This is a genomic window from Serinicoccus sp. JS2-9, assembly GCF_059025165.1.
Genome location: NZ_CM180091.1, coordinates 833,555 through 891,225 on the forward strand (window position 1 = coordinate 833,555; position 57,671 = coordinate 891,225).

General features: G+C 72.4%; 46 protein-coding genes and 2 tRNA genes (2 of these 48 running past the window's edge). 29 read left to right on the top strand and 19 right to left on the bottom strand.

Annotated features, from left to right (window positions below; genetic code table 11):
- The 3 genes in view from AC5PYY_RS04235 to AC5PYY_RS04245 are tightly spaced (each overlapping or abutting the next) and all read left to right on the top strand, a layout consistent with a single transcriptional unit that may run on beyond the window.
- On the top strand, positions 1–219 hold the 3' end of the coding sequence (locus tag AC5PYY_RS04235; protein WP_493898547.1) for a hypothetical protein. Its footprint begins 450 nt before the window's first position; the window shows 219 of its 669 coding nt (coding positions 451–669); the start codon falls outside the window, past its left edge; it ends in the stop codon at positions 217–219.
- The gene (wecB, locus tag AC5PYY_RS04240) at positions 216–1,316 is read left to right on the top strand and encodes a non-hydrolyzing UDP-N-acetylglucosamine 2-epimerase (RefSeq protein ID WP_493898548.1); all 1,101 of its coding nucleotides are present in this window, start codon (positions 216–218) and stop codon (positions 1,314–1,316) included. Before AC5PYY_RS04235 ends, wecB begins: the two co-directional genes overlap by 4 nt.
- On the top strand, positions 1,313–4,006 hold the full coding sequence (locus AC5PYY_RS04245; protein ID WP_493898549.1) for a hypothetical protein: 2,694 nt from the start codon (positions 1,313–1,315) through the stop codon (positions 4,004–4,006). Before wecB ends, AC5PYY_RS04245 begins: the two co-directional genes overlap by 4 nt.
- Here AC5PYY_RS04245 and AC5PYY_RS04250 read toward each other — a convergent pair.
- The 4 genes from AC5PYY_RS04250 to AC5PYY_RS04265 are packed head-to-tail and all read right to left on the bottom strand — an operon-like array spanning position 3,969 to position 10,946.
- Positions 3,969–7,076 (bottom strand): glycosyltransferase, encoded by a 3,108-nt coding sequence (locus tag AC5PYY_RS04250; protein WP_493898550.1) that lies wholly within the window; start codon positions 7,074–7,076, stop codon positions 3,969–3,971. The two genes, AC5PYY_RS04245 and AC5PYY_RS04250, sit on opposite strands and share 38 nt — an antisense overlap.
- Positions 7,063–7,419 (bottom strand): hypothetical protein, encoded by a 357-nt coding sequence (locus AC5PYY_RS04255; RefSeq protein WP_493898551.1) that lies wholly within the window; start codon positions 7,417–7,419, stop codon positions 7,063–7,065. The genes AC5PYY_RS04250 and AC5PYY_RS04255 overlap by 14 nt, the downstream gene beginning before the upstream one ends.
- 10 nt (positions 7,420–7,429) lie before the next feature.
- Positions 7,430–9,826: a glycosyltransferase family 4 protein gene (locus AC5PYY_RS04260; protein ID WP_493898552.1), complete on the bottom strand. Its 2,397-nt coding sequence runs from the start codon at positions 9,824–9,826 to the stop codon at positions 7,430–7,432.
- 43 nt (positions 9,827–9,869) lie between these two features.
- Positions 9,870–10,946, bottom strand: a complete 1,077-nt coding sequence (locus AC5PYY_RS04265; protein WP_493898553.1) for an inositol-3-phosphate synthase — start codon at positions 10,944–10,946, stop codon at positions 9,870–9,872.
- Between the two features lie 122 nt (positions 10,947–11,068).
- Here AC5PYY_RS04265 and AC5PYY_RS04270 point away from each other — a divergent pair, with 122 nt between their 5' ends.
- Complete coding sequence (locus tag AC5PYY_RS04270) at positions 11,069–13,285, top strand: transglycosylase domain-containing protein (RefSeq protein ID WP_493898554.1); 2,217 nt, start codon at positions 11,069–11,071, stop codon at positions 13,283–13,285.
- Positions 13,286–14,618: 1,333 nt separating this feature from the next.
- On the opposite strand, the gene AC5PYY_RS04275 is transcribed toward AC5PYY_RS04270, so the two are convergent.
- The 3 genes from AC5PYY_RS04275 to AC5PYY_RS04285 are packed head-to-tail and all read right to left on the bottom strand — an operon-like array spanning position 14,619 to position 19,103.
- Positions 14,619–17,054, bottom strand: coding sequence for an acyltransferase family protein (locus AC5PYY_RS04275; RefSeq protein ID WP_493898555.1), 2,436 nt, complete (start codon positions 17,052–17,054; stop codon positions 14,619–14,621).
- Entirely contained in the window at positions 17,051–17,626 is a 576-nt protein-coding gene (locus AC5PYY_RS04280) for a hypothetical protein (RefSeq protein ID WP_493898556.1), read from the bottom strand. Before AC5PYY_RS04280 ends, AC5PYY_RS04275 begins: the two co-directional genes overlap by 4 nt.
- Positions 17,619–19,103: a CCA tRNA nucleotidyltransferase gene (locus tag AC5PYY_RS04285; protein WP_493898557.1), complete on the bottom strand. Its 1,485-nt coding sequence runs from the start codon at positions 19,101–19,103 to the stop codon at positions 17,619–17,621. The genes AC5PYY_RS04280 and AC5PYY_RS04285 overlap by 8 nt, the downstream gene beginning before the upstream one ends.
- Positions 19,104–19,184: 81 nt before the next feature.
- Here AC5PYY_RS04285 and AC5PYY_RS04290 point away from each other — a divergent pair, with 81 nt between their 5' ends.
- The 9 genes from AC5PYY_RS04290 to AC5PYY_RS04330 all read left to right on the top strand — a co-directional run bounded on the left by AC5PYY_RS04290 (position 19,185) and on the right by AC5PYY_RS04330 (position 31,724).
- A complete protein-coding gene (locus AC5PYY_RS04290) occupies positions 19,185–19,670 on the top strand; it encodes an NUDIX hydrolase (protein WP_493898558.1) in 486 nt (161 codons plus the stop codon).
- Between the two features lie 6 nt (positions 19,671–19,676).
- Complete coding sequence (locus AC5PYY_RS04295; protein WP_493898559.1) at positions 19,677–22,226, top strand: DUF6049 family protein; 2,550 nt, start codon at positions 19,677–19,679, stop codon at positions 22,224–22,226.
- On the top strand, positions 22,223–26,128 hold the full coding sequence (locus tag AC5PYY_RS04300) for a murein biosynthesis integral membrane protein MurJ (RefSeq protein ID WP_493898560.1): 3,906 nt from the start codon (positions 22,223–22,225) through the stop codon (positions 26,126–26,128). Before AC5PYY_RS04295 ends, AC5PYY_RS04300 begins: the two co-directional genes overlap by 4 nt.
- A 17-nt stretch (positions 26,129–26,145) precedes the next feature.
- Complete coding sequence (gene sigM / locus AC5PYY_RS04305; protein WP_493898561.1) at positions 26,146–26,706, top strand: RNA polymerase sigma factor SigM; 561 nt, start codon at positions 26,146–26,148, stop codon at positions 26,704–26,706.
- Between the two features lie 234 nt (positions 26,707–26,940).
- Entirely contained in the window at positions 26,941–27,858 is a 918-nt protein-coding gene (locus AC5PYY_RS04310; protein ID WP_493898562.1) for a hypothetical protein, read from the top strand.
- A gap of 133 nt (positions 27,859–27,991) precedes the next feature.
- Positions 27,992–29,005 carry a thioredoxin-disulfide reductase gene (gene trxB / locus AC5PYY_RS04315; protein ID WP_493898563.1) on the top strand — a complete coding sequence of 338 codons (1,014 nt, stop codon included), beginning with the start codon at positions 27,992–27,994 and terminating at the stop codon, positions 29,003–29,005.
- A 46-nt stretch (positions 29,006–29,051) separates the two neighbouring features.
- Positions 29,052–29,375 carry a thioredoxin gene (gene trxA, locus AC5PYY_RS04320; protein WP_493898564.1) on the top strand — a complete coding sequence of 108 codons (324 nt, stop codon included), beginning with the start codon at positions 29,052–29,054 and terminating at the stop codon, positions 29,373–29,375.
- Positions 29,376–29,718: 343 nt separating this feature from the next.
- Entirely contained in the window at positions 29,719–30,624 is a 906-nt protein-coding gene (locus AC5PYY_RS04325) for a ParA family protein (RefSeq protein WP_493898565.1), read from the top strand.
- Complete coding sequence (locus AC5PYY_RS04330; protein WP_493898566.1) at positions 30,621–31,724, top strand: ParB/RepB/Spo0J family partition protein; 1,104 nt, start codon at positions 30,621–30,623, stop codon at positions 31,722–31,724. Before AC5PYY_RS04325 ends, AC5PYY_RS04330 begins: the two co-directional genes overlap by 4 nt.
- Before the next feature lie 71 nt (positions 31,725–31,795).
- On the opposite strand, the gene rsmG is transcribed toward AC5PYY_RS04330, so the two are convergent.
- The 6 genes from rsmG to rpmH form a co-directional block, all read right to left on the bottom strand.
- Complete coding sequence (gene rsmG, locus AC5PYY_RS04335) at positions 31,796–32,521, bottom strand: 16S rRNA (guanine(527)-N(7))-methyltransferase RsmG (RefSeq protein WP_493898567.1); 726 nt, start codon at positions 32,519–32,521, stop codon at positions 31,796–31,798.
- A gap of 4 nt (positions 32,522–32,525) precedes the next feature.
- Positions 32,526–33,200: a Jag family protein gene (locus AC5PYY_RS04340; RefSeq protein WP_493898568.1), complete on the bottom strand. Its 675-nt coding sequence runs from the start codon at positions 33,198–33,200 to the stop codon at positions 32,526–32,528.
- A 96-nt stretch (positions 33,201–33,296) separates the two neighbouring features.
- Positions 33,297–34,271 (bottom strand): membrane protein insertase YidC, encoded by a 975-nt coding sequence (gene yidC, locus AC5PYY_RS04345; protein WP_493898569.1) that lies wholly within the window; start codon positions 34,269–34,271, stop codon positions 33,297–33,299.
- 7 nt (positions 34,272–34,278) lie between these two features.
- Positions 34,279–34,677, bottom strand: a complete 399-nt coding sequence (yidD, locus tag AC5PYY_RS04350; protein WP_493898570.1) for a membrane protein insertion efficiency factor YidD — start codon at positions 34,675–34,677, stop codon at positions 34,279–34,281.
- Complete coding sequence (locus tag AC5PYY_RS04355; RefSeq protein WP_493898571.1) at positions 34,674–35,084, bottom strand: ribonuclease P protein component; 411 nt, start codon at positions 35,082–35,084, stop codon at positions 34,674–34,676. Before AC5PYY_RS04355 ends, yidD begins: the two co-directional genes overlap by 4 nt.
- Positions 35,085–35,110: 26 nt before the next feature.
- A complete protein-coding gene (gene rpmH / locus AC5PYY_RS04360; protein WP_493898572.1) occupies positions 35,111–35,248 on the bottom strand; it encodes a 50S ribosomal protein L34 in 138 nt (45 codons plus the stop codon).
- Between the two features lie 391 nt (positions 35,249–35,639).
- Between rpmH and dnaA the strand changes: the two genes are divergently transcribed.
- The 8 genes from dnaA to AC5PYY_RS04400 all read left to right on the top strand — a co-directional run bounded on the left by dnaA (position 35,640) and on the right by AC5PYY_RS04400 (position 47,582).
- Entirely contained in the window at positions 35,640–37,160 is a 1,521-nt protein-coding gene (dnaA, locus tag AC5PYY_RS04365) for a chromosomal replication initiator protein DnaA (protein ID WP_493898573.1), read from the top strand.
- 493 nt (positions 37,161–37,653) lie between these two features.
- Positions 37,654–38,787 (top strand): DNA polymerase III subunit beta, encoded by a 1,134-nt coding sequence (gene dnaN, locus AC5PYY_RS04370; protein ID WP_493898574.1) that lies wholly within the window; start codon positions 37,654–37,656, stop codon positions 38,785–38,787.
- Between the two features lie 64 nt (positions 38,788–38,851).
- Positions 38,852–39,832, top strand: coding sequence for a phosphogluconate dehydrogenase (NAD(+)-dependent, decarboxylating) (gnd, locus tag AC5PYY_RS04375; protein ID WP_493898575.1), 981 nt, complete (start codon positions 38,852–38,854; stop codon positions 39,830–39,832).
- A 44-nt stretch (positions 39,833–39,876) separates the two neighbouring features.
- The gene (locus tag AC5PYY_RS04380) at positions 39,877–41,118 is read left to right on the top strand and encodes a DNA replication/repair protein RecF (RefSeq protein WP_493898576.1); all 1,242 of its coding nucleotides are present in this window, start codon (positions 39,877–39,879) and stop codon (positions 41,116–41,118) included.
- On the top strand, positions 41,111–41,689 hold the full coding sequence (locus AC5PYY_RS04385) for a DciA family protein (protein ID WP_493898577.1): 579 nt from the start codon (positions 41,111–41,113) through the stop codon (positions 41,687–41,689). Before AC5PYY_RS04380 ends, AC5PYY_RS04385 begins: the two co-directional genes overlap by 8 nt.
- A 232-nt stretch (positions 41,690–41,921) precedes the next feature.
- A complete protein-coding gene (gene gyrB / locus AC5PYY_RS04390) occupies positions 41,922–44,045 on the top strand; it encodes a DNA topoisomerase (ATP-hydrolyzing) subunit B (RefSeq protein WP_493899325.1) in 2,124 nt (707 codons plus the stop codon).
- A 64-nt stretch (positions 44,046–44,109) separates the two neighbouring features.
- Complete coding sequence (gene gyrA, locus AC5PYY_RS04395) at positions 44,110–46,842, top strand: DNA gyrase subunit A (protein ID WP_493898578.1); 2,733 nt, start codon at positions 44,110–44,112, stop codon at positions 46,840–46,842.
- Positions 46,839–47,582 (top strand): DUF3566 domain-containing protein, encoded by a 744-nt coding sequence (locus AC5PYY_RS04400; RefSeq protein ID WP_493898579.1) that lies wholly within the window; start codon positions 46,839–46,841, stop codon positions 47,580–47,582. Before gyrA ends, AC5PYY_RS04400 begins: the two co-directional genes overlap by 4 nt.
- Before the next feature lie 13 nt (positions 47,583–47,595).
- On the opposite strand, the gene AC5PYY_RS04405 is transcribed toward AC5PYY_RS04400, so the two are convergent.
- The 4 genes from AC5PYY_RS04405 to AC5PYY_RS04420 are packed head-to-tail and all read right to left on the bottom strand — an operon-like array spanning position 47,596 to position 50,589.
- Entirely contained in the window at positions 47,596–48,513 is a 918-nt protein-coding gene (locus AC5PYY_RS04405) for a universal stress protein (RefSeq protein WP_493898580.1), read from the bottom strand.
- Between the two features lie 48 nt (positions 48,514–48,561).
- Positions 48,562–48,798, bottom strand: a complete 237-nt coding sequence (locus AC5PYY_RS04410; protein WP_493898581.1) for a helix-turn-helix transcriptional regulator — start codon at positions 48,796–48,798, stop codon at positions 48,562–48,564.
- Positions 48,799–48,805: 7 nt separating this feature from the next.
- Positions 48,806–49,657 carry an ABC transporter permease gene (locus AC5PYY_RS04415; protein ID WP_493898582.1) on the bottom strand — a complete coding sequence of 284 codons (852 nt, stop codon included), beginning with the start codon at positions 49,655–49,657 and terminating at the stop codon, positions 48,806–48,808.
- Entirely contained in the window at positions 49,654–50,589 is a 936-nt protein-coding gene (locus AC5PYY_RS04420; protein WP_493898583.1) for an ABC transporter ATP-binding protein, read from the bottom strand. Before AC5PYY_RS04420 ends, AC5PYY_RS04415 begins: the two co-directional genes overlap by 4 nt.
- 130 nt (positions 50,590–50,719) lie before the next feature.
- Between AC5PYY_RS04420 and AC5PYY_RS04425 the strand changes: the two genes are divergently transcribed.
- The 3 genes from AC5PYY_RS04425 to AC5PYY_RS04435 all read left to right on the top strand — a co-directional run bounded on the left by AC5PYY_RS04425 (position 50,720) and on the right by AC5PYY_RS04435 (position 51,110).
- A tRNA-Ile gene (locus AC5PYY_RS04425) sits at positions 50,720–50,796 on the top strand.
- A gap of 41 nt (positions 50,797–50,837) precedes the next feature.
- Positions 50,838–50,969, top strand: a complete 132-nt coding sequence (locus AC5PYY_RS04430; RefSeq protein ID WP_493898584.1) for a DLW-39 family protein — start codon at positions 50,838–50,840, stop codon at positions 50,967–50,969.
- A gap of 68 nt (positions 50,970–51,037) precedes the next feature.
- A tRNA-Ala gene (locus AC5PYY_RS04435) sits at positions 51,038–51,110 on the top strand.
- A gap of 42 nt (positions 51,111–51,152) precedes the next feature.
- Here AC5PYY_RS04435 and AC5PYY_RS04440 read toward each other — a convergent pair.
- Positions 51,153–51,320, bottom strand: coding sequence for a hypothetical protein (locus tag AC5PYY_RS04440; protein ID WP_493898585.1), 168 nt, complete (start codon positions 51,318–51,320; stop codon positions 51,153–51,155).
- Positions 51,321–51,380: 60 nt separating this feature from the next.
- On the opposite strand from AC5PYY_RS04440, the gene AC5PYY_RS04445 reads away from it, so the two are divergent.
- From AC5PYY_RS04445 to AC5PYY_RS04465, 5 genes are read left to right on the top strand one after another with little or no spacing between them, the layout of a single operon-like run.
- Entirely contained in the window at positions 51,381–53,861 is a 2,481-nt protein-coding gene (locus AC5PYY_RS04445) for a DMSO/selenate family reductase complex A subunit (RefSeq protein ID WP_493898586.1), read from the top strand.
- Entirely contained in the window at positions 53,858–54,478 is a 621-nt protein-coding gene (locus tag AC5PYY_RS04450; RefSeq protein WP_493898587.1) for a DMSO/selenate family reductase complex B subunit, read from the top strand. Before AC5PYY_RS04445 ends, AC5PYY_RS04450 begins: the two co-directional genes overlap by 4 nt.
- Before the next feature lie 4 nt (positions 54,479–54,482).
- On the top strand, positions 54,483–55,487 hold the full coding sequence (locus AC5PYY_RS04455) for a dimethyl sulfoxide reductase anchor subunit family protein (RefSeq protein ID WP_493898588.1): 1,005 nt from the start codon (positions 54,483–54,485) through the stop codon (positions 55,485–55,487).
- Positions 55,484–56,167 (top strand): TorD/DmsD family molecular chaperone, encoded by a 684-nt coding sequence (locus tag AC5PYY_RS04460; protein WP_493898589.1) that lies wholly within the window; start codon positions 55,484–55,486, stop codon positions 56,165–56,167. The genes AC5PYY_RS04455 and AC5PYY_RS04460 overlap by 4 nt, the downstream gene beginning before the upstream one ends.
- Positions 56,167–57,378 (top strand): 4Fe-4S dicluster domain-containing protein, encoded by a 1,212-nt coding sequence (locus AC5PYY_RS04465; protein WP_493898590.1) that lies wholly within the window; start codon positions 56,167–56,169, stop codon positions 57,376–57,378. Before AC5PYY_RS04460 ends, AC5PYY_RS04465 begins: the two co-directional genes overlap by 1 nt.
- Here AC5PYY_RS04465 and AC5PYY_RS04470 read toward each other — a convergent pair.
- A protein-coding gene (locus tag AC5PYY_RS04470; protein WP_493898591.1) for a hypothetical protein crosses the window boundary here: on the bottom strand, positions 57,325–57,671 show its 3' portion. It continues 196 nt past the right edge of the window; only the last 347 of its 543 coding nucleotides appear in the window; its start codon lies beyond the right edge, outside the window; it ends in the stop codon at positions 57,325–57,327. The genes AC5PYY_RS04465 and AC5PYY_RS04470 overlap by 54 nt on opposite strands.

Below are 57,671 nucleotides of genomic sequence, written 5' to 3' on the forward strand. Positions count from 1 at the left end.
TACCTGGCAGACCGGCTCGGCGGGATCGTCGACCACTACCAGCTGTGGCACCTGGTCCGGACCGACCACGGCCGTCTCCACGCGGTCGACGAGCACCTCGTCCGGGCCGTGCGGCACCGCCTGCCCGGCGACCTCGACCTCGGCGGGGAGACTGGTCCTGAGCACGTCGTCGCCCCGCCATCCGACCACCACCCAGATCGAGGAGAGACCTCGCCGTGACCACCCCGCTCGTCGTCCACATCACCGGCGCCCGACCCAACTTCCCGAAGGCTGCCCCGGTCATCGAGGCCCTGCACGCCTACCCGGTCGAGCAGCTGCTGGTCCACACCGGTCAGCACTACGACGAGCGGATGAGCGAGGTCTTCTTCCGCCAGCTCGGCCTGCCCGAGCCCGACCTCAACCTCGGGGTCGGCTCCGGGGCGCACGGGGCCCAGACCGCGGCGACGATGGTCGGTCTGGAGCAGCTCTTCGTCGAGCGTCGTCCGGATCTGGTCGTGGTCTACGGCGACGTCAACTCCACGGTCGCGGCCGCTCTGGTCGCGAGCAAGATGGGCATCCCGATCGCCCATGTCGAGGCCGGGCTGCGGTCCTTCGACCGGACGATGCCGGAGGAGATCAACCGGCTGCTCACCGACCGGATCTCGGACCTGCTCCTCGTCACCAGCGTCGACGCGGTGGCCCACCTCGCCCGCGAGGGCGCCGACCCGGACAGCATCCACTTCGTCGGCAACCCCATGATCGACACCCTGCTACGTCACCTCGGGAGCCTGGACACCGCCGGCGTCGCCGAGCAGGTCGGCGTCGACCCGTCCGAGCCCTACGTCGTGGCGACGCTCCACCGGCCCGGCAACGTGGACGATCCTGCCGACGTCGCTGCCCTGGTGAGGGCGGTCCACGCGGTCGCCGACCAGGTCACGGTGCTCATCCCGCTGCACCCTCGTGGTCGCCAGCGGCTGCAGGATGCCGGCTTCATGGACCACGAGAACCTGCAGGTCATCGAGCCGCTCGGCTACGTCGAGTTCCTCTCGCTGGTTCAGGGCTCGGCCGCGGTCGTCACCGACTCCGGCGGCGTGCAGGAGGAGACCACGGTGATGGGCGTCCCCTGCCTGACCCTGCGGCCCAACACCGAGCGCCCGGTGACGATCACCCACGGCACCAACCGGCTGGTGACCCGGGAGTCGCTCGCCGGAGAGGTCGCCACTGCTCTCGAGTCGACGGCCCGGGCCGACGGATCCACACCAGTGCCCCCGCTGTGGGACGGCCAGGCGGGTCCGCGCATCGCCCGCGTCCTGGCCGGGGCTCTGGGCGTGGAATGACCGGCGCGGCTCCCGAGGAGAGCGCCAGCGCCGCCACCGACGCGCAGGTGCTCCTCGGCAGCCACCCACACGGCTACCTCGTCGTCTCGGGCACACTCTCCCCAGACCAGCTCCCACCTGACACCCAGGGGTGGCGCACCGACCTGGACCTGCTGTCCGGGCTGACGGTCGCCCTGCAGCCGCGGACCGTCGCCGCGGCGGCCCGGGGCGACGGTCGGGAGGTGCTGCTGCTCGGCCACCCGGTGGACGTGGACGCCGGCTTGATCGACGCGACAGAGATCGCCCGGGGCCTGCTCAGCTCGTGGCAGAGCGCGGGGGAGGACGCACTGGTGCGGGCTACAGCTCGGCTGGGTGGCCGCTTCACGCTCGTCGCCGTCGACCGAACGGAATCCGGCGCCGAGCTCCTCGTCGTCCCCGACACCCTGGCGACCCAGCCCGTCTTCTACGGCAACCACGGCGGTCGCACGGCGCTGGCTAGCGCCGCCTCGTTGGTCGCCGACACCCTCGGTCTCTCAGAGGATCCGGACGTGCCGCTCCTCCTGGATCAGCTCCGAACCCATCGCCAAGGCTTGGTGAACTACCTGCCCGGCCTGCGCACGTCATACCGCGAGGTGCTGGCGCTCATCCCCAACTGCCTGCTGCGGGTCGGGCTCGTGCCCGGCTCGCCGCCGCCGCGGCACGAGCGGTTCTGGCCCTGGACCGAACGTCGACCCTCGACGAACCTCGACGCCACGTATGCCGCGTTCCGGGACCGGCTGCAGGCGCACGTGGACCTTCTGACGCGGCTCGGCCAGCCGGCGTTGAGCCTCACCGCCGGGTCGGACAGTCGCATCACGCTGGCCGCGGCGCTGCCGCGGCTGCGTCAGCAGGACGGCCTCACCTTCACCTACGTCAACCCCCGAGACGCACGCCGTGGGCCCGCAGCGGCCACCGACGTCACCGGCGCCAGTGCGGTCGCCACCCGCGCCGGCGTGCGGCACCGGGTGCTGCGGTGGCGCAACCCACCGGCCGGGAGCGCCTTCGACCGGGCGCACCGCCGCACCTACGCGCCACTGCTCCCGTCCCGCGGCGCCGCCCACGCGATGTGGGCCGACCTCGACCACGACCTGGTGCAGCTGCAGTCCAACGGCGCCGAGTGCGGCACCACCTTCAGCAAGGTACGCACCGACGAGCCCCTGTCCGACGCCAGGATGGTGCAGCTGCTGCTCGGCTCCCGACACGACGGCCTGGCAGAAGCTCTGTTCGGTGGCTACGCGTCACATGCTCAGTTCCGGCCAGACCGATTGGCGGGGTACGACCATCACGACCTGTTCTATTGGGAGCAGCGGATGGGCCGGTGGGGCTACCGGAAGTTCCTCGACGGCGACTTCGGCCACCGGGTGATGGCCCCCTTCAACGACCGGGTCCTGCTGGAGACGATGTTGTCGCTGCCCTACCCGCAGCGGGCGGGCAAGGTGCTCTACGACCGGATGCTGAACAAGGAGCCCCTCGCAGGGCTTCCCCGCCGCACCCCTCCCCCGCCGGTAGACCGCGCTCTCTCCAGGATCCCGGGACCGCTGGCGTCGCGGGTCCGAGGGCGGCTGACGCGCTCGCGGAGGACCGCACTCGAGCAGCGGCTCACCTGGCCTCGGGGGTATGCCGTCCTCCCCGCCCGCCCGGACGCCCCGCCGCCCACCTGGATCACCGCTCGCGCGCCCGGAGGCTGGTGGCTCGCGCACCACCCGTCCATCGCGTCGGCCCGCGCCGAAGCGGAGCATGCCTGGGCGTGGGTCGTCGGCGACCCCGTCGACCTGGACGCCGGTGCAGCCGGTCCGGCAGCCACCGCCGACCGTCTCGCCGGCGTCCTGAGCTCGGACGGACTCACCGCGGCGTCCGCGGCCGCCGCCGCCCTGACCGGCAGCTGGACCGCGCTCCTCGGCGACGGCAGCAGGACCGTGCTCCTCACCGACGCGGTCGCCAGCCTGGGAGCCCACGTGCTCGGCAACGGCGTCGTGTCGCAGAAGACGCTCGGCCGACACCTGGGACTCGCGGGTGACACGCTCTCCCTGACCGGGGACATGGCGGCCCGCTGCGACGGTGCACCGGGCACGGACTGGACCAGAGCGGGTCTGACCGAGGTCGCGGGCCCCTCGGCAGCACCCCGCCTTTCCACGCCTGAGGAACGCCGGGACCGGCTCATCCGGCACCTCGAGCTCGCGACCGGGAGTGCGCCCGCCTGGCTGGCGCTGGGCGAGGACCCGGCGAGCGCGGAGCTGCTGTCCGCGCTCGCGGGCCGACTCACGGCGTCCGTCTCCTGGTGGGACCGAGCGAGCGACGACCGCAGCGACCCGGTGCTCTTCGCGGCCTCCTCCGCGGCGGACGAAGCCCGGTTGCGACACCTGGTCGTGGGGTTGCGCGAGGAGGCCGACGGTGAGCCGGGAGAGCCGGGCCGCTCACTGCGCGCAGGCGGGGCGCGGGCCTTCGCACGCACCTGGGGCGATGACGCCGGGGCTGCTCTGCCTACCCACCCGTCGGCCCTGGCGCCGGCGGGGGTGCCGCTCGACGCGGCGGTGCCGCGCGACGCGCACGTCGTCCTGGGGACGGCTGGCGAGGCCGGGGGCGGGTGGCGACCCCACGACCTGGTGCAGGGCGTGCGCCCGCTCGTCCTGCCGTTCAGCGACCGCCGTCTGGCGCCGCCGACCGCAGACTGACCTCGACGTCCCGCGACCCGGGCCAGCAGCGTGAGGTCCAGCCCGCCGGGATCCGGTCCGGCGGCAGGATCTCCGTGTCGACGCCGAGACTGGAGCCCGTCTCCGCATCGGCAACGCCCTCGACCAGGTCGACCTCGACCCCGGGAACGGTCAGCAGCTGCACCACTCCCTCGCGGCGCAGCACCACCGCCGGAAGCCCCGCGGCCTCAGCCGCGCCCACGAGAGCCGCGTCCAGCACTGACTCCTCGGGCACCGCCCACGCCTCCCCCAGCAGCTCGCGCGCGTCCTCGGGCATCGGCTCCGGCAGCACCAGCACCACCCGGTCGGCCCGCCCCGCATCCGCAGCAGAGCGCACCCGGGTCTCGTGCAGGGTCAGCCCTGCTCCCCGCTCCAGCTGGACCGACGGCGCGTCGGACGCCCCCGTCCCCGGCCGCTCCCCTGCGACGAGCAGCCGCGCTTCGCCCGACCACCAGCCTTCGTCACGGCCCACGGAGGCCACGCGCGCGGCCAACGACGCCGAGACCCCGGCCAGCCGCCGGACGAAGGAGTCGTGGCTGTAGCGCTCGCCGATGAGCCGCTGCACCTGCTCCACCCGGGCCAGGTAACGCTTCGGCTCCGCGACATACCCCTCGACGAGCTCCCTGACCTGCTCCGGCGTGGCGTAGTCCAGCACCTCGCCGAAGACCGGTCGGTGCTTGGGGTGGGCGATAACCAGGGCCCCGGAGGCGGCGGACTCCAGCAGCACCCGGCCAAAGGCCTCGTGCCGCTCCGGGTGGTCCTGGTAGACGACGAAGTCCACCTCGGCGAGGAGCTCGCGCGGGTCCACCTGCTGGTAGCGCAGCATCCGCCAGGAGTCGGGAACCGGATGCTCCGCCCCCAGCCCGGCCTGCTCCGCCAGCGCCCGCCAGGTGGCGAGCGCGCCCATCATCCGGACCTCGTAGCCCTCGCCGAAGGTGTAGGCGCGCACGAAGTCGGCATGGGTCGCCGGAAACTTCAGCGGGTGGTCGCGGGAGTAGCGCCCGACCACCACGGGGCCGTCGGCGCCCGGTGGGCGGGCCGGGCGCACCCGCCACTGCGCCAGGTCGATGAGCCCGGGGTTGTCCCACCCGGCGAGCACCACGTCCGGGTCCTGCTCCCGCAGCACCTCACGGACCACCGGCCCCTGCGGCACCCAGAGGGGATCGGCGCCGAACAGCTCGCGCGCGCGCTCGGTGACGTCACCCACGACATACCGCTGATCGGTGCCGTCCGGCTCGATCGGAGCCTGGTTGGCCACGACGAGCAGGTGCTCCGGGCGCAGTGCGCCGGGCACGTGCGGAGGATGCTGCAGGACGAGCGGGTAGCGGACGAGCAGCACGTCGACGTCCACGTCGTCGTCCGGCTGCACCCACTCCAGCTCGCGGCGGCGCAGCAGCTCGGTGACCGGCGCGCACAGCGGCAGGTCCCGGGTGGTGCCGAAGCGCAGCGCCTCCAGGTGCATGATCCCCACCCGCAGGCCGGCGGCGCGGGCGGCTCGCGCCTCCTCGAGCATGGAGCGCTGCGGTCCGCCGTAGCGGCGCCAGTCACCCGCGAGCACCAGGTCGAGGCGGCGCGGCGCCGGGAAGGCGATGTCGCGGGGCCAGCTCCACCGCCGCGGCTCCGGCACGGGTCGGTCCTCGACCGGATCGAGGTATGCCGCCGCCCCGGCCCGGATCTCGTCGTGCCAGGGCGTGTAGAGGCACTTGTAGGCGTGGCGGGCGCCGTGCCGCCACATGCGCCCGAACTCGGAGGAGGACAGCGTCTCCCCCGAGCGCAGCAGCAGCAGGCACTCGTCCACCGTGTGCACCGCCGCGTCACCGAAGGCCGCCTGGATGCGCCGGGAGTACTCCGTGTCGGCGGCCTTGCGCGCCGGGTCGAAGAAGCCCAGCCGGGAGAGCACCGGGTCCAGCCGGACGAGCAGGGTGGGGGTCGCGACGGCGCGGTGGCGGTAGCCGAGCCGCACCAGCCGCAGGTCCTCGCTCACGCGCGCCCCGAGGGCCTGGGTCGCCATCCGCGCCGGGTCGGCCTCCAGGGCCCGGACCAGGGTGGCGATCGCCTCCGGGTGCAGCCAGTCGTCGGAGTCCAGGGTGGTGGCGTAGGCCCCCCGGGCCTGTCGCCACGCGGTGTTGCGCGCCCGGTAGGTGCCACCGTTGACCTGTTTGCGGATCACCCGTACCCGGGGGTCGGACGCCTCGACCACGCGCAGCCACGGCTCGGCCTCGGCCGCGCCGTCCGCGCCGGAGGCGTCGTCGACGACGAGGATCTCCAGCGCCCGCCAGCTCTGCCGGACCAGCGAGCCGACCGCGGTGAGCAGTGCCGGCCCGGGGCGGTGGCAGCTGACCACCACCGTGACGAGGGCGTCACCGTCGCGGTCGACCGCCTCGGGCTCGGGGGTGGTCAGCCGGTCGAAGGGCGTGGGTCCGTGCTGCGGCGCCAGCTGCAGCGGCGCGCGACCGGGGGGCAGCAACGCCCGGGTCAGGAGCGCCAGCCACGGATCGAGCGCGGACTCCGGCACGCTGCTGTCGCCGGGGGACCCGCGGAAGGGGTTGGCCAGGTCCGCGCGCACCGCGTCGGCGACGTCGGACGGGACCTGCGGGTGTTCGAGCAGCGCGGTCGCCCGCTGGGTGTCCCCGTCCAGGCAGCGCAGGTGGAGCAGCAGCAGGACCGCCTGCGGATGGACGGCGCCGAGGGCCTGCCCCCCGTCGAGCAGCGCGAGCGCCTCCAGCAGCGTCCGGGCCCGGCGCCGGTCCTCGGCGTCCTCGACCCGTTGCAGGGCGAGCACGCGCGCGTACTGCCCGAGGCGGTAGAGGTCGGCGCCCTCGGGACGCTCCCCTCCACCGGACGTGACGACCGACTCGGCCCACCCGTCGATGTCGGCCGCGCTCGCGCCGGGCCAGGCGGCCTCGACCAGCACCTCGCGGGCGTGGATGCTCCGGGTGCGCAGCGCGGTGGCGGCGAGGGCGTCGGGGTGGTCCAGGAGGATCTGGTTGCGCGCCGTGTCCCGGCTCACCCCGGCCCGGGTGGCGCGAGGCCCCGGGTCAGCTGCCGGCATGCCCGCCGTCGCGCCGCAGCGCCTGCTCGACGGTGTCCTGCAACCGGTCGAGGCGGCCGGTGTACTGCGCCTGCAGGGCGCGCACCGTGCCCACGACGTCCTCCCGCTCGGGCGCCGCCCGGCCACCGGTCGTGTCGATGGACGCGACCTGCGCCCGCACGTAGGACCGCAGCTCACGCACCCGCCGATCCGTGTCGACGGCCGCCAGCAGGGTGCCGCTGAGCAGGCCGGCACCCGCCAGCGTGACGAGCCACCACCAACCCAGCAGGGTCCCCACAAGCGCGGCCAGGCTCATCACCGCGGCGAACGCAACGGCGGCCAGCAGCAGGTGACGGGAGCGCATGGGCTGCACGCTACCGGGTGGGTCCCGGGCCGTCGGCGGTCGTGCGGGGTGCGCGAGGGTCGAGGCGGTCGTAGAGCGCGCGGTAACGCTCGGCGTTGCCCGCCCAGGTGCGCTCGGCGAGCACCCAGGCACGGGCCCGCTCGGCCGTCGCCCGGCGCAGGGACGGGTCTGCGGCGAGCGCCTGCAGGACCGTCGCCAGCGCCTCGGCGTCCCCGGTCGGGTAGGACCAGCCGCGTTCGCCGCCGCCGATGATCTCCAGCAGGGCGGGCTGGTCCGACACCACCACCGGCAGCCCGAGGGCCATCGCCTCGTAGGGCTTGAGCGGGGTGACCAGCCGGGCGGCACGCTCAGCGCTGCGCGGCACGACGAGCACGTCCAGGAGTGCGTAGGACGCGGCGACCTCGGCGTGCGGCACGCGGCCGGTGAAGACGACGTGCTCCGCCACGCCCTCCTGCCGGGCCCGGGCCTGGAGGGCCTCCCGGCGCGTGCCGTCGCCCACGACGAGCGTGCGCACGTCGACCCCGCGGTCGCGCAGCACGCGGGTGGCGCGCACCAGGTCCTCGATCTGCTCGCGCTCGTGGTCCAGGTTGGTGACGTAGCCGATGGTGAAGCGTCCGGCCGTGCCCCAGCGGCTGGCCAGGTCCGCGTCGCGACTGGTCGGCGTGAAGGCTCGCGGATCGACCGCGTTGGGCACCACCGTCACCTGTCCCGGGTCGACTCCGCGCGCGACGAGGTCGGCGCGCATGGTCTCGGCCAGGGTCACGGCAGCGTCGGCCGCGGCGACGAGCTCCGCCTCCTTGGCCATGCGGCGGGCGAAGACCTCGCCACGCTCCGCGCGGTCCAGCTGCGGTGTCCACAGTGATTCGAAGAAGCCGCGCACCTCATACATCCAGGGCAGGCCGGTGGCCCGCGCGAGCGCGGCTCCCACGACGCCGAGGTCGTAGCCGCGGCCGCCGGAGTGCACGTGCAGCACCGCGGGCCGCTCGGTCCGGACCACCTCGAGCAGCGCCTCGGCGGCCTGTCGGAGGTATGCCGTGCCGGCGGACGCCGCCACCGGCTCCGGCACGAGGTAGCGCACGCCGTCGACGACGTGCTCGCCCACCGTGGGAAGCAGGTCGGGATCCGCGTCAGCCGTCACGTCGCTCGTCGGCCCGGCAGGCGGGAGCGCGACGCCGAGCACGTCCACCCCCTGCTCCTGCAGGGCGAGAAGCGTCTGGTGGCCGCGCACGGAGTACCCGGCCTGCCGCTGGGGGATGGTCACCTTGAGCAGGTGCAGCACCCGACCCGGCACCGGCTCGACCGGGGTGGACGGCAGCGGCGGCAGCCAGCCGGGCTCGGTCTCGGTGAGCCGGTCCTGCACGGTGTCCAGCACGGTCTGCCACGTCGGTCGACGCTGGTCGTCGGGATCTGCGGTCTGCAACCGCCCCCGCAGCAGCCGCGCCTCCAGGGTGGAGGCCCCGCTGACGCGGGCGAGGTAGCTCAGCTCGCGCCAGACCCGTTCGTCCTCGGGGAGCCCGCGGTCGAGCATCTGGTCCGCGAGCGCCAGGGCCTGCTCGTCCTCCCGCCGCGAGGCCAGATCGACCAGCTCCGCGACGTCCGCGCCGAGAACCGCGTCGAGCAGGGCTCCCGGCGTCGCGGCCTCCGCCTGCCTGAGGGTGACGTCGACGCGGGAGGTGTCGAGGAGGTGGCGCCACGGGGTGGTCGCGTCGTCGGGATGCACCACCCGGACGACCGGCGTCCCGGTGGCGAGACCGGTGAGCAGGGTGACCCAGGGCCCCAGACCGTCGAGGAGCACCACGTCGGTGGGGTCCGGCAGCTCGCCGGGACCGTCGTCCGCCGTCAGGGCCATCGTCACCTTCACCCGGGGGAGGTCGAGCGCTCCTGCGGCCGCGGTCGGGTCGTCTCCGAGCACCGTGATCGCGTGCCGCGCACCGGGAGGACGCGACGCCGAGGGCCTCGCGGGCACCGGCTGACGCGGTCCTGGCACGGCCCCCCCGATGGGCCGCAGCAACGGTTCGAGGGCCTCGTCCCACTCCAGCACGCGCACCCCGGTCGGCAGCGAGAGCCGGTCCAGCGCCCGGAGCGCGGCGGGATCGAGCGCGACCACCCTCACCCCGTCCTCGGAGGGAGCGCCGTCCGCGGCAGCAGCCACCTGTGCGGCCAGCCAGCCCTCGGACTCCAGCGAGGCGGCAAGACCGACGGCGGGATCACGCAACCGGGAGGTGAGACGCTGCACCAGCCCGGCGGTCGGCATTCCGGCGTCCAGCCGGTGCCAGCCCGGCTCGCCCAGAGGTGCCCCCGTCGCCGCCGGCAGGCTGAGCCCGGCGGCGGTGGCAGCGGTGACCGCGGCTCGCGGCCCCGCCCCGGGACACCCGGCACCGACGAGCACGAAGGGCAGCTGCGGCATACCGGCGATCCTCCCAGACCCCGGCTGGTGCCCGGGCCCAGCCTCAGCCCGCCGTCTGGGCGATGAAGGCCTCCACCTCGGCGCGGCCCTGGTCGTCGGGCATCTGCACCGGCGGGCTCTTCATCAGATAGGCGGAGGCACCCATGACGGGGCCGCCCTGGCCTCGGTCGGCCGCGATCTTCGCCGCCCGGATCGCGTCGATGATGATCCCGGCGGAGTTGGGGCTGTCCCAGACCTCGAGCTTGTATTCCAGGTTGAGCGGTACGTCGCCGAAGGCGCGGCCCTCGAGCCGGACGTAGGCCCACTTGCGGTCGTCCAGCCACTGCACGTAGTCGGAGGGACCGATGTGCACGTCCCGGTCCGCCATGGTGCGGCTCAGGTTGGACGTGACCGCCTGGGTCTTGGAGACCTTCTTGCTCTCCAGCCGCTCGCGCTCCAGCATGTTCTTGAAGTCCATGTTGCCGCCGACGTTGAGCTGGTAGGTGCGGTCCAGCGCCACGCCGCGCTCCTCGAAGAGGCGAGCCAGCACGCGGTGGGTGATCGTCGCGCCGACCTGGCTCTTGATGTCGTCGCCGACGATCGGCACCCCGGCCTCGGTGAACTTCGCCGCCCACTCGGGGTCGCTGGCGATGAAGACCGGCAGGGCGTTGACGAAGGCGACGCCAGCGTCGATGGCGCACTGGGCGTAGAACTTGTCCGCCTCCTCGCTGCCGACCGGCAGGTAGGACACGAGGACGTCGACCTCGGCGTCCTTGAGGGCCTGGACGACGTCGACCGGCTCGGCCGGCGACTCCTCGACGGTGAGCGCGTAGTACTTCCCCAGACCGTCGAGCGTCGGCCCCCGCTGCACGACGACGCCCGTCTCGGGCACCTCGGCGAACTGGATCGTGTTGTTCTCGCCCGTGCGGATGGCCTTGGACAGGTCCTGCCCGACCTTGGCGGCGTCCACGTCGAAGGCGGCCACGAACGACAGGTCACCGACGTGGTAGTCACCGAACCGCACGTGCATCAGGCCGGGGACCGTGCCCTCGGGGTCGGCGTCCCGGTAGTACTCGACTCCTTGCACGAGCGAGCTGGCGCAGTTGCCCACGCCCACGATCGCCACCCGAACCGAACCCATCCACATACTCCTCGTCAGACATGCTGCGGGCGGCCCGCAGGCCGCCCCTCTCCCCCGTGCGAACACCGCCGTGCCCGCGATGATTCCGAGGCATCGCCCAGCCGAATAGGCACAATGGGTGCGTGAGCTCCTCTGGCACCGCACCGACGTCCCGTCGTTCGACCCGGACCGGCCGCCGCCGCGCGCGGCGTGGCGGCTGGGTTCGGCGCACCCTGCTGTGGCTGACCGGGCTGGCGCTGCTCGGCATCCTGCTCGCGGTCGGCATCTTTGCCTGGGCCTACAGCCGGACCGAGGTCCCCGAGCCCAACGACTTCGCCGAGGCGCAGAGCTCGATCCTCTACTACGCCGACGGCGAGACCGAGCTGGCCCGGTTCACCGGCGGCTACGACCGGGAGGCGGTGCCGCTGGAGGAGGTGCCCGAGGCGACCCGCAACGCGCTGCTCGCCGCCGAGGACCGCTCCTTCTACGAGAACGAGGGCGTCTCCATACCGGGCACGATCCGGGGTGCCTGGCGCACGCTGCGCGGCGACGGCCTCCAGGGCGGGTCGACCATCACCCAGCAGTACGTCAAGAACTACTACCTCACCGCCGACCAGACGCTGCAGCGCAAGTTCACCGAGATCATCATCTCGATCAAGATCGACAACGAGCTCTCCAAGGACCAGATCCTGGAGAACTACCTCAACACGATCTACTTCGGGCGCGGCGCCTACGGCATCCAGACCGCGAGCCAGGCCTACTTCCGCAAGGACGTCGCCGACCTCACCGTCGAGGAGGGGGCCTTCCTCGCCGCGGTGACCAACGCCCCCTCGCTCTTCGACCCGGACTTCGCCGACGGCAACGAGGAGCGTGCCGAGGAGCGGGTCGCCTACGTGCTCGACGGCATGGTCGAGGAGGGGTGGCTGGACGCCTCCGAACGCTCCGGTATGACGCTTCCCGAGATCGAGGACGCGGCACCCTCCACCGCGGTGCAGGGCGTGGAGGGCTACATCTCGCAGGCGGCGCGCGAGGAGCTGCAGGAGCTGCTGGGCGTCGACGACGCCGAGATCGACGGCGGCGGCCTGCGGGTCACCACCACGATCGTCGAGCAGCACCAGCAGGCGGCCCAGGACGCCGTGGAGATGTTCCGCCCCACCGGTGAGGGCACCGACGACATCACCGTCGCCCTCACCGCCATCCGGCCCGACGACGGCGCCATCACCGCGATGTACGGCGGCGACGACTACCAGGAGACCCAGCTCAACTCGGCGACCGACGCCCGGGTGCAGGCCGGGTCGCTCTTCAAGCCGGTCACGCTCGTGGCGGCGGTCGAGGACGGCGTCGACACCCTCCAGCCCTACGACGGACCCACCCCGATGACCTTCGGCGAGGGCGACGACGTGGAGATCAACAACTTCCGCGACGTGTCCTTCGGGCGTATCGACCTGCGCACGGCGCTCGCCGAATCGGTCAACACGATCTACGTCCAGCTCAACGAAGAGATCGGTCCGGACCGCACCCGGGACGCCGCGATCGACCTGGGCCTGCCGGAGGACACCCCCGGGCTCGACACCGACCTCACCAACGTGCTCGGTACCGCCTCCCCGACCCTGGTCGAGATGACCAACGCCTACGCGACCCTCGCGGCAGAGGGACAGCGCTCCGACCCCTACCTCATCGCGCGGGTCGAGACGGTCAGCGGCCAGGTGACCCACGAGGCCGAGCCGGAGACCGAGGACGGCGTCGAGCGCGATGCCGCCGTCGACACGACCGATGCGATGACCTACACCATGACCCAGGGCTCGGGCATGACCGCCGGCGACATCGGGCGACCCTCGGCCGGCAAGTCGGGCACGAGCGAGCAGAACGTCTCCGCCTGGTTCGACGGCTTCGTGCCACAGCTGGCGGCGGGTGTCGTGATGTACAAGGGCGACGGCACCGTCCCGATGCAGGACGTCGCCGGCATCGACCAGATCACCGGCGGCACCTTCCCCGCGCAGGTCTGGGGCGAGTTCATGCGGGGCGCGATGGAGGGCGAGGAGGTCCTCGAGTTCTCCCCGCGCGTCGGCACCGGCGGCCCGACCGACGACACCCCGACCACCGTGGCCCCGGTCGAGCCGGAGCCGACGACGGCCGAGCCGACGGAGACCGAGACCGAGACGGAGACGAGCGAGGAGCCGACCGAGACGACCACCTCGGAGGAGCCCACGGAGACCGAGACGAGCGAGGAGCCGACCGAGACCGAGAGCGTCCCGGAGCCGACCACCCCCACGGAGACCGAGACCATCGATCCTCCGGACGGCGAGGGCCAACCGGGTCAGCCGACGGACGAGGCGCCCGTGCCCGAGCCCACCGGGTGAGCGGCACCGGCCCGTTCGGGGGCGGTCGTCCCCCCCGCACCCGACGCGACCTGCCCTGGGTGGTGCCGTCCTGGATCGACCCGGTGGTCGCCGCGGCGACCGGCTTCCTGGGCGGACCGCTCGGCCGGTATGCCGTCGTCGGCGCGCGCGGCCTGGCCGGTGTCGCGGCCGCGCTGGTCGCCCTGGGGGCGCTCACCCTGGCCCTCGGCGTCTGGCAGAAGGGGCACTGCCTCATGAAGGGGTGGAGCACCCCCGACCAGTTCTGGCGCGCGTGCTACTCCGACCTGCCCGTGGTCCACGTCAGCTCGCCGCTGGCGCAGGGTGCCCTCCCGTGGGCCGGGGACGGTGCGGCGTCGACGGCCGCCCCGCTGCCCGGCCTGGTCATGTGGGTGCTCGCCCGGCTCTCGCCGCGCACCGGGAGCGACTCGTCTGTCGCGGCGCAGCAGTGGGTCATGGTGCTCTGGGTCGCGGTCTGCCTGCTGCTGGTGACGGCCGCCGTGGTGACGCTCGTGGGGCTGCGGCCCCGGCACCCGTGGAGCGCCGCCCACCTCGCGCTGAGCCCCGTTCTCGCGCTGCTGGCCCTGGTGTCGGTCGACCTGCTGGGGGTGACCCTGACGCTGCTGGCACTCGCGGCCTGGCAGGGTCGACGGCCGTGGGTGGCCGGGCTGCTGCTGGGTCTGGCGGTGCTGGTGCGCCCCTTTCCGCTGCTCGTCCTGGCGGCGATGCTGCTCGTGGCCTGGCGTCGCGGGCGCCTGGTGGAGGGCCTGCAGGCGGTGGTGGGCACGGTGCTGGGGGCTCTGGCGGTGCTCCTGCCACTGGTCGCGGTGGAACCGCGCGCCCTCACCGCGGCCGAGCAGTGGTGGAGCCAGCCGGGGGGCTATGGCGCGCTGCAGATGATCCCCCGACTGCTGGGCGTCACCGTGCCCCCCGCCGTCACCGGGTCCATCGCCGTGGGCGGCTGGGTCCTGGCCCTCGTGCTCGGGGTCTGGGCCTCCCGTCGCCCGGGGCGCACGCCCGGCGTGGTGCAGCTGAGCGCCCTCATGCTGCTGGTCGTCGTCCTCACGGCGGCGACGGTGCCGGTGCAGACCGGCCTGTGGGTGCTGCCCCTCCTCGCGCTCTCCGGGCGGTCCTGGGCCGAGCACCTCGGCTGGGCCGGGGTGGAGTCGTTGGCCTTCCTCGCCACCTGGCTGCACATCGCCTTCGCCAGCGACGCCGGCCGGGGCCTGCCCGGCGACGCCTACGCGCTGGTCGTGCTGCTGCGCGCCGCCGCCTGGGCGTGGATCCTCTGGCGCGTGGTCGAGTCACCGACCCGCATGCCCGGCGTCCCGCGCGCTCACCGCCCCTCGGTGCCCGCTGCGTCCGCCTCGTCAGCCTCGTCCGCGTCATCGGCCTCGCCCGGCTCGACAGACTCATCGGGCTCGTCGACCTCATCACGGTCACCCGAGGCCGTCGCAGCACCGGCCTCGACCGCCAACGGCAGCACCTCGTCCTCCAGCAGCGCCTCCAACGACCCGATGTAGGTCGCCGACAGGTGGTTGCTGTCACGCCAGACGACGACCCCGCCGACGATCGGGCTGCAGGTGCGGCCCGGGCAGACGGCCTCGGTGAGGTCGATGACCGGGAGCTCGGGCCGCTGCTCGGCGAGCAGCAGGTGCCCGGTGCCGGAGCGGGCCAGGCCCTCCGCCCGGTCGAAGGCGCACTCGGGCACCTCGTCCTCGTGCTCAGTGAGGCAGGCGGGCACGTCGAACGGGGCGCGCGGCACGTCGCGGACCAGGGCTGCGTTCATCCCCTCCGCCTCGACCATGTCGATCCGGGCCGCGAGGCCCCCGGCGAGCTTCTCCGCCCCGGTCGCGCCGTAGGAGGCGCTGGACAGCAGCACCAGGTCCGGCGCCTCCTCGACGAGCGTCTCGTCCAGGCCCTCCTGCCAGGTCGAGCACTGCTGATAATCGCCGGCCTGCCCGGTCCGCTCCACGGTGAGGCCTCGGGCCGGGGGGCACGACGACTTCGTCATCGCCAGCACCCGCCACCCGCGCTCCCGCCCGATGGCGTCCATCGCGGTCATCCACATCCCGGCATGGCTGTCGCCGATGAGGGCCACGGTGAAGTCGCCCTCCGGGTCGCCGCCCTCGCACACCCCCACGTCGCTGCCACTCAGGCCCACGAAGCACCCCTCGGGCTCCATGACCGGGGTGTCGTCCGGCACCTGCTCCAGCGGCACCGCCAGCGTGCCCACGGTGGCGGGGATCTCCACGGCGGCGGGCGGCTCACCCAGGGCCACCGACGCCCCCGCCCCCTCGGTCGCGGCGGCCGCCGGCCCCCCGTCGTCGGGCCCCGCTGTCGCGGGCGCCTCGTCGACGCCCGCCAGGAGGGTGTCGGCGCCGACCGGGTCGCGCAGCTCCTCGACCGTGTCGGGCGTGCGCCACTGCGCGGTCTGCTCGGTCTCGCTCGGCGGCGCCGCGACCAGGACGACGACGCCCAGCGCCGCCCCCGCGAGGGTGCAGTTGAGCCCGAGCCGGAGGGTGCGCCAGGTGGCGATCTGCGATGAGACCTGCGCCGCGAGGACCCGACCGTGCCGCCGGACCGGCTCCTCGACATACCGGAAGGAGAGCCAGGCCGGGACCACGGACACGATCACGGCGAGCAGACCCCAGTGCACCGGCAGCGACGCGGGGCCACCCGTGCCCACGCGGGCCAGCTCGGCGGCGACCGCGACGAACGGCCAGTGCCACAGATAGAGGCTGTAGGACAGCCGACCCACCCACTGCAGCACCGCCGCGCGCAGCACCGCGACCGGCCCCAGCTCGCCGGCGGCGGGCCCGGCGACGAGGACCATGCTGACCCCGACCGTGGGCAGCAGGGCCCAGACGCCCGGGAAGAGCACGTCCTTGGTGATGATGAACAGCGAGGCGACCATCAGTCCCAGACCGACCCAGCCGATGAGCGCGGCCGCGAGCTTCGGCAGACGCGGCCACCCTCGCGCCCCGAGGGCGACGACACCTCCGAGCATCAGCTCGAAGACCCGCGTCGGGGTAACGAAGTAGGCCGAGGGATCCCGCAGGGTCCACCACCAGGAGAGCGCGATCGAGGCGGCGAGCAGGACCAGCGTGGTGGTCCACACCAGGGCTGAGAAGACGCGCGCCCGGCCAGCGGCGTAGACCAGGATGAGGAGCAGGATGACCGGCCAGACGAGATAGAACTGCTCCTCGACCGAGAGCGACCAATAGTGCTGCAACGGACTGGGGGCGCGTTCCAGGTCGAGGTAGTCGACCGACCGCCACGCCATCCGCCAGTTGACGACGTAGAAGGCCGAGGCGACGAGGTCACCTCCCACCTCCGCCCAGCGGCCTCGCGGGAGGAAGGCGAGGACCAGCACGGCGGTGCCGGCCAGCGCGGTCAACGCGGCAGGGAGCAGCCGTCTGGCGCGGCGGGCGTAGAACCGGCCCAGGTCGATGCGGCCCCGCGCCCGCGCCTCCTCGAGCAGGAGCGAGCTCATGAGGAAGCCGCTCACGACGAAGAAGACGTCGACGCCGGCGAAGCCACCGGGGATGACCGTGACGCCGGCGTGCCACAGCATCACGCCCAGGACCGCGATCGCGCGCAGCCCCTCGATGTCCGACCGGAAGTCGCGCGGCACGGGCGGCACCCGCAGCGCGTGCCGGGCCGCGTGCAGCGCACGCGCGCGAGCCCGGGTCAGCGGCGCCTCGGCCTGGTCCGTCGCCCCGGCCGTCGACCCGGCCGTCGTTCCTGAGGTCTCCGACGGGGTCGTCACGACGAGCCCTCCGGCACCGGGGTCGGGTGCTCACGGAGCCAGATCCGGTGCGCCCCCTCCATCCAGACCGCACCGGCGAGCGCGGCCACCGCGGCCCAGACCCAGAGCAGGTTGCGCTCCCGGGTCGGGTCGGTGGGCACCTCGGCGGGCGAGGACAGCTCCAGCCCGTCCGCACCGGTGTCCTCGAGCAGGAGCCCGGCCGCCGTGTCGGCGGCCAGGGCGGCGAGCCGCGGGTCCGGCGCCGTCGCCTCGACGTGCACCTCCGGGTCCGCGGTCGCGTGGTGGACGGCCAGGTCGACCGTGCCGAGGTAGTCCGGGCCCAGCTCCACCGCCGCCTCCACGCGCTGCACCAGGTCCGGGTCGGCGGCGAGCATCGAGACGCGGTCGGCCGTGCGCTCGTCGACGGCCGCCAGGGTGGCCTCGCCCGCGTAGCTGTTGGGTCGAAGCAGGTCGAGGCCTCCCACGACCAGCACAAGAAGCAGCACGAGGGTGATCCAGGGGAGGCCGGCCAGCACGTGCGTCCAGTGGCTCGGGGGCGCTTCGCTGTGCCGGGCGCGGCCGTGCCTACCCACGTCCAGACCCCTCCTCGCCCCACCACCTCAGCAGCTCGGCGCGGGCTGCCTCCTCCCCGAGCGGCCCCTGGTCCAGCCGGACCGCCAGCAGGTGCTTGTAGGCCCGGCCCAGCTCCGGACCCGGCGGGATGCCGAGGATCTGCCCGATCTGATGCCCGTCCAGCTCAGGCCGGACCGCCTGGAGCTCCTCCTCCTCGCGCAGTCGCTCGATCCGCTGCTCCAGGTGGTCGTAGCTCGCGGCGAGCCGCGCCGCCTTGCGCCGGTTGCGGGTGGTGCAGTCGGAGCGGGTCAGCTTGTGCAGCCGACCCAGCAGCGGCCCGGCGTCGGTGACGTAGCGGCGCACGGCGGAGTCGGTCCACTCCCCTGTGCCGTAGCCGTGGAACCGCAGGTGCAGCTCGACCAGGCGGGTCACCGCCCTGACCGTCTCCTTGTCGAAGCGCAGCGCCCGCAACCGGGTGCGGGTCAGCCGGGCCCCCACGAGCTCGTGGTGGTGGAAGCTCACGCCGCCGCCGGGCTCGAAGCGGCGGGTGGCGGGCTTGCCGATGTCGTGGAGCAGGGCCGCCAGCCGCAGCACGAGGTCCGGTCCCGGCACGGCGTCCTCGGCGTCCGCGTCGCTGCCCGCGCCCGGGGGGTCCTCGAGGTCGATCGCCTGCTCGAGCACGGTGAGGCTGTGCTCGTAGACGTCCTTGTGCCGGTGGTGCTCGTCGACCTCCAGGCGCAGGGCCGGGAGCTCGGGAAGCACGTGGTCGGCCAGGCCGGTGGAGACGAGCACCTCGAGCCCGGCCCGCGGGTCGGGGGCCAGGAGCAGCTTGACCAGCTCGTCGCGCACGCGTTCGGCCGAGACGATGTCGATCCGCGCCGCCATCTCCGTCATCGCCGCCGTGACCTCCGGGGAGGGGGTCAGCCCCAGCTGTGCGGCGAAACGCGCCGCCCGCATCATCCGCAGCGGGTCGTCGGTGAAGGACACCTCGGGGGTGTGCGGGGTGCGCAGCGCCCGGTCGGCCAGGTCGGCCAGCCCGTCGTGCGGGTCGACGAAGGTCAGCTCGGGAAGCTTCAGGGCCATGGCGTTGACGGTGAAGTCGCGCCGGACCAGGTCGCCCTCGAGCGAGTCGCCGAAGGCCACGACGGGCTTGCGGGAGCTCTCGTCGTAGGCGTCGGCGCGATAGGTGGTGAACTCCAGGTGGTGGTCGCCGCGGCGGGCGCCGATCGTGCCGAAGGCCCGACCGACGTCCCAGGTGGTGTCGGCCCATCCGGCCAGCACCTGCTCGATCTGCTCCGGCGACGCGGAGGTGGTGAAGTCGAGGTCCGGCGGCGTCCGGCCGAGGAACGCGTCGCGCACCGGTCCGCCGACGAGCGCCACGGCATACCCCGACTGCGCGAAGCGCTCACCGATGTCGGTGAGCAGCGGCATGATCGGGGTCAGCTGGCGCAGGGCGCGCAGGAGCAGCGCCGCGTCATCGGTGTCGGTCGAGGGCATCGGACCAAGGGTAGTAGGAGTCGCCGGGATGAGGGACCGTCGTTCCTGTGCTGGCGCAGGACCACTCGTTACAGTGGGCGGATGACCACCACGCCCCCGCGCCACCACCACGGTGCGCGTCGGCTGCCGTCGGTCAACGAGACCTCGGCGGGTGGGGTGGTCATCGACGTCTACGAAGGGCGCGCCCGGATCGCGATCATCGCCCGGCGCAACCGCTCGGGGCGGGTGGAGTGGTGCCTGCCCAAGGGCCACGTCGAGCCGGGCGAGACGCTGGTGCAGACGGCGGAGCGTGAGGTAGCTGAGGAGACCGGGATCGAGGGGCGGGTCCTCATCACCCTCGGCACGATCGAGTACTGGTTCACCACCCCCTCGCACCGCATCCACAAGATGGTCCACCACTACCTGCTCGAGGCGACCGGTGGTCGCCTCACGGTCGAGAACGACCCCGACCAGGAGGCGATCGACGCGATCTGGGTGCCGCTGGACGAGGTCCACCGCAAGCTGACCTTCCCCAACGAGCGGCGCATCGCCCGCGAGGCCTGGCAGCGGCTCACGCGGAGCGCCTGACCCGACGTGTCCGAGTCCACCCGCCGTCCCGTCGGGACGGTCCGTCCCCGGGGCCTGCGCCTGCCCGCGCTGCTCGCCCTGGCCCTCGGTCTCGTCGTCCCGGGCGGGTATGCCGTGAGCTCCGGCCCGGCGGCGGCCTGGCCCGGGGAGACCTCACCTCTCGCGGCGAGCACCTCGGGTATCTCGGAGACGGACTCACCGGATCACGACGAGAGCGCCTACCTGCTGCTCGACGCGGTGCAGCCGGCGGTCGTGGTGCCCGGCGAGCCCGTCACCCTCACCGGCCGGGTCGTCAACCACACCGAGGACAGCCAGCGCCTGACGACCCTCACCGCGGCCGTGTCACCGGTGCCGCTCGGTTCGCGTGCCGAGATCGCCGACTGGGATCAGGGCGAGCCGGTCCGGGAGACGACCCAGGTCATCGGCGACGACACCATCGGCCCGGTCGTGCCGGCCGGTGGGGCGGTGCCCTTCCGGGTCGTCGTGCCGGAGAGCGCGACCGAGACGATGTCGGGAGCACCCGGGGCACCGGCCGCGCTGGCGCTCACGCTGACGGCGGGGACGCCCGAGGACGCAGAGGGCGAGGTCGACCGCGGCGTCGAGGCCGAGCCGGTGGCCCTGCGGTCCGTGCTCACGACCGCCGGCACGACCGAGGTCGCCGAGCCGCTCGACGTCGCCTGGGTGGTCCCTCTCACCCTGCCTGCCGACCCCGACCTCGTGAGCAGCGACGGCGCCCTGCACGCGCAGGCGTGGCTCGCGGCGCTCGACCCCAAGGCCCCGGTCATGAGCTGGCTGCAGGACCTCGGAGTGCGCGGCACCACCTACGTCGTCGACCCGGCCACCCTGGTCGCGCACCGCCCCGATCCCGGCATCGCGACCCCGCGGGCGGTGGTCGACGACACCGACACCGGTCCGACGCCCGAGGCGCCGACCACCACTGTGCCGACCACCCCCGCACCGACCGGCGACGACGGCTCGACTGCGACCTCCACCCCGACCCCCACACCGACGCAGGACGCCGGGTCCCCCGACGACACCGCCGTCACGAGTACAGCGCCGACGGGCGACGAGACCGGCACCACCGCGCCCGTCCCGGTGCCGGACACCGACGCCGTGACCACCACACCGCCGGAGCCGAGCCCGACCAGCCCGACCACGCCGGGCCCGACCGATGCCGACGTCACCGACCGGCTCATCGCCCTCCGGTCCGCGCTGCGCCTGCTCCCCGACGACGACGTCTGGTGGCTGCCGACCGACGACCCCGACCTGGCCGTGCTGGCCGAGCAGGTGCCCACCGGGCAGGCAGGCCACCTCCTGTCCCGGCAGCCGGTCGACGCCCCGGCCGCGGTCCGCACCCTCCTGGGGACCGGCCGCGACGACGTCGCCTGGCCGGTGGACCCCGCCGCCACCGAGCAGCTCGGCTCCGTCGCGCAGCAGTATGCGGTGCGCGAGGACGGGGAAGGGCTCGGCGTCGTCATCCTGCCGCGGGAGGCGCTCACCGGCGACACCGCGGCGGCACCCGGGCCGGGCGCGGTGCGGCTGGAGGAGCCGGAGGGCGTGGTCGCACTCGGGGCCGACTCCTGGACCAGCGCGCTCGTCGCCCAGAGCGCCGAGGAGGCCGTGGAGAAGGGTGCGGGCGCGGCGGCTCAGCAGGTGCTCGCGCACACCCTGGGGTCCTATCTCGAGTCCACCGGGGAGGGGCGGGGCCTGGTCATCGCTCCGCCGCGGGACACCGCGACCAGCCCCGAGGTGCTGCGACAGCTGAGCGAGGCCTGGGGCGAGGCCACCTGGCTGTCGCCGGTGAGTGCCGACGCGATGGTGGCGGCGGCGGCCGAGGCCGACCCCGTCGCGGTCACGGACGAGACGCCCGAGCCCGCTGCGGACATCCTCGGCACCGCGGCCTCCCACCTGGAGGTCGCCGACTCCCCGGTCGACTCCTCGCGGGCCCGCGGCCTGCTGGGCGTGAGCGACGGCCTCCAGAGTCTTCGTCAGGTGCTCTCCGACACCGGGCCGCTGCGGTCCTGGGAGCCGGTGATCGACTCGCTCTGGGCGAGCCGGTGGCGGGAGGACCCCGAGGGGTGGGCGCAGATCTGGGGCGGGGTGCGCACCGACGTGCGGGCGACGACCGAGGGGATCCACGTGACGCCGAGCACCGTCAACTTCCTCGCCGACCGCGGCGACATCAACGTCACCCTCGTCAACGACCTCGCCGTCGGGGTGGAGGACGTCGTCCTGGAGCTGGAGGCGAGCAACGGGCGGCTGCAGGTCGTCCGGCAGCCCGACCCGGTCAGCATCGGGGCCGGCAGTCGGGCCACGGTGTCCTTCGAGGCCCGGGCGATCACCCGGGGTGAGACCGTGCTGACCGCCCGGGTGGCGACGCCCGACGGTACGGAGCTGGGCAGCCAGACGCCGCTGGACGTGCGCGTGCAGCCCACCGGCACCTGGCTCTACTGGGTGCTCGGCGGGCTCGCCGGGCTGGTGCTCGTGCTGGGTCTGGTGCGCGCCGTCCGACGCGGCCAGCCTCGGGTCGCCACCGGTCAGGGAGGGCCGTCGTGAGCCAGACACCCCGCGACCAGGGCCCGGCCGGCGACCCCGCCGACGACCGCGCCACGAGGCCGACCTCGGCCGGCTCGAGCTCGTCGCTGGCCCGGTCCAGCGTGGTCATGGCCAGCGGCACGCTGGTCTCCCGCGTGCTCGGCATGGTCCGGGTGGTGCTGCTCGCCGGCGTGCTCGGCACGCTCTCGCCGACGAGCGCCGCCAACGTCTGGGACACCGCGAACACCATCCCCAACACGATCTATCTGCTCCTCGCGGCGGGTGTGCTCAACGTGCTGCTGCTTCCGCAGCTCACCCGGGCGATGACCCGTGGCCGGGAGGGCCAGGACTACACCGACCGCCTCATCACCCTGTCGCTGGCGATCCTCGTCGGCGGCACGGTGCTCTTCGTCCTCGCGGCCCCGCTCATCACCAAGGTCTACGCCCTGGACTGGGCCTGGGACGACCCCAAGCTGCAGCTCGCCACGATGTTCGCCTACCTGTGCATCCCGCAGATGCTCTTCTACGGCGTCCACACCCTCCTCGGTCAGGTCCTGGCCGCGCACCACCGGTTCGCCGCCTTCATGTGGAGCCCGGCGCTGGCCAACGTCATCGCCATCACCGGCATCGTCATCTTCGCGCGGCGCTACCCCGACGCGGGAGTCATCCCGCTGGAGGACTGGACCGGCGGGATGATCTGGCTGCTGGCCGGATCGGCCACGCTGGGCATCGCGGTCCAGGCGTTGGTCCTGCTCCCGCCGGTCCGGGCGACCGGCTTCCGCTGGCACGTCCGGTGGGGCTTCCGCGGGGTCGGGCTCGCCACCGCCACCACCATGGCGGGCTGGGCGCTCGCCGACGTCGCCGTCTCGCAGGGCGGCATGCTCGTCGTCACCAACCTGCTCAACGCGGCGGCCGACGAGATGCGGCTCGCCCCCGGACGCTTCGCCTACACCCAGGCCTTCTCGGTCTTCGTGCTCCCGCACTCGATCATCGCGCTGTCGCTGCTCACCGCGATCTATCCCGTCCTCGCCAAGGACGCCGCCCGGGACGACACGCGGTCGATGGCCGAGCACACCGGCCGCGGGCTGCGGCTCCTCGGCGCCGCGATGATCCCCATCGCCACCGGCATGCTGCTGCTCGCCCCGCTGCTGGTGCGGGTGATCTACGTCGGCAGCGCGCCGGCCGAGCACCGCGCCGTCGCCGGGATCCTCACCCTCATGGTGCTCGGGCTCGTCCCCTACGGCGTCTACCTGCTGTGCGCCCGGGTGTTCTACTCCTTCGAGGACGCCCGCACCCCGTTCTTCTTCCAGGTCTCCATCACCGCGGTGCTGCTGCTCGTCTGTGCCGTCGCCGCCTTCTCCCCCGCGCCCCGGGTCGCCATGCTCCTCGGTCTGGGCCAGGCGCTGGGTCAGACCACCGCCGCGTGCTTCGGCCTGGCCGCCGTCCGTCGCCGCCTCCCCGAGCTCGCGCTGCGCCCGGTCGCCACGGCATACCTGCGCTCTGTCGTGGCGGCCCTCGCCGCTCTCGTCCCCGCGTGGCTGGTCATCCGGCTGCTGGACCGGGGCGCTCCGCCGGACCCGGGCTCGATGCAGCGGGCGTCGGCCGAGGCCTTCCTCAGCGGCGCGGTCGCCCTCGGCGTCTCCGGCGTCGTCTTCCTGCTGGGGTATGCCGTGCTCGCGCATCTCCTCGGCGTCCGCGAGGTCACCGAGGTGGCCGCGCCCGTGATCCGCCGGGTCCCGGGGCTGCGCCGCTTCGCCCCGACCGCGCCGGTCGACCTGGCCACGGGTGACCGGCTCGAGCCTGACCCCGACCCGGTGGCCGTCGAGACGGTCGAGGACTCCGACGAGGCGTCCACCCTCACCGGCCTGGAGTCCGTGGTGGCGAGCCCCGCGCCCGACGCGGCGGGCGGCGCGGCGTCTCCTGACGAACGCGCAGGCAGGAGCACACTAGGGTGGGACGACGGCAGGCAGGCGCAGGCGGAGGAGAGCAACAGCATGGACCGGCTCGAGGTGGGCACCCGGCTGGGTGACCGGTATGCCCTCGACGAGCTGCTCGCCGAGCGGGACGGGGGCGGGTTGCAGTACTGGTCCGCGCGCGACGTCACCCTCGGTCGCCTGGTCGCCGTCACCGTCCTGCCCTCGGACGGCGAGTGGTCCGACACCGCCGAAGCCGTCCTCGACGGCGCGCGCCGCGTCGCGTCCGTCGACGACCCACGCCTGGTCCGGGTCCTCGACGTCGGCGACAACGACGACGCCTCCCTCTGCTGGATCATCGAGGAAGGCCTCTCCGAGGCGGAGTCCCTGGCCTCCCTCGTCGAGGAGCACCCACTGCCGGCCGAGGAGGCGCGTCGGATCGTCGGCGAGAGCGCCGCGGCGCTGGAGTCTGCGCGTCGCCGGGGACTGCACCACCTCTACCTCAACCCGCACTCGGTGCTGCGGACCACGGACGGCACGGTGAAGGTCTCGGGCGTCGGCGTCGCGTCCGCCCTCGAGGGCACCGACGACGTCACGCCCGACGAAGCCTCGCTCATCGACGCCGCCGACCTCATCTCCCTGCTCTACACCGGGCTGACCGGCCGCTGGCCGGGGGAGGACCTCGCGGGTGTCCGGCCTGCGCGGCGGCTCGCCGACGGGTCGCTCCCGGCACCCTCGGAGCTGGTGGCCGGGGTGCCCGGTGATCTCGACGCGTTGTGCCGTCTGGCCCACGGGGTCGACGCCGACCTGCACCGGACACCGCATACCCCGGGTGAGCTCGCCCGCCAGCTCTCGCCCTGGTCCTCGGAGATGGTGCGCGCCGACCGTCCCGGGGAACTGAGCGCGCCGCGCTCGCGATCCGGTGCCGACCACGGCCGAGCCGGAGCCGCTCTGAGCGGTGCCGCCGGGGCTTCGGCGGCCGCCACCGCTGCCCACCCCACCCACGCCGACGACGCGGCCCCGCCGAGCGGCGACGCGACCGAGCAGGTCCCGCAGCCCTACTACCGGACCGACGGACGCGCCAGCGACGCAGGCCGGGGAGCTCGGCCGGTCCGCGAGGACGACACGATGGGCGGCCTGCTGCGCAGCGGCGAGGCCCGGGAGACCCGGGTCGAGCAGGCGCGCGCCGACCACGCGCGCCCGGCGGCCTCCGCCGCGGCCGGTGGCCGAGCCGGCGCGACGGGTCGTGGCTCCGGCGCGATGGGTGGCGGCTCCGGCGGCGACGGACTCCCCGAGGAGCGGGGCACCGGTGCCCAGACCGTCGTGGTCATGATCATCACGCTCGCCCTGCTCGGGGTGGCGGTCTTCCTCGGCTGGGGCGTGCTGCGCGGGCTCGGCGGCGACGACGACGCCGCACCGGGCGGCGACCCCTCCGCCTCGGCCCCAGCGGATCCGGCCGGAGCGACGGGCGGGGACGACGGGCAGACCGCGAGCGCAGCACCCGAGGGTGACGGCGGGGACGAGGGCGCCGAGGAGGAAGCCACCGAGGACTCCGCCCCGTCTCCCGCTCCCGCCGAGGGCTCCGGGGTCGGCGTCCTGGGGATCACGTCCTACGACCCGCAGGGCGACGGCGACGAGAACAACGCCGACACCCCGTTGGCGGTCGACGGCGACCCCGAGACCTCCTGGTCCTCGCACACCTACCTCACCCCGGGCTGGGGTTCGCTCAAGAACGGCACCGGCCTGATCCTCGATCTCGGGGAGGGCGCCTCGGTGAGCGAGGTCGCGGTCGAGCTCGGCCCGGGCGACGTGGCCGCCACGCTCTACCTCTCCGACGCGGCCACGATCGACGGGGCGACCGAGCTGGGGAGCTCCGACGACGCGGCCGACACCTGGACGGTCACGCCGGACGAGGCCGCGACCGGCCGCTATCTCATCCTCTGGTTCACGCGGGCAGCGACCACGGACGACGGCGAGCGGGTCGGCGTCCGCGAGATCTCCATCCGCTGACGCCCGGGGTGGAGACCATGGAGGGCACCGTCGACCTCGCGGACGTGGACGACCACACCCTCCTGCGTCGACACCAGGAGGGGGACGCCGACGCGTTCGGTGAGATCTTCCGGCGCCACCGCGACCGGATGTGGGCCGTCGCCCTGCGCACCACCCGTGACCCGGAGGTGGCGGCCGACGCGGTGCAGGACGCCTTTCTCAACGCCTTTCGCCGAGCCGGCTCCTTCCGCGGGGACGCGCAGGTCACGACCTGGCTGCACCGCATCACCGTCAACGCCAGCCTCGACCGGCTGCGCCGCGTCCGGCCGACCGTCGACATCGCCGACCACGACCCGGTCGAGCCGCGTGACCGGCACCGCTCGGTGGAGGTCCGGCTCGACATCCAGCAGGCCCTGGCCCAGCTGCCCGAGGGGCAACGTCTCGCCCTGGTGCTCGTGGACATGCAGGGGCTGAGCGTGGCCGAGGCGGCCGCGGTGCTCGACGTCGCCGAGGGCACGGTGAAATCGCGCTGTTCCCGCGGGCGCGAGGCGATGGCCCGGTTGCTCGGGCTCCGGGATGACGACGAGGGTCCGGCATGAGCCGCGCACCCCGACGCCGCACGACGGGCGAGGGATGTCGTCCCGCGACCGGCGAGCTCGCTCGCGATATGACCCATGCCACACCGAGGGCTCCCGTGCGGTCGGGAACCGCAGCCACCATCTGCTCGTCGTACTCCCGTGGGCCGATCCGGGCCCGCAGGGTCCGTCGGGCCCGTCCGAACCTCGGTGCTGGGCGCAGCGCGAGGCTGAGCAGTGAGAGGAGGCCGACCAGCAGTGCCGACATCAACCCCACCGCCGTCCTCGCCGACGCCGCGTGATCCCGATCGTCGGGCCACCCCCGACGACCGGGCCGAGGAGCACGATCCGACGGGGGTGCGTGCTCTCCTGGCCGGCCTGCCCGATCCCGGCCCGATGCCGGAGCACCTGGTCCGCCGGATCGAGGCGCGACTCGAGGTCGAGCAGGCCCACCGCTCGGCCGGCGAGCACCCGATCGGTGGTCACGCCGACCGTGTGGTCGACCTCGCGGCAGCCCGGTCGCAACGGCGGCCCGGCCGTACTCTGGCCGTGCTCGGCGCGGCGGCGGCCGGCCTCATCGTGACGACGGTGGCTCTCACCCAGACCGTCGGCAGCGGCGGCGCCGACTCGGGCACGGCCGCGCAGTATCCCTCTCCCGCCTCGGGCCAGGCCGGTGACGATGCCGCTGGCGACGCCGAGGCAGGTGCCGACTCCGCCGAGGGCGAGGAGGAGGCCGCCGACGACGCGGCCGCAGGCAGCGCGGCGGCCGCGGACGACTCAGCGGTCTACGGCTTGGAGTCGGAGGCGGCAGTGCTCGAGTCCGGCGGCGTCGTGCTGCTTCCCGACCTGGGCCGCGTCGGACCGGGTGACCTGGAGGAGAGCCTGCGCCTGGCCCAGGCCGAGGTCGCGGCGAACGACGCCGAGACGGCGGCCCTGGTCTCGCTCAGCGAGGGTCAGGCTCTGAGCTGCTGGAGCACGGTCGACGACGGCTGGGCCGAGCGCTACGCCACCGCCGCGGAGTACGCACCGACCGGCGGTGGGGTCGAGGACGTCGTCGTGCTGCTGGGTCTCGCGGAAGACGGGTCGGGCCGCTCCTGGGTGGTGCCGGCGGACTGTGTCGCTGCCCCCGACGTCCTCCCGCTCGACCCGGCCGGTGAGCCGATCGAGGTGCCCTGACCTGCAGCGGAGTCGCGCGGCCGCGGGGTCGCCGGGCGGAGCCGTCATGCGTGGAACAATCACGTCCTAGGATCGGTTGACGACTACGTCCCATCCACCTCCCAGGTGCCCACCGCTCGCCAGGAAGGCCTCCATGACCATCGACCTGACGCCTCCGTCTGACGCCCTGGGCGCCATCGGCGCCACCGACACCGGCCCCAGCGACACCGGTGCCGAGGTGCGCGAGGTCATCATCATCGGGTCCGGACCGGCCGGCTACACCGCAGCCGTCTACAGCGCCCGCGCCAACCTCGCCCCCCTCGTCTTCGAGGGATCCGTGACGGCGGGCGGGGCGCTGATGAACACCACCGACGTCGAGAACTTCCCGGGCTTCCCGGAAGGCATCATGGGCCCCCAGCTCATGATGGACATGCGCGAGCAGGCCGAGCGCTTCGGTGCCGAGCTGGTCCGCGACGACGTGCTGGAAGTGAACCTCACCGCCCCGGTGAAGACGGTCACCGACAGCTCGGGCGACGTGCACCGGGCGCGGGCCGTCATCCTGGCCATGGGCTCGGCCTACCGCGAGCTGGGCCTCACCCGCGAGCAGGAGCTGTCCGGCCACGGTGTCTCCTGGTGTGCCACCTGCGACGGCGCCTTCTTCCGTGAGCAGGACCTGCTGGTCGTCGGCGGCGGCGACTCGGCCATGGAGGAAGCCACCTTCCTCACCCGCTTCGGCCGGAGCGTGACCGTCGTGCACCGCCGGGACGAGCTGCGCGCCAGCAAGATCATGGCCGACCGCGCGACGAACGACCCGAAGATCTCCTTCGCCTGGAACTCGGAGGTCGCCGAACTGCACGGCAGCCCCAAGCTGGAGGCGGTGACGCTCCGCGACACGCAGACCGGTGAGGAGCGGCAGGTCGACGCGACCGGGCTGTTCGTGGCGATCGGTCACGACCCCCGCAACGAGCTGGTCCAGGGCCAGGTCGACCTCGACGACGAGGGCTACGTCCTCGTCGAGGGCCGGGGCACGGCCACCAACCTCGACGGGGTCTTCGCGTGCGGCGACCTGGTCGACCACACCTATCGTCAGGCGATCACGGCGGCGGGCACCGGTTGCGCCGCGGCCTTGGACGCCGAGCGCTACCTCGCCACCCTCGACGACGCCTGAACCCACCGCACATCCACCCGAATTGTATTGCGAGAGAAGGACATTCATGTCGATCACCAACACCACTGACGCCACCTTCACCGAGGACGTCCTGCAGCACGACGGCCCGGTGCTCGTCGACTTCTGGGCCCCCTGGTGCGGTCCGTGCAAGATGATCGCCCCTATCCTCGAGGAGCTCTCGGCCGAGTGGGGCGACAAGCTCAAGGTCGTCAAGCTCAACACCGACGAGAACCCCGAGATCACCCAGCAGTACGGCATCACGGGCATTCCCACGATGCACGTCTACTCCGGTGGTGAGGTCGTCAAGACCGTCGTCGGTGCTCTCCCGAAGAAGAAGCTGGCCTCCGAGCTGGAGCCGTTCACCGCCTGACGCACCGCGACACCACCGTCGCGTTATCCACAGCCGTCCACGGGGTCTGTCCACAGAACTGTGGACGGCTGTCGCGTCTGTGGGGGGCCAATCGGGGCGACGTCGCTTGGTCGCCGACCCACTCATCGGCGATGATGGTCCTGACATGACTGCTGCGCACTCCCTGGGCTGGCCGAAGCCGACCCCTGAGACCCTTCCCACTCCGTTCCACCCGTCTCGGCCATCGCGGTTGGGCTGGCCCCAGCCGAGCCACCCGGACGACGGGGACGCCACTGATGTTTCACGGGAAACACCGTCGCCGGAGCAGGCGCCGCCCTCCGCGCCTGGGGGAGAATCTGGGCACGTGCAGCCCGACGTTGCACGTGAAACTCCAGCTCGTCCGGCACATGTTTCCCGTGAAACACGATCATCGCCGGCCGCCGAGCCAGAGGGGGCGCGCCCCTCCGACGGACCAACGGTAGCTCCGCGCGTCATCACGATCTCCAACCAGAAGGGCGGGGTGGGCAAGACCACCACGACCGTCAATCTGGCCGCCGCCATGGCTCAGGCTGGTCTGCGCGTCCTCGTCGTCGATATGGATCCTCAAGGAAACGCCAGCACCGCACTGTCCATCCCCCACACCAGCGGCACCGCCGGCATCTACGACGTGCTCATCGACGGGCTCCCGCTGGCGGACGTCGTGCAGCCGTGTCCCCAGGTGCCCGGCCTGTTCTGCGCACCGGCGACCATCGACCTGGCTGGCGCCGAGATCGAGCTGGTCCCCCTGGTGGCGCGCGAGAACCGCCTGCGCCGCGCCCTCGAGGTCTACCTCGGCGAGCAGCAGGAGGCTGTCGACCTGGTGCTCGTGGACTGCCCACCCAGTCTCGGTCTGCTGACGGTCAACGCGCTCGTCGCGGCTCAGGAGCTGCTCATCCCCATCCAGTGCGAGTACTACGCACTCGAGGGCCTCAGCCAGCTGCTCAAGAACGTCGAGCTCATCCAGCAGCACCTCAACGACGCGCTCGAGGTCTCCACCATCCTGCTCACGATGTTCGATGCCCGCACCCGGTTGTCGGCCGACGTCGCGGGCCAGGTCCGGGACTACTTCGGCGAGCGGGTCCTGCGCTCGGCGATCCCTCGCTCGGTCCGCATCAGCGAGGCGCCCAGTCACGGTGAGACGGTCATGACCTACGACCCGACGAGCACCGGAGCCCTGTCCTACGCCGGTGCCGCCGCAGAAATGCGACAGCAGCAGAAGGAGTCCGCATGAGTGAACGCCGTCGTGGCCTGGGCCGAGGGCTCGGAGCCCTCATCCCCCAGGAGGCCTCCGACCCGAGGTCGGACCGCCCGCGAGACGTGTTCTTCCCCCGCTCGGGAGGTGGTGCCACCCCGCCGGACGCCTCAGACGCCACCGCTGCGGCGGTGTCCCCGGAGAGCTCCGAGGAGGTGCGGCCCGCGTCGACCGAGTCCGGCCCTCTCGACTCCGCCGGTTCCACGGGAAACATGGACGAAGATGCCGGAGCCCTGGCTCCCGTCCCCGGCGCCCATTTCGCCGAGATCCCGGTGGATCAGGTCGGCGCCAACCCGCGGCAGCCGCGTGGGGTCTTCGACGAGGACGATCTTGCGGAGCTGGTCTCGAGCATCACCGAGGTCGGGGTGCTGCAGCCTGTCGTCGTCCGCCCGGTCGTCACCGACGGGGATGGGGGCGGGGGCGCCGGCGGGCCCTGGGCCTACGAGCTCGTCATGGGCGAGCGCCGCCTGCGTGCCTCCCGACTCGCCGGACAGGAGACCATCCCCGCCATCGTCCGGGCTACCGAGGACGAGCACATGCTCCGCGATGCTCTCCTGGAGAACCTCCATCGGGCCGAGCTCAACCCGCTGGAGGAGGCCGCGGCCTACCAGCAGCTGCTGGACGACTTCGGGTGCACCCACGACGAGCTCGCCGGCCGCATCGGTCGCTCGCGACCGCAGATCAGCAATACGATCCGACTGCTCAAGCTTCCCCCGATGGTGCAGCGCCGCGTGGCCTCCGGCGTGCTCAGCGCCGGCCACGCGCGCGCGCTGCTGGGGCTCTCCGACGGGGCAGCGATGGAGCGCCTCGCGCAGCGGATCGTCGCGGAAGGCCTCTCCGTGCGGTCCGTCGAGGAGATCGTCGTCCTCGGGCAGGACGACACCGAGCCGAGCCGACGCCCACGCGCCACCCGCACGACTCCCTCACCGGAGATCCTGCAGGCTGCCGACCGTCTCTCCGGTCGGCTGGACACCCGCGTCCAGCTCTCCATGGGCCGCCGCAAAGGCAAGATGGTCATCGAGTTCGCCGGTCAGGACGACCTCGAGCGCATCCTGGACCTGCTTGGTCGGGACGGCTGACACACCGACGTCCCCTACCAGGATCGTACGTATGTACGATAACTCAGGTGGGCGACCGTCCGCCGGGCGGGCTACCGGCCCCGTTCACCCGCCCGGCCCCGTCGGCGACCGCCACTCTGCGCCCCCGCCGCGACACCGCGGGTCCTGGGGCGCCAGCCCGCAGGGCGGACGAGCTCGACGACGCGCACAGGTCCCGCCGGGTCCTCCTCGGCGAGCACCTGGAGACTGGACGCCCGGACGCCCTGCTGCTGCAGGAAGGATTCTGCCGCGCGGAGCTCGTCCCCGGCCGCCGCACCCTTGAGCGCGAGCAACCGGCCCCCGTCCTCCAGCAGCGGAAAGGACCAGGTCACGAGCTTGTCGAGGGAGGCAACCGCACGGGCCGTGACGATGGGGGCGGTCAGGGACATCTCGTCGGCCCGGCCCCGATGCACCGCGACGGTGTCGTCCACGCCCAGCTGCGTCACAGCCTGCTCCAGCCACGTCGTCCGGCGCAGCAGCGGCTCCACCAGGTCCACCCGCAGGTCTGGGCGCGCGATCGCCAGGACGATGCCTGGGAGCCCGGCACCCGACCCGATGTCGATCACCCGCGCCCCCTCCGGCACGAGGGAGGCCAGTGCCGCACAGTTGAGCAGGTGACGCTCCCAGAGCCGGCCCGCCTCCCGGGGACCGATGAGTCCGTGGTCGATCCCCGTCGTCGCGAGCAGATCGGCATACGCCACCGCCAGCGGGAGCCGATCACCGAAGACCGCCTCCGCGCTGGGTGGCGCCTCGGGGGCACGCCGGTGTGGCGCCCCCACCCGCTCAGCCCTCCGGGAGGATGACGACGTAGCGCGAGGGCTCGGCCCCCTCGGACTCCGAGGTCAGGCCGGCGGCCAGCACCTCGTCGTGGACCACCTTGCGCTCGAAGGCGGTCATCGGCTCGAGCGAGCGTTGCTCCCCGGAGTCCTTGACCTCCGCGATGAGAGTCTGCGCCTGGGAGACGAGCGCCCCACGCCGGTCGGCGCGGTAGCCGGCGACGTCCAGCATCAGGCGGCTGCGGTCGCCGGTCTCGGCCTGCACCGCGAGCCGGGTCAGCTCCTGCAGCGCCTCGAGCACCGACCCGCCGGGACCCACCAGGCGGCGCGGAGCTGCACCGTCCTCGGAGTCGACGATGGCGACGGCGGCCCGCTCACCCTCGACGTCGACCTCGAGGTCACCGTCGAGGTCGGCGATGTCCAGCAGGGTCTCGAGGAAGTCGGCCGCAATCTCTCCCTCGCGCACCAGCTCTTCGGAGGCCTCCTCGGTGTCCGCCCCGCCGGACGACGCGGTCTGGGTCGTCGGAGCCTCGTCCGTCGCGGGCTGCTCCTGCGTCGCCTGGTCGTCGCTCTGGTCCAGAGCCTGGTCTGCGCTGGCGTTCGGCGTCTGCTCCTCGGCCGCCTGCTCCGTCGCCGGGTGCTCCGTCGCGTGCGTCTGGGTCTCCTCGGGGGTGGTGCTCATTCCTGCTCCTTCGTCGTCGTCGGGAACGGTGTCGGTGCCGGGGTGGCGCCGGGCAGCACCGTGTCGTGGGGTGTACGGCGCGCGGTCACCGCGCAACTAGCGCTTCTTGGACCGCTTCTTGCTCTTGGGCTGGGCCCGCTGGCCGCCCGAGCGGGCCTGCGCCTCGCTCGCGGCGGCCTGGCGCTCGGCCATGAGGTTCGGGTTCTTGAGCAGGACGCCGGTGGCCTCCTTGCCCTTGCGGGCCATCCGGGCCTTGTACTTCTCCTCCGCCGGGGTGTTCGGCGCGGGCATGTTGCGGATGATGAGGAACTGCTGGCCCATGGTCCAGAAGTTGCTGACCGTCCAGTAGATGAGCAGCGCCACGGGGAAGTTCACACCGGTGACGGCGAAGACGATCGGCAGGATGTAGATGAGCAGCTGCTGCTGGCGTGCCATCGGGCTGTTGAGCGCCTCGGGCGACATGTTCTGCCGCATCAGCTGGTGGCTCGTGACGAACTGCGTCAGGGACATCACGAGGATGAGCACGAGCGAGAGGATCTTGGCCGACAGGTCCTGGTCGTGCAGGAAGGTCGAGGTCAGGCCCGCTCCGAAGATCTCGGAGTTGGCCATCTTGGTGGCCAGCTCGCGGGTGAACAGGCCCAGCGGCTCGACCTCCCCGCGGGAGACGACCTCCGCGGTGTTGAGCAGACGGAACAGCGCGAAGAAGAACGGCATCTGGATGAGCAGCGGCAGACACGCGCCGAACGGGTTCGCGCCGGCCTCGCGGTAGAGCCCGAAGGTCTCCTCCTGGAAGGCCTTCTGCGACGCCTGGTCCTTCTTCCCCTTGTACTTCGCCTGGATCTTCATCAGCTCGGGCTGCACGATCTGCAGCCGTCGCTGGCTCTTGATCTGCCGGATCATGAGCGGGGTGAGCAGCGCCCGGAGCGTCACCACCAGACCGACGATGGCCAGCACCCAGGTCCACCCGCTGGTGTCCGGCAGACCCAGCCGCGTGAGCAGCCACTCGAAGCCCACCAGGATCGCGGAGTCGAACCAGATGAAGGGGAAGAGGATGGTGTCGAAGAATCCCATGGGGTCCTCAGTCTCGGCGGTGAGCGGCGCTCACCGTGGTGGTCGTCGTGCCGGGCCGCGGCCCGGTCGTGGGTATGTAGTCCCGCTCGCCTGCGCGATCGCCCCGCGGTGGCACGTGGTCCACGCCGCCCGGCGCCCACGGGTGACAGCGCAGCACCCGTCGCACAGTGAGCCAGGTCCCGCGGACCAGTCCGTGCCGTTCCAGCGCGGTCACCCCGTAGGCCGAGCAGGACGGGTAGTACCGGCACACCGGGCCCAGGATCGGGGAGATCGTCAGCTGGTAGAGCCGGATGATCCATACCAGAGGACGCGCCAGCACGCTGCGCGGTTCCCCGTCCGGCACGCCGCCTCGGTGGACGTGGCGCATCTGGCCCTCCTCCGGCTCCGCCCCGCTGCGCCCGCTCACCCGCGGCTCCGCAGGGTCCGGTGCAGCGTGTCGTCCAGGGCGGCGCCGAGCTGGTCGGACGAGGCCTGCGCCGCCGGAGGCAGCGCGCGCACGACGACGTCCGTCCCCGCCGGAAGCATCGCGAGACGTTCACCCACCTGGGCCCGGAGCCGGCGCACCACGCGGTGCCGCACCACCGAGTTGCCCACCGCCCGCGACACGACGAAGCCGACGCGCGGGCAGCCACCTGCCTCCGGAGACGGTGCGTGCCCGGAGGGTGCCTCCTGGTCAGGGGTGGCGAGATGCACGACGAGCAGGTCGGTGCCGGCGCGGCGGCGTCGCCGTGCGTCCGCGCCGTCCGCTCGCCGTCCGCGCAGGACGGCCCGGTAGTCCTCCGGGGTCGTGAGTCGGTGACGGCGCGGGAGCATCGCGGCGGCCGCTGGGCGCCGTGAGCTCAGGCCGAGAGGCTGGAGCGGCCCTTGCGGCGGCGGGCCGCGAGGATGCTGCGCCCGGCGCGGGTGCGCATCCGCAGGCGGAAGCCGTGCTTCTTGGCGCGGCGGCGGTTGTTCGGCTGGAAGGTGCGCTTGCTCATGGATCGGGCTCCGCATCGAAGGTGGTCGGGTCGTCGGGGCCGCCTCGGCCACCAACGGAAGCCCACGTCATCCGTGCGACGCATGGGCAGGCGAAAGCGGCCGAAAAACGGCCTGGTTAACGGTACGGGAGCGCGTCCCCGCCGGTCAAACCCGCGAGGCCTCTCCACGGTGCCCCGAGTGAACCGTTCATCGTCCACGTCACCTGGCGGCGCGGCGGCGGCGACACGCCGAGGGTGACCAGATTGATCCACACCGGTACTTGCCACACGCGCGCCCCGCTTGTTAGCGTCGGCGCTTCCGACGTGATGTCCACCAGTCTATCCACACCTGTGGATAACCCTGTGGACCGTCGTCTTCGCCGCACATCATCGAGAGGGGCTGAGCCCACCCATGTCCCAGCCCTCGGACTCCTCCACGCAGATCTGGCGTGAGGTGGTCTCCGAGCTGGAGGACGGGCTTCCCCCGCGGGACCGCGCGTTCCTCGGCCTGACCCGGCTGGTGGGCATCCTCGAGTCCACCGTGCTCCTGGCGGTGCCCTGGTCGCAGACCAAGGAGATGCTCGAGACCTCGCTGCGGCAGCCGCTGGAGACCTCGCTGTCGCGCCAGCTGGGCCGCCGCGTCCAGGTGGCCGTCACGGTCAACGACGACCTGCGGCGCGAGCTCGACGCGGAGGACGACGACGCCGATCAGGCCGACGACGCGACGACGCGAGAATCCCTCACCCGGCCGGCCTCCGAGCCCAGCTCGAGCTCTCCCGACCAGGGCGAGGACCCCCCTGACGCGGACGCGACCCAGCCGGTGGAGGTGTCGCCCTCGAGCAACGGCATACCGCGGCCGCCCACCCCGGCGGGGCCCGTGGTGACCGGTGCCGCCGACGAGGCCCGGCTCAACCCGAAGTACACCTTCGACACCTTCGTCTCCGGTCCTTCCAACCGCTTCGCCCACGCCGCCTCGCTCGCCGTGGCAGAGTCGCCGGCCCGGGCCTACAACCCGCTGTTCATCTACGGCGAGTCGGGCCTGGGCAAGACCCACCTCCTGCACGCCATCGGGCACTACGCCCGCAAGCTCTACAAGGGCGTGCGCGTGCGCTACGTGAACTCCGAGGAGTTCACCAACGACTTCATCAACTCGATCCGCGACGACAAGGCCGGTGCCTTCCAGCGCCGCTACCGCAACGTGGACTTCCTGCTCGTGGACGACATCCAGTTCCTCCAGGGCAAGGAGCAGACGGTCGAGGAGTTCTTCCACACCTTCAACACGCTGCACAACAGCGAGAAGCAAGTGGTCATCACCTCCGACCAGCCGCCCAAGCGGCTGTCGGGCTTCGCCGAGCGGATGCGCAGCAGGTTCGAGTGGGGGCTGCTCACCGACGTGCAGCCGCCCGACCTCGAGACCCGCATCGCCATCCTGCGCAAGAAGGCGTCGCAAGAGGGCATGCAGCTGCCGGACGAGGTGCTCGAGCACATCGCCAGCCGGATCAGCACCAACATCCGTGAGCTGGAGGGCGCCCTCATCCGCGTCACGGCCTTCGCCTCGCTGTCCTCGCAGCGCGCCGACGCCGACCTGGCGGCCCACGTGCTCAAGGACATCGTCCCCGGCAGCGACACCGTGCAGATCACGGTGGCGACGATCATCCGCAAAACGGCGGAGTACTTCCAGATCACCGTCGACGAGCTGTGCGGCACCTCCCGCTCGCGCACACTCGTCAACGCCCGCCAGGTCGCGATGTATCTGTGCCGCGAGCTCACCGACCTGTCGCTGCCGAAGATCGGGCAGGAGTTCGGCGGTCGGGACCACACGACGGTCATGCACGCCGAGCGCAAGATCCGCGCCCAGATCGGCGAGCGCCGCGCCCTCTATGACCAGATCGCCGAGCTCACCGGCATCATCCGCCGCGCGTCCGAGCGCTAGGAATCGACGCAGTCCCTCTCACACGGTTTTCCACAGGTGTGGATAGACCTGTGTGTTGTTGCTCAGCGTTCACCGGCGTCACATCTGCCACCTCCTGACGCGCGTCGGGATGCTCCGACGACGCCGACCACGTGGGGACGCCCTGTGGACACGATGCGGATCACCGCAGGTCAGCATGGGGACAACGGGTGGAGGACGAGGAGGACGGTGGGGATCGGCTGCCTCGGCCCACAGGGAGGGGGCGTGTGTCCACCGAGGTGTCCACCCGGCATACACACGGTGACAGGGGTCCCCCTCGCCCACCCTGACCAGCCCCGACACCGTCTCGCGAGCGAGTTATCCACAGTGTCCACAGGCCCGATGACGACGATGAGTCCCTAGAGTCGGAGAACGATGGCCCTGCGTCCCTGGGGATGTGTTGCAGCGTTCCGGTCCGCGACGTGGCAGAGTTGCCCACGAAGCACTGTCCACGTGAGCCGGAAGGCCGAATGTCGTGAAGTTCCTCCTCGAGCGCGATGTCCTCTCCGAGGCTGTCGCCTGGGTCGTCCGTGGCCTGTCGAACCGTCCGCCCGTGCCCGTGCTGGCCGGTGTGCTGCTCACCGCGGATCCCGAGGGGACGCTCACCTTCTCCGCCTACGACTACGAGGTCTCCGCGACGGTGACCGTCGAGGCGGACGTCCAGGAGGGTGGTCAGGTGCTCGTCCTCGGTCGTCTGCTCGCCGACATCGCCCGCAACCTGCCCGCCAAGCCGGTCGAGGTCTCCACCGACGGGGCCAAGGTCACGCTCACCTGCGGCTCGAGCCGCTTCTCGCTCATCCAGATGCCGGTGGGTGACTACCCCCAACTCCCCACGCAGGCCTCGGCCAGCGGATCGGTCGCGGGAGACACCTTCACCCAGGCCGTGACCCAGGTCTCGATCGCGGCCGACCGCGGTGACACCCTGCCGATCCTCACCGGCGTCCGCGTCGAGATCGAGGGCGAGAAGATCACGCTGCTGGCCACCGACCGCTACCGCCTCGCGCAGCGCGAGCTCACCTGGTCTCCGGCGGCCGCCGACGCCGATCACGTCTGCCTCATCCCGGCGCGCACGCTGTCCGAGACGGCCAAGTCCCTCGGCGCCAGCGCCACCGTCGACCTGGCCTTCGGTGACGCGAGCCGCAGCGACGGCCTCGTCGGCTTCGAGGCCGGGCAGCGCCGCACGACCACCCGCCTGCTCGACGGGGAGTACCCCAAGGTCACCTCGATCTTCCCCTCCTCGGTCGACAGCGTGGCCGTGGTCGACACCCAGGCGCTGACCGAGGCCGTCCGCCGCGTCGCCCTCGTCGCCGAGCGCAACACCCCCGTGCGGCTGCGCTTCAGCGACGGCCAGGTGGCCATCGAGGCCGGCACCGGCGACGACGCCCAGGGCAGCGAGGCCGTGGAGGCGACGCTGGAGGGTCCGGAGATCGAGATCGCCTTCAACCCGCAGTTCCTCCTCGACGGACTCGGTGTCCTCGGCCAGCCCTACACCAGGCTGGCGTTCACCCAGTCCTCGCGCCCGGCCGTCATCTCCGGGCAGCCTGAGATCGACGGTGAGTCCGACGACTCCTACCGTTATGTCCTGATGCCGGTGCGCTTCGCCGGCTGAGCGGGGTGCACGCCGCAGGCGTACGGCATACCGAAGCAGCGACCACGACGATGAGGAGCAGCAGATGAAGATCGGCATGATCGGCCTGGGGAAGATGGGCGGCAACATGCGGGAGCGGCTGCGCCGCGCGGGGCAGGAGGTCGTCGGCTTCGACCTCGACGAGCAGCTGCGCGACGTGGACAGCGTCGAGGCCATGGTGGAGGCGCTCGAGCCGCCGCGCGTGGTCTGGGTGATGGTCCCGCACGGCAAGCCGACCCGCTCCACCGTCGAGCAGCTCGGCGAGCTCCTCGACGAGGGCGACCTCATCATCGAGGGCGGCAACTCCAAGTACACCGAGGACCGCGAGCTCGACGCGATGATGGAGCCCAAGGGCATCGGCTACGTCGACTGCGGCGTCTCCGGAGGGGTCTGGGGCCTGGAGAACGGCTACGGCCTGATGTGCGGCGGCCGGGAGGCCGACGTCGAGAAGGCGATGCCGATCTTCGACGCGCTGCGGCCCGACGGTCCGCGCGAGGAGGGCTTCGTCCACGCCGGCGACGTCGGGGCCGGGCACTACGCCAAGATGGTGCACAACGGCATCGAGTACGGCCTCATGCACGCCTACGCCGAGGGCTTCGAGCTGCTCCTGGCCAAGGACATCGTCAAGGACGTCAAGGGCTGCTTCCAGGCCTGGAGCCGCGGCACGGTGGTGCGGTCCTGGCTGCTGGACCTGCTCGTCGACGCCCTCGGTGAGACGCCCGAGCTCGAGGGGATCGACGAATACACCACGGACTCCGGCGAGGGCCGGTGGACCGTCGAGGAGGCGATCGAGAACGCCGTGCCGATGCCGGTCATCAGCGCCGCGCTCTTCGCCCGCTTCGCCTCGCGCCAGGAGAACTCCCCCGCCATGCAGGCGGTCGCCGCGCTCCGCGGCCAGTTCGGCGGGCACGCCGTCCGGATGCTCGACGACGAGGCGACGCGCGACCCCGACCACGTCGAGGTGCACCAGGGCGCCGAGCCCGAGCGCGCCGAGCCGGGCGAGCAGCGCCCCGGCGACGGCTCCTGAGCCGCGCCACCCCCGCTGGACCCTGACACCCTGACCAGACGAGCGTGCACCTGATCCACCTGGCCCTGGCCGACTTCCGGAGCTATCCCGCCGCGGACGTCGACCTCGGGCCAGGGGTCACGGTGCTGCTCGGCCGCAACGGGCAGGGCAAGACCAACCTCGTCGAGGCGGCCGGGTATGTCGCCACGCTCGGCTCCCACCGCGTCGCCCAGGACGCGCCGCTGGTGCGGGCGGGGGCCGAGGGTGGCTCGGCGATCATCCGGGCGACGGTGGTGCGGGACGGGCACGCGTCCCTGGTCGAGCTGGAGATCGTGCCCGGCCGCGCCAACAAGGCCCGGCTCAACCGCTCCCCTGTGAGCCGGCAGCGTGACGTGCTCGGCACGCTGCGCACGGTGCTCTTCGCCCCGGAGGACCTGGCCCTGGTCAAGGGCGATCCGGGCGAGCGGCGACGCTTCCTCGACGATCTGCTCGTGGCGCGGCAGCCTCGCTGGGCCGCGGTGCGCGCGGACTACGACAAGGCGGTCAAGCAGCGGGGGGCGCTGCTCAAGCAGGCGGCCCACCTGTGGCGGGACCCGTCGCGGCGTGGGGGACGCTCGGCGGGCCCCGGCGCTCGACTCGCGCCCGGCGAGAGCCTCGAGGGGGCCCGGGCCTCAGCCCTGGCGACGCTCGCCGTCTTCGACGACCAGCTGGCGCAGATCGGCGGGGCCCTGCTCTACGCCCGGCTCCGGCTGCTGCGCGACCTGCGGCCCTACCTCAGCCAGGCCTACCGCACCATCAGCGACAGCGAGACCGCGGCGGACGCGGCATACCGCAGCAGCCTGGCGACCGACTCCGCCACGGCGCAGGCGGTCGCCGCCGGTGAGGTGCCCACCCAGGAGGAGCTCGTGGCCGCGATGCTGTCCTCGATCGAGGCGGTGCGCGCCCAGGAGCAGGAGCGCGGCGTCTGCCTCGTGGGGCCGCACCGCGACGACCTCGCGCTGACCCTCGGTGACCTGCCGGCCAAGGGATATGCCAGCCACGGCGAGTCCTGGAGCCTGGCCCTGGGGCTGCGGCTCGCCGGCTTCCACCTGCTCCGGCACGACCTCGGGACCGACCCGGTGCTCGTGCTGGACGACGTCTTCGCCGAGCTCGACACGGGTCGGCGTGAGCGGCTGGCCGACCTCGTCGCCGACTGCGAGCAGGTCCTCGTCACCGCCGCGGTCGCCGAGGACGTGCCCGAGCGACTGCTGGGCGATGATGGGCGGGTGCTGGACGTGACCCTGGGTTCGGTGACCCCGCGTGGCTGAGCAGCCGCCGCGCAGGGCCGGTGCGCCCGGTGCCGAGGCCTCGCCCGGCCCGGACGTCCAGACCGAGGACGACGTGGCGTCGGTCGACCCGCTGGAGGCGGCCCACGAGGCGCTGGCCCGGGCCCGCAGCACCGCGCGCGGCAAGGGGCTGCGCCCTGGATCGCCGGCCCGCCGGAGGTCTGCCCGCCGCAGCGGCGGCGAGCAGCCCACGGCCCGGCGCGACCCGCAGCTGCTCGGCGAGGAGGTGGACCGGCTGGTCGCCACCCGGGGGTGGGACAGCGAGGTCCAGGTCGGCTCGGTCGTCGGTCGGTGGCCGGGGATCGTCGGCGACCAGGTGGCCGCCAACGTGGAGGTCGTGGCCTTCGAGGGCAGCAGGCTCACCGTGCGCGCCCGGTCGACGGCCTGGGCGACCCAGATGCGGCTGCTCACCTCGACGGTGCTGGGCCGGATCGAGGCCCAGGTCGGCGAGGGCGTCGTCACCGAGATCGTCGTCCAGGGTCCGGCCGGCCCCAGCTGGCGCAAGGGCCCGCTCTCCTCCGGTGGGCGCGGCCCGCGCGACACCTACGGCTGACCACCCCCCTCGTGTGGGGGGACCCCTGATCCGGGGTCGCGGCGCTCACAGCGGCACTGGCGGGCCGGAAAGCACCGGATCTGCCTGTGGGCAACTCGGATTGGTGTGCGGAAAGGGGTAGACTGAAACGTCTTTGACACTTCCAGACGAGGAGCCACTGTTGTCCACAGTCGGATCTGACGACGGACCCATCGGCACGACGGCGGGCGGCAGCGGCGACAGCGGCGCCGCGATGCCCGAGCTGCCCGAGGCTCCCGCCAGTCGCGAGGGGCCGCCGGAGTCCCTCGCCACCGCGTCGGCCTACGACGCCTCGGCGATCACCGTGCTCGAAGGCCTCGAGGCGGTCCGCAAGCGACCGGGGATGTACATCGGCTCCACCGGGGCCCGCGGTCTGCACCACCTCATCTGGGAGATCGTCGACAACGCCGTGGACGAGGCCCTCGCCGGCGAGGCGGATCGCATCGACGTGACGCTCCTGCCGGACGGCGCGGTCAGGGTGCGCGACAACGGCCGCGGCATCCCCACCGACATCCACCCGATCGAGAAGAAGCCGGCCGTCGAGCTGGTCCTCACCCAGCTGCACGCCGGCGGCAAGTTCGGCGGAGGTGGCTACAAGGTCTCCGGCGGGTTGCACGGCGTCGGCTCCTCCGTCGTCAACGCCCTCTCCGGGCGGCTCGACGTCGAGGTGCGCCAGCGGGACACCGTCTTCACCCAGACCTACCACCTCGGGGTGCCGCAGGATGCGCTGGCCGAGCGCCCGGCCCGCACCGATGACGAGCGCGAGACCGGCACGACGATCACGTTCTGGCCGAGCGCGGACATCTTCGACAGCGTCCACTTCGACTACGAGACGATCCGGGCCCGCTTCCAGCAGACGGCCTTCCTCAACAAGGGCCTCACGATCGCGCTCACCGACGAGCGGCCCAGCGACGCGCCCGTCGACGTCGACGCGCTCGAGGACGACCCCATCGAACGTGAGGGTGAGACCGACGAGGACACCACCACCCCCGGCACCGAGGCCGTGGCCGAGGCCTCTGGTGGATCCACCAAGCCGCGCAGCGTCACCTACCGCTACGACAACGGCCTGCTCGACTACGTCACCTACCTCAACAAGTCCAAGCGCAGCGAGCCGGTGCACGAGGAGGTCATCGCCTTCGAGAGCGGCGACGACGACCGCATGCTCAGCCTCGAGATCGCGATGCAGTGGACCAGCGCCTACACCGAGGCGGTCCACACCTACGCCAACGCGGTCAACACCCACGAGGGCGGCACCCACGAGGAGGGTTTCCGCTCGGCCCTGACCCGACTGGTCAACGACTTCGCGCGGGACCAGAAGCTGCTCAAGGAGAAGGACCCCAACCTCACCGGTGACGACATCCGCGAGGGCCTCACCGCCGTCATCTCGGTCAAGCTCGGTGAGCCGCAGTTCGAGGGTCAGACCAAGACCAAGCTCGGCAACTCCGAGGTGCGCGGCTTCGTCCAGACCGCGATGTATGAAGAGTTCGGGCACTGGCTGCAGGCGCACCCGCGTGAGGGCAAGGAGATCGTCGGCAAGGCGGTCCAGGCGGCCACGGCACGGATCGCCGCGCGCAAGGCGCGCGACGCGACCCGGCGCAAGGGGCTGCTGGAGTCCGGCGGGCTGCCGGGCAAGCTGCGCGACTGCCAGTCCAACGACCCGACGATCTCCGAGGTCTTCATCGTCGAGGGCGACTCGGCCGGTGGCTCGGCGGTGCGGGGCCGCAACCCGCACAACCAGGCCATCCTGCCGATCCGCGGGAAGATCCTCAACGTCGAGAAGGCCCGGATCGACAAGATCCTCGCCAACACCGAGGTGCAGGCCCTGATCAGCGGCTTCGGCACCGGCATCGGTGAGGACTTCGACCTCACCAAGGCGCGCTACCACAAGATCGTGCTCATGGCCGACGCCGACGTCGACGGGATGCACATCCGGACCCTGCTGCTGACGCTGCTCTTCCGCTTCATGAAGCCGCTCATCGAGGCGGGCTACGTCTATCTCGCCCAGCCCCCGCTCTACCGGGTCAAGTGGGCCAACGCCGAGCACCAGTTCGCCTTCACCGACCGCGAGCGCGACGTGCTGGTCGCCGAGGGCCAGAGCCGGGGGTGGCGGCTGCCGAAGGACACCGGCGTGCAGCGCTACAAGGGCCTGGGCGAGATGGACTACAGCGAGCTGTGGGACACCACGATGAACCCCGACACGCGGGTGCTGCTGCAGGTCTCGCTGGACGACGCCGCCAAGGCGGACGAGATCTTCGCCATCCTCATGGGCGAGGACGTCGAGTCCCGTCGCGCGTTCATCCAGCGCAACGCGCGCGACGTGCGGTTCCTGGACATCTGAGCCCCACGGCAGAGCGTGGCTCAACCGACCCCCCCGACCCGAGTGACGGCATACCGAAGGACCCATGGCTGACGACGACCAGAGCCCACAGACGCCCGACCTGCCCGAGATCCCCGACGCCGCCGGCGCCGCGTTGACCGCCGACGCCGCGCTGGAGGCGGCGGTGCGGGCCGAGGGTGGCGACCGGGTCGAGCCGATCGACATCAACGCCGAGATGCAGCGCAGCTACATCGAGTACGCGATGAGCGTCATCGTGGCCCGCGCGCTGCCCGACGTGCGCGACGGGCTCAAGCCGGTGCACCGCCGGGTGCTCTACGCGATGTATGACGGCGGCTACCGTCCGGACCGCGGCTTCAACAAGTGCGCCCGCGTCGTCGGCGACGTCATGGGCCACTACCACCCGCACGGTGACGGCGCGATCTACGACGCTCTCGTGCGGCTGGTGCAGGACTGGTCGATGCGGCACCCGCTGGTCCAGGGGCAGGGCAACTTCGGCACGCCGGGCGACGACCCGGCCGCCGCACCGAGGTACACCGAGTGCCGGATGCACCCGCTGGCCATGGAGATGGTGCGCGACATCCGTGAGGACACCGTCGACATGGTCGACAACTACGACGGCAAGACCAAAGAGCCGGCCGTCCTCCCGGCGCGCTTCCCCAACCTTCTCGTCAACGGCTCGGCCGGCATCGCGGTGGGCATGGCGACGCAGATCCCGCCGCACAACCTGCGCGAGGTCGCTTCCGGGGCCCAGTGGCTGCTCGACCACCCCGACGCCACCCGTGAGGAGCTGCTGGAGAAGCTGCTGGAGCTCATCCCCGGCCCGGACTTCCCCACCGGGGCGCTCATCATGGGCAAGAAGGGCATCGAGGAGGCCTACCGCACCGGCCGCGGGTCGATCATCATGCGGGCGGTCGTGGAGGTCGAGGAGATCCAGGGGCGCACCTGCCTGGTCGCCACCGAGCTCCCCTATCAGGTCAACCCGGACAGCCTGGCCAAGAAGATCGCCGACCTGGTCAAGGACGGCAAGGTCACCGGCGTCGCCGACCTGCGCGACGAGACCTCGGGGCGCACCGGGCAGCGGCTCGTCATCGTGCTCAAGCGTGACGCCGTCGCCAAGGTGGTGCTCAACAACCTCTACAAGCACACCCAGCTGCAGCAGTCCTTCGGGGCCAACATGCTCGCCCTGGTCGACGGGGTGCCCCGCACGCTGCCGATCTCGGCCTTCATCCGGCACTGGGTCGAGCACCAGGTGGAGGTCGTCGTCCGCCGCACGCAGTTCCGGCTGCGCGAGGCGGAGGAGAAGATCCACGTCTTCCGCGGCTACCTCAAGGCGCTGGACCAGCTGGACGAGGTCATCGCCCTCATCCGCCGCAGCCCGTCGGCGGACGAGGCCCGGACCGGCCTGATCGACCTGCTCGGGATCGACGACCTGCAGGCCCGGGCCATCCTCGAGCTGCAGCTGCGTCGCCTCGCTGCCCTGGAGCGGGCCAAGATCATGGCCGAGCACGACGAGCTCGAGGCCCAGATCCTGGAGTTCGAGGACATCCTGGCCAAGCCGGAGCGGCAGCGCGAGATCATCTCCACCGAGCTCGGCGAGATCGTCGACAAGTTCGGTGACGACCGGCGGACCAAGATCGACCTCTTCGACGGCGACATGTCGATGGAGGACCTCATCCCTGAGGAGGACGTCGTCGTCACCATCACCCGGGGCGGCTACGTCAAGCGCACCCCGGTGCGGGAGTACCGCGCGCAGAACCGCGGCGGCCGGGGCAAGCGGGGCGCGGCCCTGCGGGCCGACGACGTGGTGCAGCACTTCTTCGTGACCAGCACCCACCACTGGATGCTCTTCTTCACCGACCAGGGCCGGGTCTACCGGTCCAAGGCGTATGAGTTCCCCGAGGCCGGGCCGACCGGCAAGGGGCAGCACGTGGCCAACCTCATGGCCTTCCAGCCGGACGAGACCATCCGCTCGGTGCTGCCGCTGCAGGACTACCAGCACGCGCCATACCTGCTCCTGGCGACGAAGAACGGGTTGGTCAAGAAGTCTCGCCTCACCGACTACGACTCGCCGCGCTCCGGTGGCCTCATCGCGGTCAACCTGCGGGACGGTGACGAGCTCGTGGGTGCCGCGCTGGCGCACGGCGAGGACGACGTGCTCCTCATCTCCAGCGGGGGGCAGTCGGTGCGCTTCCCCGCGGCGGACGACTCGCTGCGGCCGATGGGTCGCGCGACCTCTGGCGTGACAGGTATGAAGTTCCGCGGCGAGGACCACCTGCTCGCCATGCAGGTGGTCGCGGCGGGCACCGATCCGTTCGTCTTCGTCGTCTTCGAGTCGGGGATGGCCAAGCGGACGCCGGTGTCGCAGTATCGCCTCCAGGGGCGAGGCGGCCTCGGCATCAAGGTCGCCAAGGCGACCGACAAGGCCGGGCAGGTCGTCGGCGCGCTGCTCGTCGACGAGACCGACGAGGTGCTCGTGCTCACCGAGCGCGGCAACGTCGTGCGCTCGCGGGTCGGTGGCGAGAACGGTGTGCGCGTCACCGGACGCGACACCAGCGGGGTCATCTTCGCCCGGCCCGGCAAGGGCGACTCGATCGTGGCGGTCGCCCGCAACGCCGAGGCCGAGGTCGAGGAAGAGCTCGAGGAGCTCGCCGAGGGCCAGGTCACGGAGCCGGGTGACGGCGCGGGTGACGCGCCTGCTCAGGACGATGGCGTACCGTCGGACGCGTCCGACGGCTCCGTGTCGGGCACCGAGGGTGACTCGACCGAGTCAGGGACCACCGAGGGAGACGAAGCATGAGCAGCACTCCTGGCGCGTCCGGGGAGGCGTCGACGTCGACCGACGAGACGCAGGTGCACCAGAAGGTGTCCGGCGGCGCCTCTGGCACGGCCGGGTCCTCGGGCTCTGCTGGCGACGAGCGCACCACCGCGGCCAAGATGCGCGACGGCGCCCTGGCGCGGACCGCGCAGGGTCGCGACCTGGCCGCCCGCAAGGCCCGGGCGCTACGCGGTGCCAGCGCGGGCCTGGCCTCCGGCTCGGCCGCCGGAGCGACCGCCGGTCGCAGTGGTCAGACCCGGGCCGACCGAAGCGTGCGCGACCCGGCGCCCGGCAGCAGCGCCCGCACCGCGGGCAACCGGCCCTCGGCGCGCCCGGCACCGCGCCGGGGCGGCCCGCGTCGGGTCAGGCTGACCGCACAGCGGATCGACCCCTGGTCGGTGCTCAAGATCAGCTTCCTGGTGTCTGTAGCGCTCGGGATCTCCGGGGTCGTCATGGTCGCGGTGCTATGGACCGTGCTCTCGGGCATGAACGTCTTCTCGACGATCAACGACTTCCTCACCCAGATCACCAGCGGTGAGACCGGGGGCCCGACGCTGGATCTCACCGACTACCTCGGCTTCGGCCGCGTGGTGGCGCTGTCGGCGGTGCTCGGGATCCTCAACGTCTTCCTGCTCACCGCGCTCGCGACGCTGTCGGCGTTCCTCTACAACATCTGCGCGGCCCTGGTGGGCGGAGCGCAGATCACCCTCTCCGACGAGTGAGCCCGGTGCCCGCTCAGGGCACCACCTGCACCGCGACCTCGCTCAGGTGGAGCATGTGCGAGGTGGTCGACCCGAGCACCATCACCGACAACCGGCCGTGCCCTCGGCTGCCGAGCACGAGCAGACCCGCGCCCTCGGTGGCGGCGAGCAGGCTCTCCTCGGTGCGGCCGGCCGGCGTGTCCGTGCTGACGGTGAGCCTCTCGTCGCGCTCACGGACATGGTCGGCGGCGTGCCGGACGACGTCCCGGGCCCGGGTGAGTGCGGCCTCCCCCGCGTCCTCGACCGTGCGGTAGCCCACGGGGGGCAGGCCCCAGGGGTCCTCGTGCGGTTGCTCCCAGCTGCAGACCAGCCGCAGCTCGGCTCCCCACAGCTGCGCCTGACGTAGACCCTCCTCCAGGGCCCGGTCCCCGCTGACCGACCCGTCGACCCCCACCACCACCGGGCTCCCGGGGCCGGGGACCGGGGCGTCGTGCGGGACGACCGTGACCGGGCACCGTGAGTGGCCGGTGATCCCGTAGGCCGTGGTGCCGACGAGGGCCCGCCGCACCCGTCCGAGCCCTCGGGTCCCGACGACCACACCGGCGGCCTGCGCCGACGCCTCGTCGAGGGCCTGTCGCGGGCTGAGCAGCGAGGAGCGGGCCGAGACGTCGACCTCGGGCTGCTGCTCGCGGGCGAGCTGTGCACCCGCCTCGGCCGCCCGCAGCGAGGCCTGTCGGACCGTCTCCGGGTCCCACAGGCCCGCGACCTCGTCCTGGGCGTAGACGATCCGGTCCGCCGCGTGGAGCACGACCAGCGGTTGCCGGGCCCGAGCCGCTGCGCCTGCCGCCCAGCCCACCGCCTGCTCCGCGCTCTCGGACCCGTCGTAGCCCACCACCAGGGGGCGTGCCGAGCGTCCGTTCTGGTCCGTCATGATCCACCACTCCTTCGTCACGATCTACGACACAGTGTAGTAGATACGCGGCAGGTGGGGAACCCCTGCTCAGCCCCGACCGATCCGCGGGAAGGGTGTGCGGGAGAAGACGGTCTCCACCGGCACCTCGAAGAACTCCGCGAGCTGCAGCGCCAGGACGAGGGAGGGGCTGTACTCTCCGCGCTCCAGGTAGCCCACCGTCTGGTAGTGCACCCCCACGGCCTGCGCCAGCTCACGCCGACTGATCCCTCGCTCCACCCGGAGCACCGCGATCCGGTTGTGCAGCGGTTCTGACTCGCTCGGCATACCGGGATCAGTATCCCTTCGCGAGCACCCGCTCGCGCGCCGCCTGCACCGCGCTGCCGGACTGACGCCGCGCCATCCGCCGCAGCAGCACGGGAGCCACGAGCACCCCGACGACGGCCCAGGCAAGGAGCACCCCCAGCGCCAGCACAAGGCGGAACTCCCCGCCCACCTCGGCGGCCGCCGCGCTCTCTGGCAGCAGCACCGAACGCACCGCGACGCCGATCCAGTAGAGCGGACTGAGCTGAGCCAGCCACTGCAGCGGCGCCGGCCACCCCGCGACGGGATAGAAGACGCCGGAGAGGGCGGCGACGGCATACATCGAGATCATCGCCCAGGCCAGCCCCATCATGGTGCGGAAGACCGACCCGAGCACGGCGCCCCAGGGCAGCATCGCCACGACGCCCAGCAGGAAGACGAGGCCCAGCAGCAGCCACCCGCCCGGCCCGGTCTCCCTCAGCTCGGGCAGCAGCACCGCGGCCCCGACCATCGCCGGCAGCACCGGGATGAGCGCGTCGACCGGCGCGGCGACGAGCTTGGCGACGAGGTGACCGGTCATGCCGTGGGGCACCGCCTTGGCGCGCAGCAGGGTGCCGTCCTCACGCTCGGCCTGCAGCTCGCCGGCGACGCCGAGGACCGCGGCGGCGATGACGCCGAAGGCGAGGAACCCGCAGAAGATGTAGCCGCCGGCGCCCACCTGGGCTGCGCCGAACTCCAGGTCGCGCAGGAACCACATCACGACCAGGACGAGCAGCGACATGATGACGGTGGTGATGCCGTTGGCGGAGGTGTACTTGCGGATCAACGTGATCCGCGCCTGCCGCGCAGCGGCGCCGATGACGGCGCGGGGGATGGTGCTCATCGGAGGGCCTCCAGCGGAGTCGGGTCCAGGGTGGGCCGGGTGTCGGACTCGGCGGCCCCGGAGCGCTGCACGATATCGAGGTAGACGTCCTCCAGCGAGGCGGCGCGCACCTCGAGCACCTCCACCTCGCCCGGGCGAGAGGTCAGCACCTGCGTCAGGTATGCCGTGGGGTCCGCCTCGGCGTGCACGCTCACCTCCCCCGTGGCCCGGTCTCGAAGGCGCACCTCGCTGGAGCGCGAGAGCTGGAGCCGTAGGGCGTCCGGCGTGCCATCCGCGACGATCCGACCCCCGGCGAGGATGAGCAGCCGGTCGGCGATCTTCTCGGCCTCGGCCAGGTCGTGCGTCGTGACGAGCACCGTGGTGTCCAGGTCGGCGAGGTCCGCGACGAGGTCGTGCACGTCGCGGCGGCCGGCCGGGTCGAGCCCGGTCGTCGGCTCGTCGAGGAAGAGCACCTCGGGTCGGCCGACCAGCCCGATGGCGACGTCCAGCCGGCGCCGCTGGCCGCCGGAGAGCTTGTCGATGCGCTGGCGGGCGTGCTCGGCGAGACCCACGCGGGCCAGCAGCTCGGCCGTGGGCCAGGGGCGCTGGACCTGCGCCGTGGCGTAGGGCGCGTAGTAGGCCCCCATGACCTCGATGAGGTCGGCAACCCGCCAGGTGCCGTGGTCGCGCCAGCTCTGCAGCACGACGCCGACGCGGGCGCGCCAGGCTTCGGGGGCGGTCGTGGGGGCCTGGTCGAGCACCGTGACCTCGCCCGACGAGGGCTGCCGGAAGCCCTCCAGGATCTCCACGGTCGTCGTCTTGCCGGCCCCGTTGGGGCCGAGCAGTGCGACGACCTGCCCGCGGTGGATCTCCAGATCGATGCCGTCGAGGACGAGGTGGTCGCCGTACGACATCGACAGGCCGCGGCAGCTGATCACGGGTGCGGGAGGCATGACGGCAATGTAGTAGGTCTACTACATATGGTGCAAGTACTACTACTCGGCGGAGGGGCGGGTGCCGGCGTTTTGGTGGCGCCAGCGACGGTGGGGTAATCTCGATCCTCGCGTGCGTCGCACGTGGAGCGGGCCTATAGCTCAGTCGGTTAGAGCGCTGTCCTGATAAGACAGAGGTCACTGGTTCAAGTCCAGTTAGGCCCACCACCCGCCCCGCTGGTGTCGACCCGACAGGAAGGTGATCGACGATGAAGCGTCTCCTCATGGTGGCTGCGGCCGCCGCCGGACTCGTCGCCCTCAAGCGCATGCAGGACCAGCAGGCCGAGCGCGAGCTCTGGGCCGAGGCCACCGACGACATCCCGACCCAGCCGGGGCAGTAGACCTCCGCCGACCGGGAGCGACGCGTGAGGCGAGATGCCCGCGCGGCTGACACAACTTCATACCCCTCGGGGGCGTGGCGCAATTGGTAGCGCATCTGCTTTGCAAGCAGAGGGTTGTCGGTTCGAGTCCGGTCGCCTCCACCCAGGTCAGAGGCCCTTCCCGCTCCGCGGGGAGGGTCTCTTTCATGCCCGTACCCCCGTGGCCAGGGTGAGCACGCGCTCGATCGTGCTGAGGTCCAGGTGCACGCCGGCGACCGCCCCCACGGCGTCCAGCCACTCCCGGTGCTGCGCCTCGATGCCCTCGACGGATCTCAGGGGCCCCATCGTCGCGCCCTCAGGGCGACCTGCCACGCCGCGGCAACCTCCCGCAACTCTCTATGTCCCACGACGATGCATAGTAGGGTGGGGTGCATGAGCGTCTCCGGGTCCGGGTCGAGCGATGTGGCGGGGCGGGGCTGGGGCCCGGCTGTGGGGCGCAGGAGTTTCCTGCAGTGGAGCGCCGTGGCGGGTGGGGGAGTCGGGCTGGCCGCGTGCACGGGTGCCGAGGAGGGGGAGACGGCCGCCCAGGCCCTGGCCCCTGCGGCCCCGCCGGACCGGACGGTGTGGAACGCGTGCCTGGTCAACTGCGGCTCCCGCTGCCCCCTGCGATTCGAGGTCCGGGACGACCAGATCACCCGGGTCCTGCCCGACGAGACCGGCGACGACGAGATCGGCACCCAGCAGATCCGTGCCTGCGTCCGCGGCCGCTCGATCCGGCAGCGGATCTACAGCGCGGAGCGGCTCAAGACCCCGATGCGTCGTGTCGGCGAGCGCGGCGCCGGCGAGTGGGAGGAGATCACCTGGGAGGAGGCCTTCGACGACATCGCCGACAACCTGCGCCGGGTGCTGGAGGAGTACGGCAACGAGGCGGTCTTCCAGGCCTACGGCACCGGGGTCATCGGCGGGACGATCATCAACTCCTACGGGCCCTACGGCGGGGCGATCCAGCGCCTGATGAATATCTTGGGCGGCTCGCTCACCTACTACGGCGACTACTCCACCGGCTGCATCACCGAGGCGATGCGCGTGCAGTACGGCGGGTGGACCGATACCAACAGCCACGACGACTGGAAGAACAGCGAGCTGGTCGTCATCTTCGGCAACGACCCGATCGAGACCCGGATGAGCGGGGGCGGCGAGGTCTTCGTCACCCAGCAGACGAAGAAGAAGCACCACACCCGCGTCATCGTGGTCGACCCCAGGCTGTCGGACACCGCCCAGCAGCTGGCCGACGAGTGGGTCGCCATCCGCCCCGGCACCGACGTCGCGCTCATCGCGGCTCTGGCGCACGTGATGATCAGTGAGGACCTCCACGACCAGGAGTTCCTGGACAGCCACTGCGTCGGGTTCGACGACGAGCACCTGCCCGAGGGCGTGCCCGCCGGGAGCTCCTACCGGGCCTACGTGATGGGCGAGGGCCCGGACGGGATCGCCAAGACACCGGAGTGGGCCTCCCCCATCACCGGTGTCCCGGTGGCCACCATCGTCGACCTGGCCCGGCAGATCGGACGAGCCGCCGGTCCGGTGGCGGTGATGCAGGGCTGGTCGGCCCAGCGCCAGCAGAACGGGGAGAACCAGTCGCGGGCCATGTTCACCCTCGCGGCGATGACCGGCAGCATCGGCGTCCCGGGCGGCGGCACCGGTTCCCGGGAGGGCGCTTTCATGCTCAGCCTGGCCAAGCCCTTCGACGCCATCCCGAACCCGGTGACCACGCAGATCTCCCACTTCACCTGGACCGACGCCATCGAGCGCGGGCCGGAGATGACCGAGCTCAACGCCGGGGTGCGTGGCGCCGACCGGCTGTCGGTGCCGATCAAGTTCATCTGGAACTACGGCGGCAACACCCTCGTCAACCAGCATTCCGACATCAACCGCACCACTGAGCTGTTGCGGGACGACAGCTTGTGCGAGTTCATCGTGGTCATCGAGAACCAGATGACCGTCTCGTCCCGCTACGCCGACATCCTGCTGCCCGACCTGTCCAACGCCGAGCAGATGGACATCATCAACCAGGGGCACGCCGGCAACATGGGTTACACCATCCTGGCGGACAAGGCCATCGAACCGCTCTACGACTGCCGCGGGATCTACGAGATCTGCAGCGAGGTCGCCGCCCGGATGGGCGTGGAGCGGGAGTTCACCGAGGGCCGCACCCAGGAGCAGTGGGTTGAGCACACCGTCGAGGAGACCCGCAAGACCTACCCCGAGCTGCCGCCCTTCGAGGAGCTGCGGGAGATGGGCGTCTGGAAGATGGTCGGGGAGAGCGTGATCCCCCTGCGCGACTTCCGCGAGGACCCGGAAGCCAACCCGCTGCCCACCCCCTCGGGCAAGATCGAGATCTTCTCCGAGGAGGTCTGGGGGAACGCCAGGCGCTGGGAGCTCCCGGAGGGCGAGCGGATCACCGCGGTGCCGGAGTACGTGCGCACCACCGAGGGTGCCGAAGCCGCCCGCGCGCACACGTCATACCCCCTGCAGCTGATCAACAAGCACTTCAAGGGCCGCACCCATTCGACCTACGGCAACGTGCCCTGGCTGCAGGAGGCCCACCCGCAGCGGCTGTGGATCAACCCGGCGGACGCGACGGCCCGCGGGCTGGACAACGACGACTGGGTTAGGGTCTTCAACGACCGGGGCGCGACCCTGGTCGCCGTCAAGGTGACGCCGCGCATCGCCCCCGGGGTGGTCATGCTGCCGCACGGCGCGTGGTACGACCCCGGACCAGACGGCACCGACCGGGCCGGCACGGCCAACATCCTCACCAGCTGGCACCCGACCTCGCTGGCCAAGTCCAACCCGCAGTACTCCACGCTGGTGGAGCTGGAGAAGACGACCGCACCTGACCTGGAGGCATGATGAGCGACAACCTGGGGTTCTACCTCGACCAGAGCGTCTGCACCGGGTGCAAGGCCTGCCAGATCGCCTGCAAGGACAAGCACGACCTGCCCGTGGGCGTCACCTGGCGGCGGGTGGTGGAGTACACCGGAGGCACCTGGCAGCAGGACGGCGACACGATGGTGCCGAACGTCTTCAGCTACTACACCTCCATCGCGTGCAACCACTGCGAGGACCCGATCTGCGTGGCGGTCTGCCCGACCACCGCGATGCACAAGCGTGAGGACGGCACGGTGGCCGTGGACCCGGACAAGTGCGTCGGGTGCCGCTACTGCGAGTGGGCCTGCCCCTACTCCGCCCCGCAGTACAACCCCGAGCTCGGCCACATGACCAAGTGCGACCTGTGCGCCGACTACCGCTCCGAGGGGAAGAACCCGGCCTGCGTGGAGGCCTGCCCGTCCCGGGCCCTGGACTGGGGCCCGATCGATGAGCTGCGGGCGAAGTACGGCACGGTCGACGCCGTCGAGCCGCTGCCGGACCCCTCGATCACCAGCCCCCACCTGGTCATCACCCCCCACCGGGACGCCCAGCCCACGGGCAGCGGCACCGGCGAGATCGCCAACCCGACGGAGATCTAGTGCCGTGAACGTCCACGAGCTCCCGCTGATCCTCTTCACCGTGCTGGCTCAGATGTCGGTCGGCGCGTTCGTCGCTCTCGGGGTGGTCCAGGTGGTCGGCCGTCTGCGCCACGGCAAGGCCGCCGTCGACCAGATCGCCGACCCCGCCCTTTACGCCATCGGACCTGTCCTGGTGCTGGGGCTGTTGGCCTCCATGCTCCACCTCGGCAACCCGTTCAACGCGCTGAACACCTTCCGGCACATCGACTCCTCGTGGCTGAGCCGGGAGATCGTCTTCGGCATCGCCTTCTCCGGGCTGGGCTTCCTCTTCGCGGCCCTGCAGTTCCTCCGCTGGGGCTCCCCCGCGCTGCGGCAGGCCCTCGCCGTGCTGACGGCGCTCGTCGGGCTGGGGCTGGTCTGGGTGATGTCGATGGTCTACGCGTCGCTGCCGACCGTGCCCGCCTGGAACACGTGGGCCACGCCCGCACAGTTCTTCCTGACCACCTTCCTGCTGGGCGCCCTCGCGGTCGGTGCTGCCTTCATGAGCGTGATCATGTGGCGCCGGCAGGGGCTGGCCCGGCGGTTCGCCTGGGTCGAGCGGACGGCCCCGGTCCGCCGGCTGCTGGCGCTGCGGCGTCCGGAGGAGCCAGCGCCCGAGGCTGCGGCCGCGGGCGACACGGCCCGCCGTGAGCTCGTCGAGGCCTCCCTGCGCTGGATCGCCACCGCCTCCATCCTGCTGCTCGGGGTCCAGCTGGTCGTCATCGTGCTGCAGCAGCGGGACCTGGCGGCTGACCCGGGTATGCCGTCCGCCTCGGTCGCCGCCTACGGCACCGCCTGGTTCGTCGCGCGTCTCGTGCTGCTCGTGCTCGGGGCCGGCCTGCTCGGCCTCACGCTCTACCGCATGGTCGCCTCCCACCGGGCGGCCCTGCTCGTGGCGACCGTGGCCACGGCAGCCTTCGCCACCGTGCTCGCCTCGGAGATCATCGGCCGCAGCCTGTTCTACGACTCGATGGCCAGGATCGGGATGTGAGCGAAGTTCCTGAGCCTGCCGGTGCGGTGCTCGCCGACGCGCTGGACGGTGTCGCGGCGGCTTGGACGGTGCTCTCGACCGCCTTCGGGCGGGAGCCGGAGCAGGCCTTCGTCGACGCCCTGCGCAGCCCCGAGCAGCTGGCGGCTTGGCCCTACGACGACCCGGCCACGAGCGGCGGGGTGCGGTTGCTCGTCCGCTCCGGCCGGGGTCGCGACGCCGGACCGGAGAGCCTGGAGTCGCTGCGCCGGGACCACCGTCGGCTCTTCGTCGGGCCCCGGCCGCTGCTGGCGGCGCCGTGGGAGTCCGTGCACCGTTCGCGCGAGGGCCTGGTCTTCGACGTGCAGACCCTCCAGGTCAGGGAGTTCTACCGCCGCTTCGGCCTGCAGAGCCCGCTGCTCAACAAGGAGCCGGACGACCACGTGGCGCTGGAGGCGGCCTTCATCGCGACCCTCGCGCTGCGCGCCCTCGACGTGCTGGAGGTCGGGGATGCTGACGGCGCGGAGGAGCTGGTGACCGGCATTCGGAGCTTCACCGACCAGCACCTGCAGCAGTGGGTGCCCGACCTGCTCCATCGGGTCGAGGAGCACGCCGAGACCGATTACCACCTCGGGCTGGCCGGCCTGACCCGCGGCGCGCTGGGCCAGCTGCACCACCTCGGCGTCGCCTCGACCCTCTCCTGATGCACCCGGACCCGGTCGCGACCGTCACCACGTGGGCCCGCGGGCTCCCGGCCGACCGGCGGGTCGTCCTGCGCTGCGCGGGGTCGGCCGACGATGGGAGCGAGGCCACCGTCGCTGCTGGCCCGCACGACCACGTCGTGCGCTGGGAGGGTTGCCTGCGAGCGCTGTCCCCCGCCCCCCTGGCCGAGCTGGTGGCCGCAGCTCCCCTCCTGGTGCTCGACCTCACGGGGTGCTCCTGCGTCGAGCCCGGACCTGCCGTCATCATGCCTACCGGCACCACGTCTGCTACCCCGACGCCTGCCGGCCACCACTCGGCCGCCACCACGCCGGCCGAGCCGGCCGACCCGCCTGCGGCCGCCTTCCTTCACGCGGTGCTGGCCGAGCTGGGAGCCGCTCACCGCCTGGAGGTTCTGGCCTTGACTCCGGGGCGGTCAGGCTACCGGGCCGGGCCGGGGCGCGGCAGGGCCACAGGCCGGGCCAGCACCGTGGACGCCCTCCCGGTCGGACGCCGTGCCCTCTTCGCCTGGGCCGCACCACGTCGGGAGGCGCACCGGGACGACACGATCCCGACCGTCGAGCGCCTGGCCCCCGACCCCTCGGGCGGGCACGGCGAGGCCGGTGACCAGGTCCGTCTGGTCCGGGCCCTGGCCGAGATCCGGCGACACGTGGTCGGGTCGGCCGGCGGCTCCCCCGCTACGTCGACCGCTGCACATGCCGAGCTGTCCGACCGACCGTCCGGACGATCCTCGCCCCACGCAGCGCCCCGCAGCCGCGACCTTCGTTCCCAGGGCTGCACAGCCTGCGGCACCTGCGTGCGGAGCTGCCCGACAGCGGCGCTGGATCTGCGCCAGGGCGACGCCGGGACCGTTACCCTCACGCTGGACCTGGCCGCGTGCATCGGGTGCGGCCGCTGTCAGGCCCTGTGCCCGGTGGAGGCCATCCACGACGTCGGCCCGGTGACCTGGGCCCACCTCGCGCGGGAGTCCTCCACCCCTCTGGAGACGATCTGCGTCCAGCACTGCGCGAGGTGCCGCACCCCCTTCGGCGGGGAGGGTGAGCTCTGCCAGGTGTGCCGGATGCGCCGCTCCGACCCCTTCGGCTCCTGGCTGCCGCCGGGCTATGTCGCCCCACGGGTCTACGCCCCGCCGCCGACCGGCTCAGTGACCGGTCTCGAGGAGCAGATATGCCCCGACGACCTGGGCGACCGGTGACCAGACCGGTGTCCTGGCATCAGTCAGGGCGCTGAGCGTCCGGCGCACCTCGCTCCCCTTGCCGACCAGGCTCATCTGGTCCACCCGGAGGGTCTTCGCGGTGACGACGTCCCCCTCCTCCCAGGCCGCCAGCTCGGTCGTGACCTGCTCGTGCACCGCCCGAACCTGACGACCCAGGCGCGACAGGTGGGGCTGCGCGGCGGTCGCCGCGTCCTCGGCCAGCTCGGCGAGGTCCTCCATCCCGCGCCGCCGAGCACGTCGGACCAGCCCCTCGAGCAGCAGCACGCCGTCGG

Coding starts and splice junctions, on each gene's coding strand:
- AC5PYY_RS04450 (WP_493898587.1), top strand. CDS start 53,858: ATGATGAGCGACAACCTGGGGTTCTACCTCGACCAGAGCGTCTGCACC.
- trxB (WP_493898563.1), top strand. CDS start 27,992: ATGACCATCGACCTGACGCCTCCGTCTGACGCCCTGGGCGCCATCGGC.
- AC5PYY_RS04400 (WP_493898579.1), top strand. CDS start 46,839: ATGAGCAGCACTCCTGGCGCGTCCGGGGAGGCGTCGACGTCGACCGAC.
- AC5PYY_RS04285 (WP_493898557.1), bottom strand. CDS start 19,103: ATGCCCTCGACCGACACCGATGACGCGGCGCTGCTCCTGCGCGCCCTG.
- AC5PYY_RS04290 (WP_493898558.1), top strand. CDS start 19,185: ATGACCACCACGCCCCCGCGCCACCACCACGGTGCGCGTCGGCTGCCG.
- gnd (WP_493898575.1), top strand. CDS start 38,852: ATGAAGATCGGCATGATCGGCCTGGGGAAGATGGGCGGCAACATGCGG.
- gyrA (WP_493898578.1), top strand. CDS start 44,110: ATGGCTGACGACGACCAGAGCCCACAGACGCCCGACCTGCCCGAGATC.
- sigM (WP_493898561.1), top strand. CDS start 26,146: ATGGAGGGCACCGTCGACCTCGCGGACGTGGACGACCACACCCTCCTG.
- AC5PYY_RS04245 (WP_493898549.1), top strand. CDS start 1,313: ATGACCGGCGCGGCTCCCGAGGAGAGCGCCAGCGCCGCCACCGACGCG.
- AC5PYY_RS04340 (WP_493898568.1), bottom strand. CDS start 33,200: ATGAGCACCACCCCCGAGGAGACCCAGACGCACGCGACGGAGCACCCG.
- AC5PYY_RS04265 (WP_493898553.1), bottom strand. CDS start 10,946: ATGGGTTCGGTTCGGGTGGCGATCGTGGGCGTGGGCAACTGCGCCAGC.
- gyrB (WP_493899325.1), top strand. CDS start 41,922: ATGCCCGAGCTGCCCGAGGCTCCCGCCAGTCGCGAGGGGCCGCCGGAG.
- AC5PYY_RS04420 (WP_493898583.1), bottom strand. CDS start 50,589: ATGCCTCCCGCACCCGTGATCAGCTGCCGCGGCCTGTCGATGTCGTAC.
- yidC (WP_493898569.1), bottom strand. CDS start 34,271: ATGGGATTCTTCGACACCATCCTCTTCCCCTTCATCTGGTTCGACTCC.
- AC5PYY_RS04410 (WP_493898581.1), bottom strand. CDS start 48,798: ATGCCGAGCGAGTCAGAACCGCTGCACAACCGGATCGCGGTGCTCCGG.
- dnaA (WP_493898573.1), top strand. CDS start 35,640: ATGTCCCAGCCCTCGGACTCCTCCACGCAGATCTGGCGTGAGGTGGTC.
- AC5PYY_RS04445 (WP_493898586.1), top strand. CDS start 51,381: ATGAGCGTCTCCGGGTCCGGGTCGAGCGATGTGGCGGGGCGGGGCTGG.
- AC5PYY_RS04355 (WP_493898571.1), bottom strand. CDS start 35,084: ATGCTCCCGCGCCGTCACCGACTCACGACCCCGGAGGACTACCGGGCC.
- AC5PYY_RS04330 (WP_493898566.1), top strand. CDS start 30,621: ATGAGTGAACGCCGTCGTGGCCTGGGCCGAGGGCTCGGAGCCCTCATC.
- rpmH (WP_493898572.1), bottom strand. CDS start 35,248: ATGAGCAAGCGCACCTTCCAGCCGAACAACCGCCGCCGCGCCAAGAAG.
- AC5PYY_RS04430 (WP_493898584.1), top strand. CDS start 50,838: ATGAAGCGTCTCCTCATGGTGGCTGCGGCCGCCGCCGGACTCGTCGCC.
- AC5PYY_RS04415 (WP_493898582.1), bottom strand. CDS start 49,657: ATGAGCACCATCCCCCGCGCCGTCATCGGCGCCGCTGCGCGGCAGGCG.
- trxA (WP_493898564.1), top strand. CDS start 29,052: ATGTCGATCACCAACACCACTGACGCCACCTTCACCGAGGACGTCCTG.
- AC5PYY_RS04465 (WP_493898590.1), top strand. CDS start 56,167: ATGCACCCGGACCCGGTCGCGACCGTCACCACGTGGGCCCGCGGGCTC.
- AC5PYY_RS04255 (WP_493898551.1), bottom strand. CDS start 7,419: ATGCGCTCCCGTCACCTGCTGCTGGCCGCCGTTGCGTTCGCCGCGGTG.
- AC5PYY_RS04250 (WP_493898550.1), bottom strand. CDS start 7,076: ATGCCGGCAGCTGACCCGGGGCCTCGCGCCACCCGGGCCGGGGTGAGC.
- AC5PYY_RS04260 (WP_493898552.1), bottom strand. CDS start 9,826: ATGCCGCAGCTGCCCTTCGTGCTCGTCGGTGCCGGGTGTCCCGGGGCG.